Consider the following 57,671-nt stretch of genomic DNA (forward strand, 5'->3'; position numbering starts at 1 on the left):
TTTTGTGTGAATCGCTTAGTTGGAGCCGTTGGTGCTGTCAGTAAGTTCTTTAAGTTAATAAAATTAAAATGGCGGCATAGCCAAGTGGTAAGGCAGAGGTCTGCAAAACCTTTACCCCCAGTTCAAATCTGGGTGCCGCCTCCATATAAGTACCTATAGCTCAACTGGATAGAGTGTCTGACTACGAATCAGGAGGTTCAGGGTTCGAGTCCCTGTAGGTACACCATATAAGACCTTGTAATCTAAATGATTACAAGGTCTTTTATTTATTTAACTAACCTTCGTTCCACAATTTTTTTTCATTTTTTTCCGAAATATAATTTAAACAGATGTTATCATAAATGATGGTTGTATGTATAAACAATAAAAATAATATATATATTATTTTTAAAATATTATGAACATATTGACAATTAAAAAAAATATACATATACTTTATATAAAGATGGATAATATTGCATGATTATTTTTTACTAACTCTAATATCACTAAAAATTTTAATGAGAAAGGGGTAAAAAATTATGAAGAAAAATATAGTGATAGTAATGATTTGTTTGTTGTTACCAATAATGGAGATATGGGGTCATGCAGAAAATATTAATTCCGATGATATTGAGCTTCAATATCATGCTTCATGTGAAGATTCCCCTGATGGTTTACACCTAATGAGTTTGGTTGGTAGAGGATTTTTATATCAAGAAGATGGAAGTGGCAAAATACAGAAAAAGTTAATTGAAAATGGTAACACTTTTAGGTGTGAATATTGTGGGCATTACCTTATATGTACTGGTAGACCACAATTAGGATGGTCAGTAGCAGATTATTTAACAGGTGGGGATATGTATTTTAAAGGCATGTTGTATAATAGCATATTTGAATTTAGAACAGATCGTTCTACAACTTATTATACATCTGACAACACTATAGAAGGATATAGATTTAAATAATAAAAATTCATAATAAGAGGTGTATATTTTGAGAAAAATTAGATATGTTTTAATGGTATGCCTAGTAATATCATTAATTTTAGTTGGATGTAAAAGCAATAGTTCACATAAAGAAGAAATGGTAAAAATAGATGCAACTATAGAATCATATTTTAAAAATTACTATAGCATAGATGATTATAAAATATTAGATAACAATGATGAATCATATAAAAAAGAAATTGATTTAGTCGAGAGCATAAAAGAGTATACTACAGAAGAATTTTATGATAAGCTTAAACTAAAAGGAGGAAGTGGAACTGTAGTAGATACAGCAAAAGGTAAAAAAAGAAATATAAAAGTTGAGAACATTGAATATGAAATAAAAAAACCTGAAGATATTAAGGAATTAAAGGATGAGATAACTTTACAATATACAGCAGACTTTAAATTTTATGATGGGGATAAAGAAGATGTGCTTAAAAAAGAAGGCCAAATACGACTTAAAAAAGTTAATGGAGAATGGAAAGTAGATTATGAACCAGGCTATATACCATATTATATGTTTGAAAAAATAAAATGAGTATTATGATATTAGGGTTAGTATTGATATATTTTAAAGACTATGGGTATAGTCTTTATTTTTTTAAAATTATATAATATAGATAATAAGCAAATATAAAGTTTTGTTTCATAATAAAATATAAGTTTAGAAAGGATGTAGTGGTTTATGTATAAAATTGATGAAACTATCATAAAATTAGTGAAAGGTGATATAACTAAAATTGAGGTTGATGCTATAGTCAATGCTGCAAATAATACATTACTTGGTGGAGGAGGAGTAGATGGAGCAATTCATAGAAGAGGAGGTTCAGAGATACTTGAGCAGTGTAAAAAAATTGGAGGGTGTCCTACTGGAGAAGCTAGAATAACAACTGCAGGCAAAATGCCTAGTAAATATGTCATACATACTGTAGGACCAATTTATAGAGGTGGAAAAAATAGAGAAGAGGAATTGCTTTACAATGCTTATTACAATTCACTTCTTCTTGCAAAAGAGTACAATTTGAAAACTATAGCTTTCCCATCAATTTCAACTGGTGCATATGGATACCCTATTGATAGTGCGTCAGATATAGCTATAAAAGCAGTATTAGATTTTATTGAAAAAGAAAGTTTTATAGAAAAGATTGCATTTGTACTTTTCAATGATTCGGATTATAGAATTTATGAAAACAAATTGAATAAATTGGGATTAGAAGGGAGTTGTTAATTTTATGTAAACTTATCTTTACTTATTGACTTTTCATTGGATATAAGATACTATTTTAATGTATTTACTAAAATTTAAATAAAGGAAGTGTTTGAAATTTTCGCAAATACTCATAAAATAATAGCAAACAATATTTATGATAATGTTTATGAAAATTATGATATTAAATTAGATAAAGATAGTTTACTATGGGGTTCAGTAGCACCAGATGTATTGCCTCAGTTAAAAATTCACAGACACTATCAAAAAGAGAGCTTAGACTATGTAGTAAATGAAATAGTGAAATTAATTTTTTTAGGTAGATATTTAGATATTAGCAAAGATCCCATTACAATGAAGTATTTCAGCAAAAAAATAGGTATAATTTCACATTTTTTAAGTGACTTTGTATGTCTTCCACATGCGGAAAGATGGACTTTTACTGATAGTATGTTTAAACATATATCTTATGAGTCCAAACTTAATGAGTATGCAAGAGAATATAGATTTAAAGAAAATGTTATTTTAGTTGATGATATTGATATTTTTCAAGATAAAAAGATAAATCTTAAAAAACTAGCTAAGTTATACATTGAAGATGTAGTTAAAGAATATTCTTTTAAAAAAGGATTTGAAAGTGATCTTAACTATTCTTTTTCACTATGCCAAAACTTATCTTGTTTTATAATTGATACTATAAATATTTATAGTGAGGCTACAAAAAGAAAATTTGCATTTGAATTTTAATGTTTTTTGTAAAAATAACACAACTATGACAATTCTTTGACAATTGGATATATAGGGTTGCATAGAGAAATCAATAGGCTATGAATGCGAAAACCAAGCGATTAGCTTTTCCTTCTATGTGTAAAATATCCAAGGTACTAAAGATATTGAAATTATCAGCCTTTGAATGAGGAAGCTAAATACTTCTATAATTGGTTGTAGTTCACGAATTCTAATGTTTTATTTAAGATAAATTTTTTAAACCACAAATGAGATGTCATATGTCCTGATGGTAATTTATATCTTTTGGGTTTATTCATTTTGTTCCACAAGTCCTTAGATGATTTTTGTGGAATGAAGGGATCAAATATAGCACTAAACATCAATATTTTATTTGGATTTAAGTCCTTAGCAAATAATGAAGGATCATATCTAAAACAACTGGGTAAATTCTCTAAATCTTCAATGCACGAGAAACTTCTAGCACTTATATCGAATTTTTTGTGTAGTTCATGGCATCTTTCTATATTGCAGCTATCTTCATCTTCATATCTAATTCTTAGTACTTTAGTTGCAATACTTTTCCAAGTTATATATTCGAAATTTCCACCAGTTACTACAAGTATTCCTTTATCTATACGCTTATCTAATGCCAATGAGATAGTGCTTATCATTCCACCAAAACTAAATCCCATTATGTGGATTTTTTTCATGCCGAGATTTTCTAAATAATCTACGCAAGTTAGTGTATCTACTACTGATTGATAAAATCTTTTTTCAATATCTGAAGCTGTACCTGATAAAAATGAAATGTTTTCATTTTGTGGCATCCTATCTAAATGATATGGAAGAACTAGCATCATAGTTGTATATCCTGATTTAGATAAATTTATAGGATAATATTTTAGGTATTCAAAATTTCTATGACCTAATCCATGGACGAACACTAGGCTTTCATTAGATTTACCTTGAAATAAAAGTGCTTTCCCATTGTCTACATTTTTATCATTTGAACTAAAAGCACTATTCCAAGAAATTTCTTTATGATCACATTTATCTATAGTTTCAAAAGTTACATTTTTTCTAGAAATATTATACAATATTATCAGTCCTTTCTTATAGTTATAGGAAAGTTCTAGCTTTTCTTAATGTAAAACTTCCCCAAATGGGTTTCGATAGACTCTCTCGATTGTCAAAATGTTTTTATTGGAAGTCTTTTTTATTATATAGGGTTATTCTACAAAATCATCAGAAATCCTTTATTGAAAAAGATATTGATTAGTATTGGAATACAAAATATAATGTACATAGATAGACTAAAATAGGAGGCTAAAACATGAAAAAAATTAGTAATATCAAATTTATTTTAATTGTTGCAATTTTAGCAGCATTGATACTCTCAGCTTGTCAATATGATTTAGAAGATGCTATTAATGATAATTTGGAACAAAAAGGAGATTTAATTGTACATTTTATAGATGTAGGGCAAGGAGATAGTATATTTATACAATTGCCCAATGGAGAAACATCTTTAATAGATGGTGGAACTAGAGCTAGTGGAGAAAATATTGTAAAATATTTAAAGGAACAGAATGTAGAGAAAATTGACTATCTTATAGCAACACATCCTCATGAAGATCATATAGGAGGATTGCCTAAAGTAGTTAAAAACTTTGAAATAGGGAAAATATATATGCCTGATGCAACTGCAAATACTAATATCTTTCAAGAATTGTTGAAGGAAATCAAAAATAAAGATAAGAAGGTTAGTATTGCTAAAGGCGGAGATATAATATTAAATGACTCAGGTGTTAAATATGAAATATTGGCACCTAATGGTGAAAAATATGGGGAAACAAACGATTATTCAGTAGTTACTAAATTGACTTATAAAGGCAATTCTTTTTTATTTACAGGAGATGCTGAAAAAACTAGTGAAAACGAGATGATGGATAAAGGATACAATTTAAAATCAGATGTTTTAAAAATTGGCCATCACGGAGGCAGTACTTCTACTTCAAATGAATTTTTGTTAAAGGTAAGTCCAAAATATGGGGTTATCAGCTTAGGTAAGGACAATACATATGGTCATCCTCATAAAGAGACTATTGCAAGGCTCAATGAACAAAATGTGACAGTTCTTAGGACTGATGAGCTAGGGACTATAGTTATGAATTCTGATGGAAAAAATATAAACGTAAATAAAGAAATAAAAGGAGAAAATACTGAGAGTGAAACACAAAATATAAAAAAATATTATATAGGTAATATAAACACTAAAGTGTATCACTCTCCAGATTGTAATTATTTGCCTAAAGAAGAAAATCAAATAATATTAAAGTCAAAGAAAGAAGCGGAAGATAAGGGTTTTAGGCCACATGACAAATGTATAAAATAAGGAGGAATACATTATGAAGGGTGTAGTGGATAGAATTGAAGGAGAATATGTTGTTTTAGAAGTAGAAGATAAGATATTAAATTTTAAAATCAATTTATTTCCACCTGATATTGAAGAGGGAGATGTAGTTGAAGAAAAGAATGGACAATTTTTTATTTTAAAAGAGGAGACATATATAAGAAAAGAGAGTATTGAAAAAATGTTTAGAGACTTGCTAGAATGAGGTGGTACTAATAAAAAAGACTGTTGACAACACTTCAACTATTTAGTACAATACAGTATAAATCAAATAATTAAAAACTAAGAAGAGAAGATTAGTCTATAAGTGGAGTTGTAGAGAGTCGGTAATGGTGGAAATCCGATACAAAACTATAGCTGAAGAACATCTCTGAGTTTCTAATCGAAATTTTAAAAAAAGAGTAGGTTTAGACGGTTCTGACCCGTTAAAAATCAGACAGTATCGAGAAATCTGTACTGGTTGAAAGAGTATTGTTAAGCAAGGTGGTACCACGGAAGATAGCCTTTCGTCCTTTTGGATGAAGGGCTTTTTTATTTAAAGGAGGAATTGAAATGAAAAATGTTTTAGATGTAAAAGAAACACAAATTGCAATTAAAAAATTGAAAGACTTTTTTGAGAATACTCTGGCAAAAAAATTAAATCTTGTTAGGGTTTCTGCTCCATTATTTGTAAGGCCTGAATCAGGATTAAATGATAATTTAAGTGGAAAAGAAGAACCAGTATCATTTACAATGAGAAATTATGAAGAAAAAGTAGAAATAGTTCAATCTCTTGCAAAATGGAAGAGAATGGCTCTAAAATGGTATGATTTTAAAGTAGGCGAAGGATTATATACAGATATGAATGCTATACGACCAAGCGAGAAATTGGATAATATACATTCTATATATGTAGATCAATGGGATTGGGAGAAAACTATTTCTAAAAGTGATAGAAATGAAGAATATTTAAAGCGGGTTGTTGAAGATATCTATGAAGTTTTTTTAGAAACAGAAAAATATATAAATAAATTATATCCATTTTTAACTCATAAACTGCCTGATAAAATTACTTTTATTACATCTCAAGAATTGGAAGATATGTATCCTAAAGAAGATTGTAAAAAGAGGGAACATAATATTTGCAAAGAAAAAGGTGCAGTATTTTTGATGAAGATTGGGGAAAATTTAAAATCCGGTAAACCTCATGATGGGCGAGCACCGGATTATGATGATTGGGAGTTAAATGGTGATATTTTATTTTGGGATGATGTTTTAAATCAAGCATTGGAATTATCAAGTATGGGTATTAGAGTTGATAGTATTGCATTGATGAAACAATTGAAATACACAAATTCTGAGGAACGTTTAAAATTAAAATATCATAAATTGTTAGCACAGGATAAATTACCGTTTTCTATAGGGGGAGGTATTGGACAATCAAGAATTTGCATGTATTTTTTAGAAAAACAACATATTGGAGAAGTACAAGCTTCTGTTTGGACAGAAGACATTGTAAATAAATGTATAAACGAGAATATATTTTTACTTTAGGCGATATTTGTAGTAAAATGTAATTAAAAAGGTAGGGGGTTAGAACTGAATTGAAAGGAAAATTGAAAATAGTCTATATGATATTGGGAATAGGAATAGGAATTATTTTAACCAGTTTTGTTTTTGCCATGAAACCAAATGTCAAGTACAAAGAATATACAAATGAAGAAATAATGGATAGAGCTAAAGAATTGGGCATGGTATCAGTCAAAGAGAATATAAATGTAGATGATGTTAGAGAGAATCTCAAAGAGGATATTGAGCTAGAGAACAATAGTGAAATTACTATAAAAATTGGAAACAATGAAACTTTGTCTAAAATAGCGGACGGATTATTTGAAAGTGAAATAATAGATGATAAAGGTGAATTTATACAATTTGTTAAAGATAAAGGAATGGAAACTAAACTTAGGCCAGGTACTTATAGTTTGAAAAAGAATATGAGTTATACAAGTATTATAAAGATACTTACAAAGACTAAATAGGAATATTATATTTTTCCTATTTAGTTTTTTGTTTGATAAATTTCTACAAACTTTGTTTTTTTAAATAAAAAAATTATGTTTTTTTACCAATTTCGAAAATTATGTAGTATAATAATATGTACGTTAAAAAAGATATTTATTTAACTGAAAAAAGGGGTTTAAACTCTCGTTTTTTTGGCAACAATTGCTAGGGGAGGGATATTTTATGGCTACATCAACGGTAAATCTTTGGAAAATGTATGAAGGATTAAAATACAATTTTTTGTTTAATAATGACATAAATTCCATACATATCCTCCTTAATTTGTATGATCTAGAAGAAAATATAAATAATATATGTCCGAAATATACATGTATAAAAGATGTAAAAAGGGGAATTAAATATTTATTAAGATATAGAGAAGACAAAGATTTAGTGACTAATAAAATTGTTTATTTAATACATGAAGATGTAGATAGACTGGAATTATGTTTTTATTTAGAAGGTTATAAATATGGTTATTATAATAATAAATGGGTAAATATATTAGAGGAGAAGACCCTTAATTATTATACTATAGAAGAAATTTATAATAAAAAATATTTATTTCAATATAATATAAATGTAGAGGACATAAAGATTATAAAGAATAAATTTGATTTAGAGATTGATTATTTAGAGGATAAATGTAAATACATAGAAGGATTAACAGATTATTTTTCTGACCAGATTATAAAAAACAAGATATACAAATTAAACGATTATATAGATAGACAGTTGAAAATGGACTTTAATTCTTATTCAAGTATAAAAGAAGAAGGGAGTAGGTTTTCACAAGATGAGTTGAATAAACTTTACAACTTAATTGTTAAATATTTATATAAAAATGTAATTCAAATATATAAAAATGCAAGTTGGTATGGTTTAAATGATAAAGTTTTAAACAGATATTCATAATTTTGAAGGAATTTTGGGATGAGTATTGAATAATATCTAATATCATGAAAGGGGGCTTTATAAATGTATGTAAGAAATCATATGTTAGCAAAAAATAAGTTGACAACAGTTGATGTCAATGAAAGTATTGGAAGTGCTTTGGAAAAAATCGGGAAGGGGGATTTTTTATCTTTACCTGTATTTGACGGAGTAGAATTTAAAGGAATTCTGATGAAAGAAGGAATTTATAGGCATTATTTTGAAACTGGTTGTATGGATAAAGCTAAATTTTTAAATGAAGTTAAAGTCAAAGATTTGTATATAGATAAATATAAATCTATACTTGACAGTGAATTGATTGAGAATGCTTCATATTTATTAAATGAATTTAGAACACCATTTTTGCCGGTGTTTGATTCAAATAACAATTTCGTAGGTATTTTGACTCACACTGCTATTTTTGATGCTTTTTCAGAGATATTTGGTCTTGGAAAAGGCACTAGAATTATGGTGAATTTGTTTGATATACCTGGTCAAATTGCAAAGCTAACAGAAGTTATAAGAAGAGAAAATGTGAATATCATGAACTTAGCGGTAATGGATGCTAAAGTATTAGATGTATATAAAGTAGTCATAAGGGTTGATTCAGAAGATGTAGAAGATTTAGTCGATAAGATAGAAAAATCAGGATTCAAGATTGCAGGTATAGTTAAATAAAATAAAAATGTATAAATATTTTTAAATTGGCAAAAATATCCCTCTAGATAGTATTGGAGGGATATTTTATGAAAAGGAGATATATATTTCTCGTTTTTATAGTGTGTTTAACTATGTTTTTAATAAGTTTCTATTATGGCTATCGTTTTACTGGTAAAAATATAAATAAGAGGCCTGATGTTCGCAATGAGTGGATATTTGAAAACTCAATAGATAAATCTAATGATTTAGAGATAGTAAAAGAAGATATGAGGGTTTCACCAAATACTATTGTAGAAAAAAATATATATTATACACAATGCAATCATACCTTGAAAGATAAATCCAAAGCTGATGGGAAAATAATAAATATGACGGAAAAGGAATATAAAGATTATATGAATAAAAACTATCCAAGTGTGGATATAGTTTCTTTTTCTGTGGAAAATATTGTGTTAAGAGAAGAACGAAATTATCTTTGCCCAAATCATTATATAATTGGTGAGTCAGATGGGAAAATAGCTATATTTAAAATAGGCGACAATGGAGAAAAAATATTGAGTAAGGTCTATAAAGATTATCCACTGTCTTTACTTAAAGAAATTGATCAAAAAAAGCTAAAGGAAGGGATAGTTATTGACAGTGAAGAGGAACTTTCTGATGTTTTAGAAAATTTTATTAGTTGATTAAAAAGACTAAGTTGGTTTAGCTGGCTTAGTCTTTTTAATTAAATATGTTAAAATAGAATGAGAAAACTTTTGAAAGGAGACAAATATGATTATTTTAGGAATAGACCCAGGAATAGCTATTGTAGGATATGGGCTCATAGAATGCAAAGGAAATAAATTTAATGCTATAGAATATGGAGCAATAACTACAGATTCAAAATGCCCTTTTCCTTATAGAATAAAAACAATATATGAAGAGATGATATCGTTGATAGACAAATATAATCCTACAGATTTAGCTGTAGAGGAGTTGTTTTTTAATAAGAATGTGAAGACGGCCATAAAAGTTGGACAAGCAAGGGGGGTGGAAATACTAGCTGCAGTCAACAAAGGAGTAAATATATATGAATATACACCTTTACAGATAAAACAGGGAGTAGTAGGCTATGGTAGAGCAGATAAAAAACAAGTTCAAGAGATGGTTAAGATGCTACTTAATTTGAAAGATATACCTAAACCAGATGATGTTGCAGATGCACTAGCAGTAGCACTATGTCATGGAAGTAGTTTGAAATTCAAAGAAATGTTTAGAATGAGATGATAGGGGTGTTTTTATGTATGATTATATACTGGGAGAAGTAGTAGAAATAAGGGAAGATTATTTGGTTCTTGACAATAATGGAATTGGATATAAAATATATACATCTAAAAATTCTCTATCAACTTTAGTTGATAAGGAACGTGTAAAAATATATATATATTTCAATTTAAGAGAAGATGGCATATTTCTTTATGGATTTTTAACTAAAGAAGAGTTAAATATGTTTGAATTGTTACTTTTGGTGTCTAAAATAGGACCTAAGATAGGAATAGGTATACTTTCTACATTGAGTCCAAATGAAATTAAATTAGCCATAATTAATAATGATGTAGATTCTCTATGTAAGGCACCGGGAATTGGAAAGAAAACTGCAAATAGAATAATACTTGAATTAAAAGATAGAATAGATGATAATATAAATATTGACGATACTTTAGATTTTATAGATGATACTAATGTAGAAGAAGCTATACGTGCATTATGTGCATTAGGATATACAAAGAAGGAAATAGATGAAGTGATTTGTAAAATAGATATAAAAGACTTGACGACAGAAGATATAATAAAATCTGTTTTGAAAAGAATGTCTAAATAAAAAGGAAAGGTATTGATATTATGAATGATGTTGAGAATAGGATTGTTGCTGGGTCTTTGAGAGTGGAAGATGCAGAAAATGATATTTCATTGAGGCCAAAGTGGATAGATGAATATATTGGACAAGATAAAGTAAAACGTAAGCTAAATATTTTTATAAGAGCTGCAAAGGAAAGAAGAGAACCACTAGATCATGTTCTTCTATATGGTCCTCCAGGATTGGGTAAAACTACATTGGCAAATATTATTGCCAATGAAATGGGGGTTAATATAAGAGTTACTTCAGGTCCTGCAATTGAAAGGCCAGGAGATTTAGCTAGCATTTTAACCAATTTAGCAGAAGATGATGTTTTATTCATAGATGAAATACATAGACTAAATAGAAGTGTAGAAGAAATATTGTATCCTGCTATGGAGGATTTTGCATTAGATATAATCATAGGCAAAGGTCCCAGTGCAAGATCTGTACGACTAGACTTGTCAAAGTTTACATTAATAGGTGCTACCACAAGAGCAGGCTTATTGACGTCTCCTCTTAGAGATAGATTTGGGGTTATATTAAACCTTGATTTATATGATATGGAAGATTTAATGAAAATAATTGAGAGATCAGCTGGAATTTTAAATATAAAAATTGAAAGTAAGGGTGCTTTAGAAATTGCAAAACGCTCTAGGGGTACTCCACGAATTGCTAATAGACTCTTAAAAAGAGTTAGGGATTATGCTCAAGTGGTAGAAGATGGAATTATAACTGAAGAGGTTGCTAAAAGTGCCCTTAAGATGTTGGAAATAGATGAGTTAGGGTTGGACAATGTGGATAAGAAAATAATTTTAACCATGATCGAAAATTTTTGTGGGGGACCAGTGGGATTAGATACTATTTCTGCAGCTACAGGAGAAGAAAAAACTACTATAGAAGATGTCTATGAGCCTTATTTGCTGCAAATAGGATTTATCAATAGAACTCCTAGGGGTAGAATAGTTACAAAAAAGGCTTATGCTCACTTCAATATTCCTTATGATGAAGAATAGAGGTGTAGAATGTGGATTTTATGGGAAGAACATTGATAACAATTGGAGTAGTTTTATTAATTATAGGTGGAATCATGATATTGGGGGAAAAAGTTGGGCTCGGGAAGTTGCCAGGAGATATTTTTATTCAAAAAGGTAATTTTACTTTTTTCTTTCCTATTGTATCTTCAATTGTTATAAGTTTAATACTTACTTTAATATTAAATTTATTTAGAAGATAAGAGGAGATGTATTTATTTGAAGAAAATACTGTTCTTTTTAATGGTATTGCTACTTGTTATTAATATTAATTGTACAAGTTCTTATGCAAAAGATATGTACAATGATGAATATATAAAGGTAAAATTACAAAGACCTATTAAATCAAATAATTGTATAAGTTTAAAAAGTGAAAATGGGTTTGTTATTTCTTCTTTTGATGGTTATTTAAAAGAGATGGACAAGCTTATAGTAAATGAGATAATCTTAACCTTAGGAGATAATGATAGCATTTCTATAAAAGATAAAAACGATTATATATTGTATTCCTTTGGCAATAATGATAATATATATATCTCTTCTATAGATGAATTTGAACCAATTGTTAAAGTTGAAAATGATAGCTATAGAGACTATTTAACTTTTGTACGAAATGAAAATAAAATAGATGTTATAAATTATGTTTCTCTTAATCACTATTTATATGGTGTGGTTTCCAGAGAGATGCCTTCAACTTTTCCGTTAGAATCATTAAAAGCTCAAGCGATAGCATCCAGAACTTTTGCACTTAAGAATATGAATAAACATATAAAAGAGGGCTATAATTTATGTGATTCTACTGATTGTCAAGTATATGGTGGATATGATAGTGAAACTGAAATAACAAATAGAGCTGTTGACGAGACTAGTGGTATAGTATTAAAATATAACAATGAGCTTATAGAGGCAAGTTACCATTCCAACAGTGGTGGGTATACAGAAGATAGTTCTAATGTATGGGGAACATCGTATCCATACTTAAGGGCTGTGGAAGATGAGTTCTCAATAGGTTTACCCAATAGCAATTGGCAGATAATATTGTCTAGTAGTGATATTCGAAATAAGCTTTTAAAAAATAATATCAATATAGGAGATATAATATCATTAAATTCTATTGAAATATCGGAGAATGGAAGAGTTGTTAAACTAAAGATTGTTGGGACAAAGGGTGAAATTGTATTAGAAAAGGATAAGATAAGACAAGTATTTGGGTATAGCGATATTAAAAGTAATTGGTTTGATATAAGAAAAATTGATGGAAACAATTTAGATAATGTTATAGAAGAAGTATATGTTATGGATGCAATAAAAACGGTTAAAATAAAATTAAATGATTCCTATGCTACTAGTGGAGAAAAGGCAAAAATTTTTTCTAATAGAGAGGGTTTTAAGAGAATTGTTACTGATAAAGGAATCGAAGATATAAATAAAGCTCAAGCTTTAAATGGTAGCCCACAATTTGTCATAGAAGGAAAGGGTTATGGTCATGGTGTTGGAATGAGCCAGTGGGGAGCTAAAAAAATGGGAGAACTAGGATATACCCATGATGAAATCCTTAAGCATTATTATAGTGGAGTAGAGTTGACTACATTGTATTAGTAAAGGATGATTATATGAGAAAAGAAGACTTTTATTATGATTTGCCTGAAGAATTGATTGCACAACATCCTATTTTAAATAGAGAAGATTCAAGGCTTATGGTTTTAGATAAAGCTACGGGTTCTGTTGAACATAGATATTTTAGGGATATAATTGACTATTTAAATGAAGGAGATTGTTTAGTTTTAAACGATACTAGAGTTATTCCGGCAAGATTGTTTGGCAGTAGAAAAGGAAAAGATGAGAGTATAGAGTTTTTGTTGTTAAAGAAGATAGATAAAAACAGATGGGAAACCTTGGTTAAGCCTGGAAAGAAGGCAAGGCCAGGAGCTAAAGTGATATTTGGAGATGGAGAACTTGAAGGTAATGTGTTATCAACTGGAGAGGATGGAACTAGAATTGTAGAGTTTGAGTATGAGGGTATTTTTGAAGAAATACTAGATAAACTTGGAGAAATGCCGCTACCTCCATATATAAAAGAAAAATTAGAAGATAAAGAGAGATATCAAACAGTATATTCAAAAAAAGAGGGTTCAGCAGCTGCACCTACTGCAGGGCTTCATTTTACAAAAGAGTTATTACAAAAAATTGAAAATAAAGGAATTAAGATTGTTTATCTAACACTGCATGTAGGACTTGGAACATTCAGACCTGTAAAAGAGGAAAATATAGAGGATCATCATATGCACTCCGAATATTTTGAATTGTCCAAAGAGGCAGCAGAAATTATAAATAATACGAAAAAAAGTGGAGGAAGAGTTATTGCAGTAGGAACTACTTCTACAAGAACTTTAGAGTCTATATGGGCACAAGAAAATTTAGTTGTTCCTAAAAGTGGCTGGACAGATATATTTATATACCCAGGGTATAAATTTAAAGTAGTTGATTGCCTTATTACTAATTTTCATTTGCCAGAGTCAACATTGATAATGCTTGTAAGTGCATTGGCGGGTAGAGAAAAAATTCTAAATTCTTATGATATTGCTGTAAAAGAAAAATATAGATTTTTTAGTTTTGGAGATGCAATGTTTATTAAATAAGGAGGAACACTATGGCTGTAAGATTTGAACTACTAAAAGAATCTAGTGAATGTAATGCAAGGCTTGGGAAACTCTATACACCACATGGTGTTATTGAAACCCCAATATTTATGCCTGTTGGTACCAGAGCTACTGTGAAGGCCATGACGCCCGAGGAAGTAAAAGATTTAGGAGCTCAAATAATACTTTCTAATACTTATCATTTGTATTTAAAACCAGGTCATAAACTTATTGAGGAAGCAGGCGGTTTACATAAATTTATGAATTGGGATAAGCCAATACTTACAGATAGTGGAGGTTTTCAAGTTTTTAGTTTAGGAAAATTGAGAAAAATTTCTGAAGAAGGGGTGGAATTTAGATCTCATATAGATGGTTCAAAACATTTTATAAGTCCAGAGAAATCCATAGAGATACAAAACTCACTAGGTTCTGATATAATGATGGCTTTAGATGAGTGTACACCTTATCCTAGCGATTATGAATATACAAAAGAATCTTTGGAAAGGACTACAAGATGGGCTAAAAGGTGCAAAGAATATCATAAAGATTGGGATCGACAAGCTCTTTTTGGAATAGTACAAGGTGGAATGTATAAGGATTTGAGAGAGCAAAGTATAAAAGAAATTACAGATTTAGATTTGCCGGGATATGCTATTGGAGGTTTGAGTGTAGGGGAACCAAAGGAACTTTATAGAGATATGTTGAGCTTTACAGCTCCAAAGTTGCCTAAAAATAAGGCAAGGTATTTAATGGGAGTTGGAAGCCCTGATTATTTATTTGATGCAGTGATTAGTGGTATAGATATGGCAGATTGTGTATTGCCAACAAGAATTGCAAGAAATGGAACAGTCCTAACTAGTCACGGCAAATTAGTTATAAAGAATGCTGAGTATAAGAGGGATTTTGGAAAATTAGATCCTGAATGTGACTGTTATACTTGCAAGAATTATTCTAGGGCATATATAAGACATCTTTTTAATGTAGATGAGATATTAGCTGCTAGATTAGCTACCATTCACAATTTATATTTTTTGATAAAGCTTATGGAAAACATAAGAACTGCAATCAAAGAAGATAGATTGTTGGAATATAGGGAACAATTTTATAAAAAATATGGATATATTTAATAAAATTAAGAAGGATTTATTATATTTTTATTGAATAATAAAATAGAACAAAGGAGGGAAAGATTTTGACAGCACAACAAATGCAAAGTCTAATTTTACCAATAGCGTTTTTAGTGATTTTTTATTTTCTAGCCATAAGACCTCAACAAAAAAAGGAAAAAGAAATAAGACAGATGAGGGAGAGCTTAAGTAATGGTGATGAGATAATTACCATTGGAGGAATTTATGGGAAAATAGTAAAGGTAAAAGAAGATATTTTGACAATTGAAGTAGGTTCTGACAAGACAAAGTTAGATATTACCAAGTGGGCAGTTGGTAGTGTTATTAACAAGAAAGAAACAAAAAAAGGCACAGAAAAAAACGACAAAGAAGAAACAAAAAACGATTCAAATGAAAAAGATGACAAATAATTTTTTAAAAAAGGCTTCCTTGATTTTTAATGTTTTCATTGGAAGCTTTTTTTATTGTTTGTATTTTGTAATAAATTTCACTATTTCGAAATAAACATTCATTATAGAGTGTAGGAGGTGAAATTTATGGAAATCAAAAAAACTGATTATATACGTTATATTCTCAAGGGTTTAGCTGTTTCTTATATAATTACATTTGCTATGATTTTAATAATATCATTGCTATTAACTTATACATCACTTAAAGAAAGTACTATTCCTATAATAAATACTATAGCAATGATAGGGAGTATTGTCTGTGGTTCTATATATTTAACTTTAAATACAGGAGAAAAAGGCTGGCTAAATGGAATGTTAATTGGGTTTTTATATTTTTTGATACTTTTAATTTTAAATAAGACTTTTATAAAAACTTTTAGTTTTAATACCTACTCATTTTCTAAATTGATGATCTCTTTAGTCACAGGTATAATTGGAGGCATGATTGGTATCAATTTAAAATAGAACTTTAAATATGAGCTGTTTTATGGTATAATTTATGAAGTATAAATTCAACAAAAAAGGAGGCCTTTTAGAATGAAGCACATTAAAACTATTGGAGGAAGAAATTTAAAAGAAACAATAGCTAAAGGTGGATGCGGAGAATGCCAAACTTCTTGCCAATCAGCTTGTAAGACTTCTTGTACTGTTGGAAACCAAAAGTGCGAGAACAAATAGGACGATAAAAAGGTGGTGGTTAAATCCACTACTTTTTAATTTATACTTTCTTTTTTAGAGGAAAAGTAGTAGGAGGAATTTTATGTTAGATACAAAAAAAATCCACAAATTTTATTTAAATAATAAATATATTGTACTTGATGTAAATAGTGGTGCTGTACATGTAGTTGATAAAATAGCTTACGATTTAATTGATTTTTGCGAAGATACAAGTTTAGAGGATATAGAAAATATATTTAAGGACAAGTATTCTAAAAATGATATTTATGAAGCCTATGATGAAATAGTCAAGCTAAAAGAAGAAGGGCTTCTTTTTTCAGAAGGAGTAGATTTAAGTGGCATTAGCTATAACAGTCAAAATGTAGTAAAAGCACTTTGCCTTCATGTTGCCCATGATTGTAACTTAAGATGTAAATACTGTTTTGCATCACAAGGAGACTTTAAAGGTGAAAGGCTTTTGATGCCTTTAGAGGTGGGTAAAAAAGCATTAGAATTTATAGTGAATTCTTCTGGAAATAGAAGGAACTTAGAAGTTGATTTCTTTGGTGGAGAGCCGCTTATGAATTTTGATGTGGTAAAAGAGTTAGTTAAGTATGGAAGAGAATTAGAAAAAGAATACAATAAAAGATTTAGATTTACAATAACAACTAATGGCGTTTTACTGGATGAAGAAAAAATGAATTTTATAAATGAAAATATGGACAATGTAGTTTTAAGTCTCGACGGCAGAAAAGAAGTAAATGATACGATGAGAACGACTGTTTCCGGTGGTGGAAGTTATGATATAATAGTTCCAAAATTCATCGAAATGGCTAAAAAAAGGGAAGACAGAGATTATTTTGTTCGAGGAACTTTTACAAGAAATAATTTAGATTTTAGTGAAGATATTTTAGAATATTACAAATTAGGATTCGAGAAAGTATCTATGGAGCCTGTAGTTACAGATCCCAAAGAAAATTATGCTATAAAAGAAGAAGATTTGGAAATAATCCTTAAGGAATATGAGAAGTTCTCAAAAGAATATATAGAAATCAAAAAAGTGGACAAGGACTTTACATTTTTTCATTTCATGATTGATTTAAATCAAGGTCCTTGTATGATAAAGAGATCAGTAGGTTGTGGAGCAGGTTCTGAATATATGGCAGTTACACCAGAGGGAGATTTGTATCCTTGCCATCAATTTGTTGGTGAAGAAGATTTTAAACTTGGGAATGTATTTGAAGGCATTAAAAATACAACTATAAGAAATAAGTTCAAAACCTCAAATGTATTTACTAAGGAAGATTGTAAAAATTGTTGGGCAAAGTTCTATTGTAGCGGCGGATGCCATGCAAATGCTTATTATTCCAATAAAGATTTTGATAAGCCCTATAAACTTGGCTGTGAAATGGAAAAAAAGAGAATTGAATGTGCTATTTCAATATTAGCTAATTTAGAAGAGCAAGAAAACATTTAAGTTGACTATAAAATGAGATAAATATATAATTTAATAGTATTAGATATTAGAGGGAGGAAGATGAATGAAGCTAAAGAGTGCTATTATATTTATTTTAATAATTGCAATAGTTGTTTTCGGCTCTTATACAGCCATAAATGGAATAACTATTGGAAAAGCTAAAATTCCAAGTGCTAGAGAAGCTATAGATTTAGGTCTTGATTTAGCTGGAGGGGTTTATGTAATTCTAGAAGCTCAAACAGATGTAAAAGGTGCAGAGCTTCAAAAGATTATGGAGCAGTCAAAGGCAGTAATAAACGAGAGGGTTAATGGACTTGGAGTATCAGAACCTAATATTGTTATAGAAGGAAATGATAGAATAAGAATTGAATTGGCAGGAGTAAAGGATGTACAAGAAGCAATAGATATGATAGGGAAAACTGCACAACTTAAGTTTATAGATGCAGAAGGAAATGAAGTTATAACAGGACAAAATGTAAAGAGTGCAGAAGTTCAATATCAAAGAAATAGAGAAACTCAAAAAGATCAACCAGTAGTAGCTCTAGAATTTGATAAGGAAGGATCTAAAAATTTTGCAGATGCTACTAAAAAATTAGTAGATAAAACAAATTTAGAAGAGAAAATCATTTATATAGTATTAGATAATCAAGTATTGTCTGCACCAGTAGTTAAATCTGTTATTGATGATGGCAAATGCGTTATAGAAGGAAGCTTTACTGTTGAAGATGCTAGTAGATTGGCTACTTTGATAAGGGCGGGTTCATTACCTGTAGAGATGAAAGAAATACAATCATCACTTATAGGGCCAACATTAGGGTTAGAAGCCCTTGACAAAAGTATATATGCTGCATTTATAGCTATTATGATAATATTTTTATTTATGCTTCTATACTATAGAATTCCAGGACTAATTGCTGATATTGCATTGACAATCTATATACTATTGGTATTGCTTGGAATGCAGATATTAAATGCTAAGCTTACATTGCCAGGAATTGCAGGACTTATATTGTCTGTAGGTATGGCTGTGGATGCAAATGTGTTGATATTTGAGAGAATAAAAGAGGAATTAAGGCTTGGAAAATCTATAGGTGCATCAATTGAATCTGGATTTAAGAGAGCATTATCATCAGTACTTGACTCAAATATAACTACATTGATTGCTGGATTTGTATTGTATGGTTTTGGAACAGGACCTATAAGAGGATTTGGCGTTACATTGATACTTGGTATTATAGCATCAATGATTACAGCTGTTTTAATTACAAAACAATTATTAAAACTTGCAGTTAATATATTTGGTACAAAAAATTCTAAACTATATGGGGCATAAAAGAGAGGTGAATATGGTGAAAATTGTTGAAAACAGAAAAGTATTTTTTGGTATTTCCTTAGCTATTATTATTTTTGGAATGATAATGTTTGCTGTAAATGGTTTAAACAAAGGTATAGATTTTGCAGGCGGTACACTTATACAAATAAGAATTGGAAAAATTGTTCCAGTTGATGAAGTTAGAAAAATTACAGACGACTATGACAAAGAGGCAAGCATTATTCACTCTGGTCCCAATAAAGACGAAGTAATAATAAAAAGTACAAAGGATTTTACCAATAAAGAAATAAATGAAATTTTTGATAAATTTAAAGAAAAATATAACTTAAAAGATGATAGCCCGCTACAGGCTCAAAAATTTAGTCCTACAATGGGAGATGAAATAAGAGAGAAAGCACTATTATCAGCGGCTATAGCTGTTGTTGCAATGCTTATTTATATTACTTGGAGATTTGAGTTTAAATTTGCATTAGCTGCTATTATTGCACTAGCTCATGATGTTTTAATTACTCTATCTGTGTATGCTATATTTAAAATACCAGTAAATAGCTCTTTTATTGCTGCTATTTTGACTATACTGGGATATTCTATAAACGATACTATAGTTATATTTGATAGAATAAGAGAAAATTTAAAGATATCTAAGAAAGATCCTTATGAGAAAGTAATTAATTATAGTATAAAACAATCTATGACTAGAACAATAAATACATCTTTAACTACTCTAACAGCTATTTTGATGCTTTATATATTTGGAGTTGAAGATATAAAGGTTTTAGCTTTGCCATTAATCATAGGAGTTATTTCAGGAACTTATTCATCAATATTTATAGCAAGCCCTCTTTGGTATGTAATGAAATCTAAGGAAAAAAACACAGGATATAATCCAAAAAGAGCTTAAAACTGCCGAAAGGCAGTTTTTTCTTCATAAAAAGCAATTAGCTCTTTTATTTTGGGTAAAAAGAATGTAAAATAGTAATAAATTATGCATTAGGGAGGATTTAGTATGCAATGGGGATTTATATTATCTTTAATATTTGCTACACTGGTGACAATATTTGCATTAAGAAATGCAAACGAAGTGTTAATTGACTTTTTATTTGGGAAAGTAAATATATCTCAAGCATTAGTTATTTTTATATCGGCTATATTAGGGGCAGTTATTGTAGCCATTATGGGAGGTATAAGGAATTTAAGATTAAAAAAGGAAGTAAAAGAATTAAACAAAAAATTGGAGTTGCTTGTACAAGAAAATAAGAATTATCAAATTCTTCTAACAGAAAATGAGCACTCTGAAGAGCAAGATATAGTTGCAAATGATGAGAAATTTGAAGAAAGTAACAATGAAAACAAAGAAGAACTTTGAGGTGATTAAATGATAAGATTCGACAAGGTATATAAATTATATGACAAGGATTACTCTCAAATAGATACCTTGTGTGGAAAATTAGATATTTCTCCACTTACTGCAAAGGTGTTGATAAATAGGGGCTTTAATACAATAGAAAGTTGTGAGGATTTTTTAAATACTGATTTAAAAAATTTAAATGATCCTTTTTTATTAAAAGGAATGGAAGAAGCTGTTGAGAGAATATCTAAGGCCATTGAATCTGGTGAAAAAATATGCATTTACGGAGATTATGATGCTGATGGAGTTACAAGTACATCTATATTATATATTTTTTTAAAAAAACTTGGTGCTAACTGCTTTTATTATCTTCCAAATAGATTAAAGGAGGGATATGGTCTAAATATAGAGGCCATAGACAATATAGCTAAATTAAATACTTCTCTTTTCATAACAGTTGATTGTGGTATAACAAATATTTGTGAAGTAGATTATTTAAATGAAAAAGAAATTGATGTAATAGTTACAGATCATCATCAATGCATAGACACATTGCCTAAAGCAGTTTCTGTTATAAATCCAAATAGGGTGGATTGCTCTTACCCTTTTAAAATGTTGGCGGGTGTGGGAGTTGCATTTAAACTCATTCAAGGATTGTCAAAAAAATTTGGTATTGGAGTAGATTATGAGGAAATATTACCTATAGTCACTATTGGAACTGTAGCAGATGTAGTGCCTTTAGTAGGGGAAAATAGGATTATAGTTAAGAATGGGTTGAATTTTATGAAAAGTACCGCTAATTTAGGAGTTAGAGCTCTTTTAGAAGTAGCGGGTCTTAAAGACAAAAACATATCATCATATCATATAGGTTTTGTATTGGGACCTAGATTGAATGCAGGTGGAAGATTAGGAGTAGCTACTATAGGTGTTAAAATGTTTACTACAGATGATTACAATGAGGCTTTGTCCCTTGCGGAGTATTTAGATGAAGAAAATAGAAAAAGACAGGAAATAGAAGAAGAAATATTAAAGGATGTTGAGAAATTAATAGAAAAAGAGATAGATTTGGGAAAAGAAAAAGTGATAGTTTTAGCTTCTGATAAATGGCACTCTGGTGTTATAGGAATTTGTGCTTCTAAGATAACAGATAAATATTTCAAACCTTCTATATTGTTTTCTATAGAAGGGGATGTGGCTCGGGGTTCTGCTAGAAGTATTCCAACATTTGATATACATAATGGATTAAGTAGATGTAGTGATGTATTGGAGAAATTTGGCGGGCATAAACAAGCTGCTGGGATGCTTATAAAAACAGAAAATATAAATGAATTTAGAAAAAAGATAAATGTAGTTGCAGATGAGTTTTTAGATGATGATGATTTGATACCAGAGATATCCATAGATTCTGAACTCGAATCACGTGATATAGATATAAAAACTATAAGTGAATTGAAAAAATTAGAACCCTTTGGGATGAATAATCCTTCTCCTCAATTTATTTATAGAACTGCAAAAATAAAGAATATCAGGCAAATGGGTAAAGATAATTCACATTTAAAATTATTGTTAGAAAAAGATGGTTTCGCATTTGACACGATAGGTTTTAATTTTGGAGATTATGGAAACATTTTAAGTAATGAGGATGAAGTAAATATTGTTGGAAATTTGGATATCAATGATTATATGGGAAATGTAAGTCCGCAATTGATAATTAGAGAAATAAATTGGGTTAAATATGATATATCTAAGATAGATGATGAATATTATTCTGCTTTCAAAAAGTATTTAAATAAAAATAGTTTAAATTTTGAACAAGATAAAAAAGATATTAATTTTACTGACAAATCAAATAGATTGGATTATATTATTGAACTTCTAAAAAAACATGAAAATGTTTTAGTATTGGTTTATAATTATATAAACATTTCAAATGTCTGTGAAGCTATTCAATTGGAAGGTAGAGACGTAATAAAGAAAACATCAATTTCTTATAATATTGATGATAACAATAAGGTGAATAGTATAGTTGTGCTCCCGATATTAGCTGATATTGACTTTAAAAACTATGAAAAAGTAATATTTTATGATTTAAGTTTTGATACTAATAATTTTTTATATTTCAGGGACAAGATAGAAGAAACAAAGATAGAAACACTTTTTTATAAAGATGACATAGCTGCAAATCAAGAAATATTATTAAATATGTTGCCGACAGTAGATGAAATGAGAATTATATATAAATCATTTTTAACAGCAAAGAGCGAGAACATAAAAATTGAACCTTATGTATATTTGAAATCTATTAATGAAAGATTAGGTAAGAAAATTACAAAATCTAAATTAGACATGACTATGGAACTATTTAAAGATTTGAATTTTATAGATTTTACTTTAAAAGATAATAATTATTATGTTAAAATTTTGGAAGTACCTAATGAAAAAATTGACATATTGGAAACACCTAAAGTAAAATATCTACATAGTCTAAAAAATAGTTGTATGTAAGTATTCATTCTTGTTAAACAATATATATTGAAATGAGTGGTAAGTATGATAGAAAATCTTATTTTAAAAATTGAACAGTATAATCCTCAAGCTGATATGAAACAGATAATTAAGGCATATAATTTCGCTGAGTCAGCTCATGAAGGCCAGTACAGAAATTCAGGAGAAAAATTTTTTATTCATCCATATAATGTGGCTATGATACTTGCAGATTTAAATATGGATACTTCAACCATTATAGCAGGATTGCTTCATGATGTATTGGAAGATACTGATGTGACATATGAAACGCTAGCAGAAGAATTTGGAGAAGAAGTTGCTAATTTAGTGGAAGGAGTCACAAAATTAAAAAAATTAAATTATAAAACTAAGCAAGAAAGTCAAGCTGAAAACTTAAGAAAAATGGTAGTTGCTATGGCCAAGGATATTAGAGTTATAATCATAAAATTGGCTGATAGACTTCACAATATGAGGACATTGGAATATATGAGCGATGAAAAGAAAAAAGAAAAAGCCTTAGAAACTCTTGAAATATATGCACCTTTAGCTCATAGACTTGGTATTTCAAAGATTAAATGGGAACTTGAGGACTTATCTTTAAGATATTTAGATCCAGAAGGCTATTATGATTTAGTGGATAAAGTATCTAAACAGAGAAAAGAGAGAGAAGCATATATACAGTTTATAATAGATATGCTTAAGACGAAGATTGATGAAATGGAGATACCCTGTGAAATAAGTGGTAGACCTAAAAGTTTTTATAGTATCTATAGAAAAATGGTATATCAAAATAAAAATTTTGAACAAATTTTTGACTTAACTGCTATAAGGGTTATAGTAGACACTGTAAAAGATTGTTATGGGGTTCTTGGAATAGTTCATACTATGTGGAAACCTATTCCTGGAAGATTTAAGGATTATATAGCTATGCCTAAACCCAATATGTATCAGTCACTTCATACTACAGTCATTGGACCTCAAGGCGAACCTTTTGAAGTTCAAATAAGGACTTGGGAAATGCATAGAACTGCAGAGTATGGTATTGCAGCTCATTGGAAGTATAAAGAAGGAACAATTAAAGCAGATAATTTTGACGAAAAACTTACTTGGCTAAGACAAATGCTTGAATGGCAAAAAGAGATGAAGGATCCTAAAGAGTTTATGGAATCATTGAAAATAGATTTCTTCACAGATGAAGTCTTTGTCTTTACACCAAAAGGTGATGTTATAAATTTACCCAATGGATCTACCCCTATAGATTTTGCTTATAGGGTTCATACAGCGGTTGGGAATAATTGTGTAGGTGCTAAAGTGGATGGTAGAATTGTACCATTGGATTATAAGTTGAAAAATGGAAATATTGTAGAAGTTATAACATCAGCAAATAGTACAGGTCCTAGTAGGGACTGGTTAAAGATTGTAAAGAGTAGTCAGGCTAAAAGCAAGATTAGACAATGGTTTAAAAGGGAAGAAAGAGACTTAAATATCGTTAAGGGGAAGGATATACTCGAAAAAGAGGTAAAAAGGCAAGGATATAAATTAACTGAAATGTTAAAAGAGGATTGGTTAAAATCTATTGCAAGCAAACTTAGCTTGAGTAGTGTAGATGACTTGTATGCTGGATTAGGATATGGTAGCATAACATTGTCTCAGGTGATTCCCAAATTAAAAGAATTTCACAAGGATTATTATAAATTGAGAGATGAAAAAAATCTTCTTGAATCTAATTCTAATGTTTATGCTCCTAAGAAAGAGAATAGATTTACTCAAGGAGTTACTGTAAAAGGAGTTGACAATATAAAAGTTCGTTTTTCCAAATGTTGCAATCCTGTTCCAGGAGATGAAATAGTTGGATATATAACTAGAGGGAGAGGTGTATCAGTTCATAGAAAAGATTGTCCTAATATAAAAGACTTGGCAAGCCATGAAAGATATATTGAAGTTGAGTGGGCCACAAACGAGAAGGCTTCTTACCAAGCAGAAATTCAAATAAAAGCTTCTGATAGGCCTGGATTGTTGACAGATATCACTCAAAGAATAACAGATGTAAATTTAACAGTGACTTCTTTAAATGCAAGAACCAATAAAGAAAAATTAGTGGTTATGAATATAACTCTTGAGACCAAAGATGTAGAGCAATTAAAGGATTTGATGAAAAAGATTAAAAGAATAAAAGGAGTAATTGATGTATATAGAGTGACCACTTAAGGAAAGGATGAATACTATGAGAGCGGTTGTACAAAGGGTTACTTATGCAAGCGTAATTGTTTGCGATAATACTGTAGGTGAAATAGATAGAGGACTTTTAGTTTTTTTAGGAATTGGCAATAAAGATTATGAAGCAGATTTAGACTATTTAGTAGAGAAAATAATGGGATTAAGAATTTTTGAAGATGAAGATGGAAAAATGAATCTATCTATCATGGATGTAAAAGGTAAACTTTTAATAGTATCACAATTTACTTTATATGGAGATGTTAGAAAAGGTAAGAGACCTAATTTTACTTCTTCAGCGCCGCCAGATGTGGCAGAAAAGATGTATAGAGATTTTATAGATAAGTGCAAAAATTACAACATAAAAGTTGAAGAAGGTGTATTTGGAGCAAATATGAAAGTCAATCTTGTAAATGATGGACCAGTGACTATTCTTTTAGATAGTAAAAAAACTTTTTAGGAGGGATATATTTGAAAGTTGTAAGGTTGCCTGTAGGTGTATATGCAGCAAATTGTTATATTGTCTATGATGAAGATATTCATGAAGCTGTAGTAATTGATCCAGGTGGAGCTGGAGATGAAATATTGGATAAATTAAATGAGTTAAATTTAAAAGTAAAATATATTATTTTAACCCACGGACATGGAGATCATATAGGGGGAGTAGAAGATGTGAGAAAAGGCACTAGTGCTCCTGTGTTAATACATGAGGATGATGCAGAACTATTAAAAGATGACACAAGAAATTTGTCTAGCATGATGATTATGGGAAGTGTTGAAGTTATTCCTGACAAGTTGTTAAAAGATGGAGAAAAACTTGTTCTGGGAGATCACACAATAAATATCATTCATACTCCTGGTCATACACCAGGAGGAATTAGTATAAAGATCGAAGATAATCTATTTACAGGAGATACACTTTTTGCTGGTTCTATTGGTAGAACCGATTTTGAAGGTAGCTCTTATGAAGATATAATAAGTTCTATAAAGAAAAAGCTGATTTTATATCCTGATGACACTGCTATTTATCCTGGTCATGGTCCATCGTCTACAATTGGAAGAGAAAAGAAATATAATCCATTTATAATTAATTGAGAATATTTTGTAGCTTCTTAGGGAATTTTAAGATTAGAACCTAGGAGGTGCAATTATGAAAAAGAAATCTTTTTTTTCAAATGAATCAAGGGAAAATGTAGATATACGTGATATTGATGAATTGATAGAAATGGGACTAGATAATGATGAAATAGCTAAAGAACTTGGTATTTCTAGAAAACATGTAGAGAGTTTGATAAAAGATATAGATAAAGACTTTTGAGGAGAAAAAATTATGGTTTCAGTTTATTTAGATGGTCATGATTTTACTTATGAGGTAAATGAACTAGTAAAGCTTTTTTTCTTTGATGATGAAATAAGTTTTATTCAAGATGAAAAGGAATATACAGGTAAAGGTTTTTTGATAAAAAATCATCTTTTGAAAGTAGAGAGTGATTACTCATCCATTGCCATAATTGTTTATGATAACGATGTGATAAGTGAATATAAAGTAGATTCTATAAATAATATTGATATAAAACGTGATGGAATAGTAAAAAAAATAAAGACAGGTATAAAACAATCTATTTATGTAGCTTTATCTAATATACTAGAAGTAAAAGTTCCTTGGGGAATACTTACAGGAGTAAGACCTACTAAAATTGTTCATGATCTTATAGACAAAGGTTTAGATAAAAATAGTATATATGATGTTTTAACAAAAGAGTACAAGCTTTTTTCTGATAAGGCAAATACAATTATTGATATAGCAAAAGTACAGAGAGAATATATATATCCAATTTCAAAGGATAGATTTAGTCTTTATATAAGTATACCTTTTTGTCCTACTAGATGTATATATTGTTCTTTTCCTTCAAATTCAATGGATGTAGGGAGAAGATATGTAGATGAATATACAGACAAGATAATATATGAATTAAAATCTATAAGTAAATATTTAAAGAATAAGAAAATGCATACAGTTTATATAGGAGGAGGTACTCCTACAGCTATTCCTACAAAAAATCTTGATCGGATAATAAAAAACATATATGAATTGTATGGTAAGGAAAATATAAAAGAAATAACTGTAGAAGCCGGAAGGCCAGATACTATAGACAAAGAAAAATTACAAATGCTAAAGTCCAATGACATAAATAGGATAAGTATAAATCCTCAAACTATGAATGAGAAGACTTTAAAATTAATTGGTAGAAAGCATACTGAAAAAGATATTATAAAAGCTTTTGCTTTGGCTAAAGATATAGGATTTGATGTTATAAATATGGATATAATAGTAGGACTTCCGGAAGAGGGTACTGATGAATTGGCAAATACACTAGATGAAATATTAAAATTGAACCCTGAAAATTTGACAGTTCATACACTTGCAGTTAAAAGAGCTTCTATATTTAGCAAGAGTATAAAAGAATTTTCCATGGAAAGCCAAAGTACAATTGAGAATATGTTAAATATGAGTAGAAAATATGCAGAAAAAATGAATCTAAGGCCTTATTATTTATATAGACAAAAACATATGCTAGGAAATTTCGAGAATACGGGTTATTCTATAGAGGGAAAAGAGTGCATATACAATATGCTTATTATGGAGGAAAAAGAAACTATATTGGCCGTAGGAGCTGGTGGAGTATCAAAAATTTATTATCCTGATGAAAATAGACTTGAAAGGGTACCAAATGTGAAAAATTTAAAAGATTATTTGGAAAGAATTGATGAAATGGTAGAGAGAAAGAGAATGTACATTGACACAATTTAATATTTATTTTATAATTATTAAAAGTATATGTAAAGACGAGGAAAAGAAATAGTAATTAAATCTCTTGGCTATAGAGAATCGGTGGTGGTGGAAATCCGATGCCAATGTTTAATGAAGACATCTTTGAGTCGATGAGCTGAAACTTAAGTAGGTTCATTCGCTAAATGCGTTATCTATTTTGAGTGAGGAATTACCTAATTAGGGTGGTACCGCGAGATATGGCCTCTCGTCCCTGTAGCAAGGAATGAGAGGCTTTTTTAATTATTAAAGGAGGTTTAGAATATGGGTGAAAAGATGGAAAATTTAAGAAGGACTCATATGTGTGGAAATTTAAGAGTGTCTAATATTGGTGAAGAAGTAGTTTTGATGGGCTGGGTGCAAAAACAGAGAAATTTAGGTTCTCTTATATTTGCAGATTTAAGAGATACAACAGGAATTGCTCAAATAGTATTTGATGATACTTTATCAGAAGAAATATTTAAAAAAGCAGAAAAGATAAGAAGTGAATATGTCATTGCAGTAAAAGGAAAAGTAAGAAAAAGAGAGTCCATAAACAAAGAGATTCCTACAGGAGAAATAGAGGTTTTAGCAAGTGAGTTAAAAATATTAGATGAAGCCGAGACACCACCAATTTATATCAAGGATGATGATGATGTTTCTGAATCTATGAGATTAAAATACAGATATTTAGACTTGAGAAAGCCTTCTATGCAAGAAAATTTGAAGACTAGGCACAAAGTAGCAAAAGTCATAAGAGAATTTCTTGATGAGAACAATTTTGTTGAAATAGAAACTCCAATGCTCACTAAACCTACTCCTGAGGGAGCTAGAGATTATTTAGTTCCAAGCAGAGTAAATCCTGGAGAATTCTATGCACTTCCACAATCACCACAACTTATGAAACAACTTTTAATGGTGTCTGGAATGGATAGATATTATCAGATAGTAAGATGTTTTAGAGATGAGGACTTGAGAGCTAATAGACAGCCAGAATTTACTCAAGTAGATATGGAAATGTCTTTTGTAGATGTAGATGATGTAATTGAGTTAAATGAAAGATTGTTATATAAACTTTTTAAAGAAATAAAAGGTATGGAAATAGAATTGCCAATAAAAAGAATGACATATGATGAGGCAATGGAGAGATTTGGTTCAGATAAGCCAGATTTAAGATTTGGATTTGAACTTGTAAACATAAGTGATATAGTAGCAAATTCAAGTTTTAAAGTTTTTAGTGAAACTATTTCAAATAATGGAGAAGTCAGAGGAATAAATATAAATGGCTATGGAGATAAATTTTCAAGAAAAGATATTTCAAAACTAGAAGAGTATGTAAAAACTTTTGGAGCTAAAGGCCTAGCTTGGATAAAGATAACAAATGAAGGAATTACCTCTCCTATAGCTAAATTTTTGGGGGAAGAAGAATTAAGTGAAATAATTAAAAAGATAAATGGAAAAGAAAATGATTTGCTATTGTTTGTTGCAGATAAACCTAGCGTAGTATTTGATAGTCTTGGAAATTTGAGAATTGAAGTCGCAAAAAAACTTGATATAATAGATAAAAATGACTTAAAACTTCTATGGATAACAGAATTTCCATTGTTTGAATATGATGAAGAAGAAGGAAGATATGTGGCTAAACACCATCCTTTTACCCATCCAATGGATGAAGATATTGAACTATTAGAGACAGAACCTGAAAAAGTAAGAGCTAAAGCTTATGATATAGTTATCAATGGGGATGAAATGGGTGGAGGAAGTATAAGAATTAATAATAGAGAATTGCAAGAGAGAATGTTTAAAGCACTAGGATTCACTATGGAAGAAGCTTGGGATAAATTTGGGTTTTTACTTGAAGCTTTTAAATATGGAACACCTCCTCATGGCGGATTGGCATATGGTTTTGATAGGCTAATCATGTTATTGACAAATAATGACAATATCAGAGATGTAATAGCATTTCCTAAAACTCAAAGTGCAACATGTCTTTTAACTAATGCACCAACAGCTGTGAGTCCTGAACAACTTAAAGAAGTTCATGTGAAGTTGGATATGAAAGAATAAATGCCAGGGCTTCTTGCCCTGGATATTACTAATTTGAAGGTGATACACAAATGGATAATCCTTTTATGAGAACAGAATTATTGTTAGGTAGTAAAGCTATGAGTAAACTAAGAGAATCAAGGGTATGTATATTTGGTATAGGAGGAGTAGGTTCTTTTGCTGCTGAAGCACTAGTACGTTCAGGAATTGGAAGTATTGTTTTAGTTGATTATGATACAATAGATATTACCAATATAAATAGACAAATTCATGCAAATTTTAATACAATAGGAAGAACTAAGGTAGAGGTTATGAAGGAAAGAATATTAGACATAAATCCTTCAATAGACATAGAAATTTATAATGTACGATTGGAAAAATCCAACATAGACGAACTAGTATCTGAAAGGTATGATTATGTAGTGGATGCTATAGATACAGTATCTTCAAAATTGGATTTAATAGAGAAATGTAAAAATTTAAGTATACCAATTATAAGCTGTATGGGTGCTGGGAATAAATTGAACCCTACTAGTTTTAAAGTAGGAGATATTTATAGCACTAGTGTATGTCCTTTGGCTAAAGTAATGAGATATGAACTTAGAAAAAGAGGGATAGGAGATTTAAAGGTAGTTTGGTCAGATGAAAAACCTATTAAAACCAATATAGAGGAAAAGGATCGTAGGAAATCAAGTCCAGGGAGTGTTTCATTTGTCCCATCTGTAGCAGGTCTTATTATTGCTTCAGAAGTAGTTAAAGATTTAATTGATAAGGAGGTTAATGATGGAACAAGTAGGTTTGGTTACTAAAATTGACGGCAATATGGCTCAAGTAGAAGTAAAAAGAATGTCAGCCTGTGGTCATAATTGTGAGAATTGTTCAGGTTCATGTAATTCTCCTAGTGTTAAAGTTTATATACCTAATACTTTGAATGTTAAAGAAGGAGATTATGTAGAGATAAAAACGAAAACAAAAAGTGTGCTAAAGTACACAATTTTAATATATATGATTCCGTTTGTTATGTTGATTTTGGGGATAGTTCTAGGTATGTACGTTTTTAAATCTATAGGAATAAAAAGTTATGAAAATTTCAGCTTTTTATTGGGGCTTATTTTTCTGACTATTGCGTATATAATATTAAAAAGAATTGATAAAAAGGTTGAGAAAGATGGAGAACTCGCTTTTGAAATGACAAGAAAAATATAAATTTAGGAGGTATAGATTTGAATAAGGAAGTTGATGATAAAGTTGCAATAATGAATCGGCTGAAAAGAATAGAAGGACAAGTAAAAGGAATACAAAAAATGGTGGAAGAAGGCAAGTGTTGCAATGACATACTTATTCAAATTGCTGCTGCTAGAGCAGCACTAAATAAGGTTGGAGGTATAATATTAGAAGATTATATGAAAGATTGCATTAAGATTTCTCTAATTGAGGAAACAGATGAAAAAGTCTTAGATGAACTAGTTGATACCATAATAAAATACACAAAATAGATTAAGACTTATTCTTTACTCTTTTAATGGATTTACTTAAGCTAGATGATATGATAATTCCCATAGCAATAGCTACAGCCATAAATATAGTTTCGGTTCCTATATTGGCTGCATCATTAAATCTTTTTTCCGTTATAGCTAGCATAGTATAATACATTCCGGAGCCTGGAACTAAAGGAACAATGCCAGGTATTATAAAAACTGTGGCTGGTTTTTTTGAGTTCCTGGCTAACATTTCTCCAAGAATTCCAACTGTAAGTGCACCGCAAAAAACGCCCAAAATGTTAGAAGAAAAAATATTGGCTATTTGAATATAAATAACCCATCCTATGGCACCTGCTATTCCAGATTTCAGTATTGAATTTTTTGGAATACTAAAAAATATAGCAAATCCTATTGTACATATAAATGAAAAAAAGAATTGTTTTATAAAATCCAATTAAATCACTCCTTTAAAATATATTTTCAATACTAAACCTACCCCAAAAGCAATGGAAAGAGCTATAACTATGGCTTCCATACCTCGAGAAAGGCCAGATATAAAGTCTCCACTTATAGTGTCTCTGATTGCGTTAGTTATAGCTACTCCTGGTACTAAGGGCATTATTGCACCGATTATAATTTTATCAGCATTTTCTCCCAGACCTATTTTTACAAGTAATATAGATAATGCTGAAGCAATGGCTGCACCGCAGAAATTACTTATAAAGAATGTTATATTGAATTTACACAGTTTAGTAGTAAATATTAAGACAAATATAGTAACTATAAAGCTTGCTATAAAATCTAAAAAACTTGCCCCAAATAAGAGAGAAAAAAAACCTGCAGCGAGACTTCCCCATAATATTTTTATTGTACTTTCATATTCAGTAATTTTGTTAATTTTTTTTAATTCATTTATACCTTCCTTTATAGACATATCTGATTCTGCAAATTTTCTTGAAAAATTATTTATCATATCTATTTTGTTTAAGTCAATTTTAATAGCTTTTATTCTCTGAACACATGTCATAATTTCATTTCCATATTCTAGAGATACAAAAATACCTGTTGGAGTTACAAAAGATTCTACATATTTTGTCTTTTCCCTAGATTTACATATTCTATTTACGGTGTCTTCAACTCTATAAGTTTCTGCTCCGTTTTTTAACATGATACTGCCTGCTAAGATTGCAAGAGCTAAAAGTTCTTTTGTTTCTTTTTTTTCGTTTTCTAAACTATATACCATTTTTTCACCCCTATTATTAAAACAATTTAACTTGTAAAAATATTATGAAATTTATATAATATAATAGGAAAACAAATAATATTTAAATCTAAGTCTATTATATTATTAAATGGCAGTAAAAGAAATACATAAGAAATAAATACAATAAGAAGGGAGATAAAATATGGATTTTACAAATTTAAGAAAATATGATCCAGAGGTTATGAAAATTGTTGAATTAGAAACAAATAGGCAAAGAAATAAAATTGAGCTTATTGCTTCAGAAAATTTTGTTTCTCCTCAAGTAATGGAGGCTATGGGTAGTCAACTTACAAACAAATATGCTGAAGGTTATCCAGCTAAAAGATATTATGGTGGTTGTGAATATGTAGATATGGTAGAAGATTTAGCTAGAGAAAGATTAAAAAAATTGTTTGGAGCAGATCATGCAAACGTTCAACCTCATTCTGGTTCCAATGCTAACTTAGGAGTTTACTTTGCAGTTCTTGAACCAGGAGATAAAGTTCTTGGAATGAATCTTTCACAAGGTGGACATTTAACTCATGGTAGTCCTGTGAATATTTCTGGTACTTATTTTAACTTTGTTGCATATGGAGTAGATAAAGAAACTGAAACGATAGATTATGATGAAGTAATGGAAATAGCAAAAAGAGAAAAACCTAAATTGATTGTAGCAGGAGCAAGTGCTTATCCAAGAATTATTGACTTTGCAAAATTCAGAGAAATTGCTGATGAAGTAGGGGCATATCTTATGGTTGATATGGCTCATATAGCAGGACTAGTTGCAGCAGGACTTCATCCAAGTCCAGTTCCTTATGCAGATTTTGTGACAACTACAACTCACAAGACTTTAAGAGGACCTAGAGGTGGAGCTATACTTTGTAAAGAAGAATATGCAAAGAAAATAGACAAGGCAATATTCCCTGGAATTCAAGGGGGACCACTTATGCATGTTATCGCTGCTAAAGCCGTTAGTTTTGGAGAAGCTTTGACTGATGAATTTAAAGAATATCAAAAACAAATTTTAAAGAACTCAAAAGCATTGTCAGAAGCATTGCTAGAAAAAGATTTTAGATTGGTTTCTGGAGGTACTGATAATCATCTAATACTTTTAGATGTTAGAAACAAAGGTTTAACAGGTAAAAAAGCCGAAGCATTGCTAGATGAAATTGGAGTTACAACTAATAAAAATACTATTCCATTTGATCCAGAAAGTCCTTTTGTTACAAGTGGATTGAGAATAGGTACTCCAGCAGTTACAACTAGAGGAATGAAAGAAGAAGACATGAAAGAAATAGCGGAAATAATAAGTCTTGCATTAGATGAAGAAAATAACAGAGATGATATAAGGAATAAAGTTAAAATTTTATGTGACAAATATCCATTGTATGAATAGATAATTTAAAATACCTACAGCGAAAGCTGTAGGTATTTTAAATTTTAGCATATTCAAATTTAAATAAGGAAATATTATTTAAGTACAGTATCTATTTACATAAAGCTATTACTATAATAGAATATACATAAGTAAAAAAGAATGAAAGGAATATATTATGGAACTAAAATCACTAGATAATGATATAAATATTATTGAAAAAGTAGAAAAAGGCAGTATTGCCGAAGAACTTGGAATTGAACCTGGAGATATTCTCGTTTCAATTAATGATAATAAGGTTTTGGATATTATTGATTATAAATATTTAATATCTGATAATTATGTAGTTGTTACTATTCAAAAAAAGAATAATGAGGTATGGGATTTTGAAATAGAAAAAGACTATGATGAAGATTTAGGAATATATTTTACAAATCCGCTTATTGATAAGGCTAAAAGCTGTAGAAATAAGTGCATGTTTTGTTTTATTGATCAATTACCTAAAGGAATGAGAGAAACATTATATTTTAAAGATGATGATTCAAGACTTTCATTTCTTCAAGGAAATTTTATTACTTTAACTAATTTAAGGGATGATGAAATACAAAGAATTATAGATTATAGATTGAGTCCAATAAATGTTTCTGTTCATACCACTAATCCTGAATTGAGAATAAAAATGCTTAATAATAAAAATGCTGGGAAAATATATAATATTTTAAAAAAATTTAGCCAAGCTAAAATTGAGGTTCACTGCCAAATAGTTCTAGTTCCAGGAGTAAATGATGGAGCAGAGCTTGATAGAACGCTAGGAGATTTATCTAAACTTTATCCAAGTGTGAATAGTGTGGCGGTGGTACCAGTAGGTATTACGAAATACAGGGAAGACCTTCCTAAACTTGAACCTTTTAATGAAGTGTCTTCTCTTGAATTTTTAAAGTATATAAGAAATAAGCAGGAAGAATATTTAAAAAAGCTAGGTACCAGATTTGTTTTTCCGTCTGACGAATTTTATGCAATGACCAATATTGCTCCTCCATCTTATGGGGAATATGAGAAGTTTCTTCAATTGGAAAATGGCGTAGGACTTATGACACTTTTTTCATATGAAGTAGATAGAGAAATAGAAAAATTAAAAGATGATATAAGTTTAAAAAAGAAATATATTGTTGCAACAGGAACATTAGCTTATGAGTTTGTCAAATCTATTTGTGATAAAGTCATGAATAATATAAGAGAATTAGAAATAAAAGTTGTTCCAATAAAAAATGATTTTTTTGGAACAACCATTACTGTTTCAGGCCTTATAACAGGACAAGACTTGATTAACCAATTAAAAGAATATAAAGATTTTGATGCTTTAATAATACCTAATTCAATGCTTAGGAGTGGAGAAAAAGTTTTTTTAGATGATTTGACAATTGAAGATATTGAAAAAGAGTTAAATATTAAAGTTATTCCATCGAAAGTTAAAGGTAAAGATTTTATAAATATATTTACAAAGGATATGAGGTGATATTATGAGACCAATTGTATGTATAGTTGGAAGACCAAATGTAGGAAAATCTACTCTTTTTAATAGAATTGTAGGTAGAAGAATTGCAATTACAGAAAATAAGCCTGGGGTTACTAGAGATAGAATTTATGCAGAGGCCGAATGGTTGAATAAATACTTTATTCTAATAGATACAGGAGGTATTGAACCATATAGTGATGATACTATATTATCTCAAATTAGAAGACAGGCAGAAGTAGCTATAGGTACAGCAGATGTGATACTTTTTGTTGTAGATGGGTTAGACGGTATAACTGCTTCTGATAGAGAAATAGCAAATATGCTCAGAAAATCCGGGAAAAAAGTTATATTAGTTTGTAATAAAATAGATACACCAAAAACACCCCATGAGATATATGAATTTTATGAATTGGGTCTAGGAGATCCTATAGTAGTATCTGCAGGACAAAGTTTAGGATTAGGGGATTTATTAGATGAAGTAGTAGAAAATTTTCCCGAAGACAAAGATACTGAATATGATGAAGATGTAATTAAAGTTGCTGTAATTGGGAAACCAAATGCTGGAAAATCATCTCTTATAAATTGTATATTGGGAGAAGAAAGGGTTATTGTAAGTGATATACCTGGTACAACAAGAGATGCGATAGATACTTATTTTGAGTATCAAGATGACAAATATGTGTTTATTGATACAGCAGGAATTAGGAGAAAAAGAAATATTGATGAAAATATTGAAAAGTATAGTGTCATAAGATCATTAACCGCCATAGATAGATCAGATGTATGTATATTGATAATCGATGCAACACAAGGAGTTACAGAACAAGATGCTAAAATTGCTGGTCATGCTTATGAAAGAGGAAAGGCTCTTATAATTGCCATAAATAAATGGGATTTAATAGATAAATCAGATAAGACATATTTAGAATTTGAAAAAGAAGTCAGAAACGTTTTATCTTTTGTTACCTATGCACCTATAGTTTTAATATCTGCGAAAACTGGCAAAAGGGTAAATAAAGTTTTTGCACTGATAAAAGAAGTATACAGTAGCTATACTAAAAGGATTAGCACGGGTATATTCAATGATATTTTAAATGAGGCAGTTATTTTAAACCAGCCACCAACAGATAAAGGAAGACGATTAAAAATATATTATGGAACACAAGTAGGTATTAAACCACCAAAGTTTGTCATATTTATTAATGATAGGGAACTTTCACATTTTTCTTATGAAAGATATTTAGAAAATCAAATCCGTCAGAATTTTGGATTTGAAGGAACTCCAATCCAGCTTGAATTTAAAGAAAAGGGGGATTAATTTGAACAAAGTTATACTTATAGCTATTATTTCTTATTTGATCGGAAACTTTTCCTCTGCATATATTTTGGGAAAAGTATGTAAGAGCAAAGATATAAGAAAGTATGGAAGTGGAAATGCTGGTGCAACAAATGCGTTAAGGGTTTTTGGGGTCAAAATAGGCCTTATATCATTTATTTTAGATATTTTAAAAGGAATCATTGCTGTAAACATAGGAAATTATTTTATGGGTTACAATGGAGCATTAATTGCAGGAGTATTTGTAGTTATAGGTCATGATTGGCCAGTATTCCTAAAATTTAAAGGTGGCAAAGGCATTGCAACCTCACTTGGTGTTATGTTATATCTACATTTACCTACAGCTATTATTTGTATAGCCATAGGATTTACTATTATTGCCATAACAAGATATGTGTCTTTGGGATCAATAGTAGCAACTTGTTTAGTACCAATTTTGGGAAGTGTTTTAAAAAAACCTTTTGACTTGAATTTTTTCATTTGTACAATTATATTAGCGTCAATGGCCATATTTAGGCATAGAAGTAATATAAAGAGACTTAAAAATGGAGAGGAGTCAAAATTAGGTCAGGAAGTAAATTAAACTAATGAATAAACATAGGGGGCTTGACTTACATGGTAGAAAAAATTGCAGTTATAGGGGGAGGAAGTTGGGGGACTGCTCTGGCGATACTTCTTTCCAAGAAAGGATGCGAGGTAGGCTTATGGATAAGAAATGACAAGCAATGTGAAGAGATGAGGATATCTAGAGAAAATTTAAAATATTTGCCAGGAGTTATTATTCCAAACAATGTAAATTTAACCTCAGATTTCGAGAAGGTTGTTTATGGTAAAGATATCTTGTTAATGTCTGTTCCTTCTTATGCTGTTAGAGAAACATTGGTAAATGGTCAAAGGTATATAGAACCAAATCAAATAATTGTAAACGTAGCAAAAGGGATAGAAAACAATAGTCTCATGAGGATTTCTGAAATTGTTAATGAAATCCTTCCACGAAATAAGTATGCCATTCTTTCAGGACCATCTCATGCTGAGGAAGTTGCAAGAGATATGCCTACTACTGTGGTTGCAGCATCAAAAGAAAGAGATGTTGCCCATTATATACAAGATGTATTTATGGCACCTAAATTTAGAGTTTATACAAATCCTGATGTCATCGGAGTAGAATTAGGTGGGTCCTTAAAAAATGTAATTGCTCTTGGAGCAGGAATTTCGGATGGACTAGGGTATGGTGACAATACTAAGGCTGCTCTTATGACAAGAGGAATAATTGAAATGGCTAGAATTGGAGAAAAAATGGGTGCTAATTATGAAACATTTGCAGGTCTTGCTGGTATTGGAGATTTAATAGTTACTTGTACAAGTATGCATAGTAGAAATAGGAGAGCGGGTATACTTATAGGAGAAGGTAAAAATTTGGAAGAGGCTGTTGAGAGCATAGGAATGGTAGTAGAGGGTATAAAGACTACTAAATCTGCCTATGAACTTTCTTTAAGATACAATGTGATGATGCCTATTACTAAAGAAATATATGAAGTTCTCTATGAAGGAAAAGATGTGAAGAATTCTGTTGTAAATTTAATGCTTAGAGATAAAAAACATGAGATGGAAGATATAGCTAAAAATTTAGATAGTAAATGGTAGAGACATACTGAGTAGTATGTCTTTTATTTTTATGGTGCCTGTCATATTCTCAATGTAAGTACATATATATAATGTTAGGAAACCAATATATAATTGGAATATAATTAAAAGGAGGTAAAATGGTGGAGAAATTTGACATATATAAAGACATTGCTGAAAGAACAGATGGAGATATCTATGTTGGAGTAGTAGGCCCTGTAAGAACGGGTAAATCAACTTTTATTAAACGTTTTATGGAATTACTAGTTATCCCCAATATAGAAAACAAGTATAAAAAAGAAAGAGCTAAAGACGAACTACCTTTAAGTGGAGCAGGAAAAACTATTATGACAACGGAACCGAAGTTTGTTCCCAATGAAGCAGTAGAACTCATTCTAAAGGATAATGTTAGATTTAAGTTAAGAATGGTAGATTGTGTTGGTTATTTAGTTAAAGGTGCTATTGGGCATGAAGAAGATAATATACCTAGAATGGTTACTACACCGTGGTATGAAAAGGAAATACCTTTCGAGGAAGCGGCAGAAATAGGAACAAGAAAAGTAATAACTGATCATTCTACTATTGGAATAGTTGTTACTACGGATGGTTCTATTACAGATATAGACAGATCAAATTACATAAAAGCCGAAGAAAGAGTAATAAATGAACTTAAAGAATTAGAAAAACCCTTTATAATTCTTTTGAATTCTAAACATCCTAATTTAGATAGTACTATTGCTTTAAGAGAAAGTCTTGAAGAAAAATACAATGTTTCTGTAATTGCAGTAGATTGCTTAAACATGGATACAGATGATTTGGAAAAAATATTTGAAAAAATACTTTATGAATTTCCAGTCAAAGAAATTAAAATAAATTTACCAGGGTGGATGGAAGGATTAAATAGAAATCATTGGATAAAGTCTAGCATTTTAGAATCCTTAAAAGAATCTATTGAAACACTTCAAAAATTAAGTGAAATAAATTCTGTTGTGGAAACTTTAGGCGAACTTGAAACAATTAAGGAAACCAGAATTAAAGAAATAAATCTAGGAGAGGGAGTAGCTAATATAGATATAGTCTTAGAGGATAGTATGTTCTATAATGTATTAAAAGAAATAACAGGATATGGTATACAAGGTGATTATCAGCTTATAGGCCTTATTTCTAAATTATCTCAAGCAAAGCATGAGTATGATAAAATAGAAAAAGCCTTAACGGAAGCAAAAGAGTTTGGATATGGATTGGTAAGTCCAAGTCTAGATGAACTTGAATTAGATGAACCTGAGATATATAGACAAGGAAATAGATTTGGGGTAAAATTAAAAGCTAAAGCACCGTCACTTCATCTTATAAGAGCGGACATTACTACAGAAGTCTCTCCTCTCATAGGAACAGAAAGTCAAAGTGAAGAGTTGGTTAAATACTTTTTGAGTGAGTTTGAAGGAGATCCATCTAAAATATGGCAATCAAACTTGTTTGGAAAGTCATTATATGATCTTGTAAACGAACAACTACAAGGAAAACTTGATATGATGCCAGATGATGCAAGACAGAAGATTAGAAAAACACTAGAAAGAATAATAAACGATGGGAGCGGAGGACTTATCTGTATTATAATATAGATAAGATGAAGTATTGAAGTAAAACTTTTTTATTTGTTATAAAGAAAGGGTGGAAAATTAAAATTTTCTACCCTTTCTTTATGGTCGGGATGACTGGATTTGAACCAGCGACCCCAAGTCCCCCAGACTTGTGCGCTACCATACTGCGCTACATCCCGATGATTAATTATATTATATAATATTATATATTAGGATAAAGTGTTTGTAAAGTAGGTTTAAGTAAGTATAGAGATGTGTTATACTTAATAATAAGAAATACTAATATAAAATGGAGGTATTGAATTGATAGTATATATTAAGTATTTTCTGCTTATGCTATTTGTAGTTAGCATCATTGGATATATATTTGCAGTATTAAAAGAAAAACTATATCTTAAAAATAATATTATTCTAATAAATAAAAAATCTATAACTCAAGAACATATTGATGAAGCGGATATGAAGGAATTTGTTTTTGATGGTTGCAGGGTAAAGTCAGGAGATGAAATAAAAGTAGTACTTAAAGGTAAACAAAAATTAGAAGGCATAGTAATTGGAGCGAAGAAAAAGGAAAGGGCTATACTCATGGTTACACATAATGACGAGATAAGAAGGTTGAATATTGACAATATCATTAAATTTAAGATTGTAAGCAAATATGGAAAGTTTTTTTAAAACTTTAAAATGGGTCTTAAGACCTAAAAAAAAATTTAAAGTTTTGAAGGAAAAATAAAAGAAATGGAGAACTAATTATGTAAGGTTAATTATTCATGAAGGATGGTATAATATGTCAAAAGAGAAAAGAGATAAAAGACGAAAGAAGAAAAAATGGATTAGAGCTATGTTTATTTCTTTTATTCTTATCTATTTGATATTTAGGAGTGTCCCGGCATTATATGCATCTAATTTGAAAACTGTCCTCGTAGAAGAGGGTACTATAGAAGATAGTGTTAATTTTCCAGGAATTATAGTCAGAAATGAAAGAGTATATAGAGCCGATGGAGATGGGAAAATAAATTTTTTAAAAAAAGAGGGAGAAAGGGTTAAAGTAGGAGCCAAAATAGCTGAGTTATCACTTGTAGAGGAGGATTCCTCTTTAGAAAGTGAATTAAAAGAAGTAAATAAAAAAATAGAATCCATAGAAAAGGTAAATAAGCAAAAAGAAATGGCAAAGAAAGATGAAACTAAATCTGAAAAAAACACTGAAATGGTCATTGAGGAACTTCAAGATAATATAATAAATGGGGATTATGATGAAACTACACAATTGAAAGAAGAGCTATATTGTTCGTTAGGAAAGAAAAGTAATGCTACAGGTGAAAATACTCTGGCTAATCAGAGTCTAGATAATTTAAAAAACAAAAAAGAAGAGCTAACTAAGGAAATACTAAATAGTACTATAAATTATTTTTCCAAAGAGGCGGGAATTGTTAGTTTTAAGATTGATGGCTTTGAAGAAATATATAATGGGAACAATATTCTAAACTATACATTGGAAGATATAAGAGATAAAGAAGCAGAATCTAAAGTCAGTAAAAACAAATCAGATGTAAATGCAGGGGATGCAATGTTTAAAGTAATGGATAATTACGATTGGTATTTGCTAGTAGATGTTGATGATATAAAAAAAATAAAGTCGCTAAAAGAAAGAGATATGATTTCTATTTGTTTAGACGACAGTGATGAAGAATTGAGAGGTAGGATAATAAAAATAAAGTCTAAAAATGGACAAGGTATAGTTGCAATTAAGTTAGATACTCATTTTCATGATTATTGTGAAAAGAGAAATGTAGATATCGAGATAATTAAATCTAAAAATGAAGGTTTAAAGGTTCCCACAAAAGCTATTTGTGAAAAAGATGGTTTAAATGGTGTTTATATTAAAGATATTAGTGGAATAATAAGATTTAGACCAGTTAAAATATTAGGGCAAAATGAAGAATATACTATTGTTTCAAAAGGAAATAATAGTAATTTTATCGATATTGAAGGAAGTGATAAAAGAATTAAAACTATAAAAGTATTTGATGAAATCCTTTTAAGTGGTGGAAAGGCAAAGGAAGGACAGATTATAGACTGACAACGAGGGGGTGTCTAAAATTAGTATAAGAGATAATTTATTGAGAGTAGAAGAAAATATTGAAAGTGCACTCATTGCTTCAGGAAGAAATAAAGACGACATTACTTTAGTTGGAGTGACTAAAACTGTTGATGCAGATAGCATAAATGAAGCTATAAGTTATGGCATAGAGAATATAGGTGAAAATAAAGTACAAGAGATAATGGATAAGTATGACAAAATAAATAAAAATGTCAATTGGCATATGATAGGACATCTTCAGACTAATAAAGTGAAATATATTATAGATAAGGTTGATTTAATACATTCGCTAGATAGAATGTCATTAGCAAAAGAGATAAATAAGAGAGCTAAATCAGAAAGTATTATAAAAGATGTACTTATTCAAGTAAATATAGCAGAAGAAGTGACAAAATTTGGTCTTAAAAAAGAAGAAGTGATTCCATTTATTGAATCTATATTAGATTTTAAAAATATTAGAGTTAAAGGACTTATGACAATAGCACCTTTTTCAGAAAATCCAGAAGAAGTAAGATTTGTTTTTAGAGATTTAAGAAATTTGGGTTATGAAATAGAAAAGAAAAATTATGAGAATTTAGAAATGAAATACTTTTCTATGGGAATGACTAATGATTACAAAGTGGCTATAGAGGAAGGAGCTAATATTGTAAGAATTGGTACTGCAATATTTGGTAAAAGAGTATATTAAGGGGGGAATATTATGTCAAATTTTATGAATAAGTTTAAGTATTTTATGGGATTGGAAGATTTAGAAGATGAGTATGAGGAATATGAAGATTATGATGAAGAAGAGTTAGATATACCCCAACCCGTAAAAGTAAATAACAAAGTGGTGAGTATTCATAATAATATGAATATGAAACTAGTAGTTCATGAACCTTTAAATTATGAGGATGCTCCAAAGATCATAGATGATTTGAAAATGAGAAAAACTGTTGTTGTGAATTTAGAAGAGTTAGAACTAGAGTGTAAAAAACAGATATTTGACTTTATTAATGGTGGACTCTATGCTCTTGAAGGAAATATTCATAAAGTAACGAAAGATATTTTTATACTTGCTCCAAACAATGTTGAGATTGATGGACAATTAAAAGAAGATATAAAAAGCAGAGGTTTGTTTACTTGGTAAAAATACAGTTAAGGGGAAAATAATATGATTGTTTTTTATGAGGCTGTAAATATACTATTTGATATAATTCAAATTTTTATTTTTGTTAGAATATTTTTATCGTTTTTACCAATAGATAATAGTAATGGCTTTAGTAGGTTTATATATGATATTACAGAGCCTATTTTGGGACCTTGTGGTATGCTCTTAGAAAGATTAGGGATAGATACAGGATTTTTAGACTTTTCACCATTACTTGCATTATTGTTTATGAATTTGATTATTTATGTTTTGAAAATTATTATTTTTTAATATGGTGATAAGATGATTAACAACAAAGAACAGTATATATATCACATAAAAGATAAAAATGAAGTAATGAATATGAGAAGAGTCTTGGATAAAATAGAAATAGTTGAAGATAAACATATGGTTCAAGCTACGGATTTTCTAGATCCCTATGAGGTGAAACTTGCCAAATCTATCTTAAATAGGTTTGGTCATATATCCTATGTAGAGGATGGTGGACTTTTTAATGCTGAAAGAAAGATTCTTATAATTTATCCTGATTATATGGAATTTGATTTAGAAGAAAGCCCTATTGCTCCATTATCTATAAGAGGTAATATTGAAGGGTTAAAGCATAAAGATTTTTTAGGTTCTTTATTAGGATTAGGAATAACAAGAGAAAAAATTGGAGATATTTTAATACATGAGGACAATGTTCAAATAATAGTAAGTAGTGATATTTCTGACTATATTTTATTTAATTTAAGAAAAGTTGGGAACAATAATATAAATATTGAATACATAAACAGATATGATTTAAAAGAAGGAATTGAGATATATAAAGAGTTGATAACTAATTTGTCTTCTTTGAGATTAGATGTAGCTATAAGTAGTAGTTTTAACTTATCTAGAAATGATAGTTTAAATGTTATTAAAAATTGTAAAGTAAAAGTTAACTGGGAGCCAGTAAAGAAACCTTTTTTTGAACTGAAAGAAGGCGATCTTGTTTCAGTTAGAGGTCATGGAAGATTTGTTCTATATTCAATATTTGGCGCAACTAAAAAGGATAGATTAAAAGTTGGTATTAGAATATTTAAATAAATGGAGTGAAGGGAATGCTTACACCTTTAGACATACAGAACAAAGATTTTAATAAGTCTTTTAGAGGTTACAATGCGACAGAAGTGGATAGCTTTTTAGACGAAATTATTGTTGATTATGAAAAGCTTTATAAAGAAAATATTGAATTAAAAGAAAAAATTACAATTTTAAACGATCAATTAAAACAATATAATAATCTAGAGGATACCTTGAAAAATACATTGGTAGTAGCTCAAGGTACTGCTGAAGAAGTGACCAATACGGCAAAACAAAAAGCGGATTTGATCATAATGGAAGCAGAAGAGAAGTCTAGAAGAATAATAGAAAATGCTCATGATGAAGTGATAAAAATTCAAGAAGAATATGAGAGCTTAAGAAAAGAGATATATATTTTTAAGACTAGATTCAAATCTTTGATAGAAGCCCAATTGTCAACATTGGATGATTATTACAATGAAATAGAAAGTGCTTCATCGAAAGAATCTGTTGATGAGTTTGAAGGAGAAAAAGAAATAGAAAATATTGATAGAACAGATGATATGGGGGCATAGCCTCCATTTTTTTAAATCCTTGACAATATTGAAGAAATAATATAAATAATATATGTAAAACTATTTTTGGAGGAATTTGCTATGACAAAAATTATTGATATAGGAAATGGAGTTAAATTTGGTGGAGATGATTTCACAATTGTAGCAGGACCGTGTTCTGTAGAAAATGAAGAACAAATGGAATCTATAGGAAAATTTCTAAGTTCACTTGGAATAAAGGTTTTAAGAGGAGGAGCTTTTAAACCTCGAACTGATCCAAATGATTTTCAAGGTTTAGGATTTGAAGGGCTTAAAATACTAAAAAATATAAAAGATAAATATAAAATGAAAATAGTATCAGAAATTTTAGATCCTAGAGATATTGAACGAGCGTACAATTATATAGATATTATTCAAATTGGCTCAAGAAACATGCAGAATTTTCCACTGCTAAAAGAAGTGGGTAAGACTGACAAGCCTGTGCTCTTAAAAAGAGGTATGAGTTCTTCAATTGAGGAATGGCTTAAAGCTTGTGAATATATAAGCATGGAAGGAAATGAAAATATTATATTATGCGAGAGAGGAATAAGAACTTTTGAAAACTATACTAGAAATACATTAGATTTAGTGAGTGTACCAACAATTAAGTCATTATCAGAATATCCTATAATTGTTGATCCAAGTCATGGCACAGGTAGAAGAGAATTGATATTGCCTGCTACCAAAGCTTCATTAGCTATTGGTGCAGATGGAGTTATAATAGAAATTCATCCAAATCCTGAAATGGCACTTTCTGATGGTTTCCAATCTCTCAATTTTCATGAGTTTGAAATTTTAGCAAATGAAATTAAAAGACTAAAGAATTTGAATATATAAGAAGCAAACAAAATCTCCCTAAGTCATATGATGTAGTAGAAGTATGATGTGGGAGGTTTTGTTATGAGTAGAAAATATGATGATTATTTATTGCTGTTTTTCTTATTTCTTATATGGATATATGATGCAAGATTTTCTGGAGATAGTGTTTTGTTGTTTTTTTTATTGCTAAGTTTTTTTATATACTAGATGAGAGATTAACTCGGTATTATTTTATTTAAAGTGGGAATATTATCACTGAGTAGTTTTTTTATTTATTGCAAAAGGAAATAGAAATAAGCTTACTCATTATAGAAGATTTTATGGTTAGAATTGTAAAAAACCAAATAAAATCTTTAGCAGGAGGTAGATAATGGACAAGAAAGAACTTGCTCATTTTAGAGATTTGCTGCTTAAAGAAAGGGAAAAGGTTGAAGGTATTTTAAATAAGATGGAAAACAATTTTTTTGAGTCAATGGAAGAATATGCAAGCGAATTGTCCGCTTATGACAATCATCCAGCAGATCTGGGAACAGAAATGTTCATGAAAGAACATGATATGGGACTGAAAAATAAAAACAATGATACTATTTATGAAATAGAAGAATCACTTAGAAATATAGATGAAGGTAATTATGGAATTTGTAAGGTTTGTGGCAAAGAAATAGATTTCAATAGATTGGAATTACTCCCCTACGCTAAACTTTGTATAGATTGTTCTAAAAAAAGAATACCTTTAGAAAAGAAAATGAGTTTTAGACCTGAAGAGGAGGATAGACCTTTGCCTTTTTCCAAAAGTCATATTGATGAATTAAAAAGTGAAGGAATAGAATTTGATAGAGAAGACAGCTATCAAGCAGTGGCAAGATTTAATATGGTTAAAGATGATCCTTCTGATTCCACAGGAGATAATCAAGGAATATATGATGACTTAGAAGATGGTATTGTTGAAGATGTAGAAAAAATATCAGAAGAATATTATAAGGATACTCTTTAATTAGCTAGTTAAATATAACTAGCTTTTTTCTTGTAATAAATAGTTTAATAGATTAGAATAATATATGTAATTTGTTATTTAAGGAGGAACAAGATTTGTTGTATGGAATTTTTATATTAATAATTTTATTAGATCAATTTACAAAACAAGTAGCTGTAAAATATTTAAAATTGGGTGAACCTTTAATATTAATTGAGAATTTTTTGAGCTTTACTTATGTGGAAAATCGTGGAGCAGCTTTTGGTATACTTCAAAACAAAAAGATATTTTTTCTAATTATAACAGTAGCAGTTATATTTTTTGTAGTATTTTTTTTAAAAAAGAATTTTTATCACTTATCTAAACTCATGAAAGTTTCACTGGTGATGCTAATAGCTGGAGCTGTTGGGAATCTTATTGATAGAATAAGACTTGGATATGTAATAGATTTTATATCTGTGAGGTTTAGCAATGGTTATTATTTTCCAGTTTTTAATGTAGCAGATAGCTTTATAGTTATATCTACTATTTTAATTGTAATTATGGTGCTTTTTAATAAATATGAAGTTTAGTGGAGGATAAAATGGATATTGTTGAGATATATGTTGGTGAAGAAGATGATGAGAGAATAGATGCATATTTAGCTAAAGAATTAAATGAAATTTCGAGAAGTTATATTCAAAAATTGATTAAAGAAAATTTAGTTAAAGTAAATGGGAATTGTGTTAAATCAAAATATTTAGTTAAAGAAGGAGATTGTATATTAGTTGAATTGCCAGAACCTAAAAAACTAGAAATACTTCCTGAAGATATACCACTTGATATTGTATATGAGGATGAAGACATTGCAGTTATAAATAAACCTCAAGGAATGGTAGTTCATCCAGCGCCAGGAAATTATTCAGGTACTCTAGTAAATGCTCTTTTATACCATTTTGATAATTTATCTACTATAAATGGGATTATAAGACCAGGAATAGTACATAGAATAGACAAGGATACATCAGGTCTGCTTGTAATTGCTAAAAATGACTTTACACATAGAATACTTTCTGAAGAGCTAAAAAAGCATAATATTGTTAGAATTTATATTGCACTAGTTCATGGAAATATTAAAGAAGACAAAGGTACTATAAATGAACCTATAGGGAGACATCCTGTTGATAGAAAAAAAATGGCTGTTACAGCGAAGAATAGTAAGGAAGCTATAACTCATTTTGAGGTATTGGAGAGATTTGGAAATTATACATTGGTTAAAGCACAGTTGGAAACGGGTAGAACTCATCAAATAAGAGTTCATATGGCATATATAAATCATCCTGTAGTTGGAGATTTTGTATATTCAAATTATAAAAATAAATTTAATTTACAAGGACAGTTGCTTCATGCAAGGAAACTGGAACTCATACATCCAAGAACACAAAAATATATGAAATTTGAGTCAAGTTTGCCAGATTATTTTCTTAAAGTTCTTGATATTTTAAATAACAATAATTAGGGGTGAAGATATTGAAAACTAAAGCTGTTATATTAGATGAAAAAGCTATTGAAAGGGCGACTACAAGAATAGCTAATGAAATATTAGAAAGAAATAAAGGAACTGAAAACTTGATATTAGTAGGGATAAAGACTAGAGGGGTTCCTTTTGCAGAAAGGCTTTCAAGAAAAATATTTGAAATTGAAGGAATAAAGATACCTGTTGCTACGTTAGATATAACATTGTATAGAGATGATTTAACAGAGATTAGTTCTAATCCTATAATCAATAACGATGATTTCAATATAGATATAAACAATAAAGTAGTAGTTCTTGTTGATGATGTTATATTTACAGGACGAACTGTAAGAGCTGCATTAGATGCACTTGTAGATAAGGGAAGACCTAGAAAAGTTCAATTAGCTGTTTTAATTGATAGGGGTCATAGGGAATTCCCTATAAGGCCAGATTATGTTGGAAAGAATGTTCCTACGTCAAGAAATGAAATAGTTGGTGTGCAATTCGAAGAAATAGATGAAATGAATCAAGTGATAATAAGGGAAAAAAGGTAGATGACTAGTCATCTACCTTTCTTATATTGAAAATTTCTTGTGTACTAGGGCTTACATAGATAGTATTGTTGTTTTCATATATTACCATTCCTGGCTTTGAACCTTTTGGTTTCTTTACATTTTTTTTGTAAGTATAATCAACAGGAACATTTTGTGAGTTTTTTCCTTTGCTATGAAAGGCAGCTAATAGTGCAGCTTCATATAAAGTAGTATCAGGTACTTTTTTTTGCTCAGTTTTTATTATGACATGGCTTCCTGGTATATTTTTTGTATGAAACCATAAATCTTCCTTGTCTGCAAGTTTTAATGTTAGATGGTCATTTTGCTTATTGTTTTTGCCTACATATATATGAAAATTGTCAGAAGATAAGAAGTGATGAGGTTTAGATATTTTGTTGTTGTTTTTCTTTTTGTTTTTGTAAGAGCTTTTTATATATCCTTCACTCATCAGTTCATCCTTTATCTCTTCTAACTCTTCAATTTCGGTGCAATTTTCAATGGATATCAATATATTTTCTAAATAATCAATTTCTTCTTCTGTTTGAGGAATTTGACTTTCTAGAAGTTTAGAAGCATTTTTTAATTTAGCATATTTTTTATAATAGTGTTGAGCATTTTGTGAAGGAGATAATTTGACATCTAATGGGACTGAAACCTTTTCCATATCTTCAGTATAAAAGTTTTCCAACTGGATGCTATTTGTTCTTTTTGATATTTTATAGATATTTGCAGAAATTAAATCTCCATAAATTTTATATTTTTCTCTTTTTTTTGCTTCCAGTAGTTCTTCTTTTTGCTTTGCTAATTTGTTTATGGATCGATCTAACTTTGTTTGTATTGACTTTTTAATAGAAAGTGATTTTTGACTTATTCTATCCAATATATCTTTTTGTAGATAGTATTTATCTAGAACAAAACTCATAGACTCATTATATTCTACATTCATATCTCCATACTGGGATATATTCATGGAATGAAAATCAACTATTTCATTTCTTTCATTATGAAAAATAATATTTGGTGAGAAATTTTTAAATTTGATATCTTCCATTAATTCTTTAAAAGCTTTGAAAAGTATTTCTTTTTCATTTACATCTAAATAGTCCATGGATTTTCTTTCATCTATATGAGCACGATAGCATATTTCTCTACTGATAAGTGGACTTAATCCGATGAAATTTGTATATAAAAATTTAAATATTTGAGTATTTTTATTTTCTTCATCATATATTTTGATAAAAGTATCAAAGTTGATATCAATAGGATTTATTTTATCATTTGAAGGAGGAAATTCATATTTTAGTCCAGGTAGTACTTGCCTTACTCTACTCATATCATAAGGTACTCTTTTTATAGAATCTATTATAGTACTAGAAAGTTTATCTATGAGAATTATATTGCTATGCTTACCCATTATTTCTATTATTAGTTGTTTTATACTCATTTCGCCCATTTCATCGAGACATCTTATATCAATCATCACTATTCTATCTAATTCATACTGATTTATTTCAGTTATTATGCCATTTGTCAGATGTTTTCTCAATAGCATACAGAATACAGGTGGTGTATCTGGATTCTTTTTTGAATAATTGGTCAGGTAAATGCGAGGATTGTTGCTACTAGCAGAAAGAATAAGTTTATAATTTTTACCTAGATTATGAATATGTATAAGAATTTCATCTTTTTCTTGCTGATAGATTTTGGTTATTTTACCACCTAGAATGGAAGTTTCTAATTCGTTTATTACGGCTCTTGTTACTATTCCATCAAAAGACATTTACATTCCTCCAATATTTTTTCTTAAATTAAGTATAACATTTAATGCACAATAAATAAATAAAAACTCCTTTAGGGAAAAAATTTTAATATTTTGTAATAAAACATGGAATAATTCAATCATTAGTAATATAATTGGTAATATAAATTGGCTTGATAATAAATGTGAATGTGATAAAATTTACTAAAATAGTATTGAGAGGATGAAATATATGATAAAAAGCATGACAGGGTTTGGCAGGAGTGAAAATACTGATGGAGTACATAATTTCACTGTAGAAGTGAAAACTCTAAACCATAGATACAATGATACAATAATAAAAATGCCTAAACATATAAATTATGTAGAAGAAAATGTAAAAAAAATCATAAAGGGAAAAATAAGTAGAGGAAGAGTTGAAGTATATATATCGTTGGAATATGAAGATGATAGTAATATTGATGTAAAAGTAAATGTTCCTTTAGCTAGAGCATATAAAAGAGCTTTAGATGAGATGACAAATGAATTATTCTCTGATGAGAAAGTAACTATTGAACATATAATAAGAATGCCAGATGTTATAAAGACAAAGAGATTAGAAGATGATGAAAATCAAATTTGGTTGTGCCTAGAAAAGGCCCTTGAAGAAGCTTTAGACAATACTGTTGAAATGAGAATTCGAGAAGGGCATGAACTTTCTAAGGATATTAGAGAAAGAACTTTAAAAATAAAGAAAATGATAGAATCTATTGAGAAAAGAGCTCCTTTAGTTGTATTAGAATATAAGGAGAAGTTGAAAGAAAGAGTAGAAGAGCTATTAGATAATGAATATAAATTAGATGAAAGCAAGCTTGCCAACGAAGTTGCTTTTTATGCAGATAAAAGCAATATTACTGAGGAAATTGTGAGACTTTATAGTCATATAAATCAGCTTTTTGAATGTCTAGATAGTATAGAGCCAGTAGGAAGAAAATTGGATTTTTTGATACAGGAAATGAACAGGGAAGTAAATACTATTGGTTCGAAGTCTAGTGATATAGAGATAGGGAAGACCGTAGTCGAAGTAAAAAGTGAACTAGAAAAGGTAAGAGAACAAATTCAAAACGTAGAGTAACAGGAGGGGTAAGAAATGAATATCAAACTTATTAATATAGGATTTGGAAATATTGTGTCAGCAAATCGAATAATTGCTATTGTAAGTCCAGAGTCAGCACCTATAAAGAGAATGATTCAAGAAGCTAGAGATAGAGGCATGCTAATAGATGCTACATATGGACGTAGAACTAGAGCAGTTATCATTACTGATAGTGATCATATAATACTTTCTGCAGTTCAACCAGAAACTGTAGCTCATAGATTGAATAGTAAAGATACTATGGATATAGATCTAAATTAGAAGGAGGAATAGACGTGGAAGAAGGACTACTAGTTGTAGTATCTGGGCCATCAGGTTGTGGGAAAGGAACAATATGCAAGGAACTTCTTCGAAGAAATAAAGATATTATCATATCAATTTCTGCTACTACTAGAAAGCCAAGGAATGGAGAAGTTGAAGGAGTTAATTATTTTTTTATTGATAAAGAACAATTTGATGCTATGGTTCAAAATGATGAATTCATTGAGTATGCTAATGTTCATGGAAATTTTTACGGTACACCTAAAAAATTTGTTTTAGATAAGTTGAAAAATGGAGAAAGTATACTTTTTGAAATTGATGTACAAGGTGCAATTCAAATAAAAAAAATGTATCCAAAAGCAGTACTTATATTTATAGCTCCACCTTCTATGGAAGAGTTAAAAAATAGAATTGTTGGAAGAGGAACAGAAAGTAAAAGTGATATTGAAAAAAGATATGAAAATGCTTTCAAAGAATTGGAATATATAAAAGAATATGAGTACATGGTCATAAATGATGAAGTTATGAATGCTGTTGAAAAAATTGAATCAATCATAATGGCAGAAAAATGTAAAACCATAAGACAAAAAGAATTAATAAAAAAAATATTATCATAGGAGGTTTTTTATATGTATCCTTCAATTAATGAATTAACTAAAAAAGCAGATAGTAGATATACATTAGTTATGCTTGCTTCAAAGAGGGCTAGACAGCTAGTTGATGGTGCAAAACCATATATAGACACAGATTCAAACAAGCCCGTAAGCATTGCTATTGAAGAAATAAGGCAGGACAAAATAACGTATAGAAGACCTGATTTAAAAGGCCTTAAGTAGGTGATTAAATGCTAGAAGGGAAAAACATATTAGTTTGTGTAAGTGGAGGAATAGCAGCGTATAAAGTAGTAGATGTGGTAAGCAGACTAAAAAAATTAAATGCAAATGTGAATGTAATAATGACCAAATCAGCAACAAATTTTGTTGCTCCATTGACATTTCAAACATTGTCTCAAAACTTTGTAAATGTAGACATGTTTGAAGAGCCAAAGACTTGGGAAGTTGAGCATATTTCTTTAGCAGAAAAGGCAGATTTGGTTTTAATAGCACCTGCTACTGCAAATGTAATAGGAAAAATTGCAAATGGAATAGCAGATGATATGTTAACTACAGTAGTTATGGCAACAAAGGCCAAAGTCATATTTGCCCCTGCTATGAATACCAATATGTATACAAATCCTACTGTAAAAGAGAATATAAAAAAGTTAAAGGAATATGGATATGAGTTTATAAATACAAATGTGGGATTACTTGCTTGTGGAACTTATGGAGAAGGTAGGATGGCTGAACCAGAAGAAATAGTTGAGTATCTAAAAAGTTCTTTTTATGATAAAGATTTAAAGGAGAAAAAAATTGTTATAACTGCTGGTCCAACTATAGAACCACTTGATCCTGTGAGATATATGACAAACTTTTCAAGTGGCAAAATGGGATATGCTCTTGCTGAGATGGCTAAAAATAGAGGTGGCAATGTGGTTTTGATTACTGGACCTACTCATCTTTCTCCACCTAATGGAGTAAAAGTAATCAATATAAATACAACAAGAGAAATGCTTTATGCTATTGAGAGAGAATTTGATGACTGTCATGTTTTAATTAAAGCTGCAGCTCCATTGGATTATAGACCTGAAACTGTTAGTGATAAAAAAATAAAGAAAGGTGAAGAAGCGCTAGAGTTAAAGTTTATAAGAAATCCAGATGTTGCCATGTATTTTGGAAAGATAAAAGGCGAAAAAATCATGGTAGGATTTGCAGCAGAAACAGATAATTTAATAGAATATGCTAAAGGAAAAATGGAAAGAAAAAATTTTGATTTTATAGTAGCAAATGATGTGTCTAAAGAAGGTGCTGGTTTTAGAACAAATACGAATATTGTCAATATAATTGATAAGAGTGGTAGCGTTTCTGAATATCCCTTAATGAGTAAAGATGAGCTGGCGAATATTATTTTGGATAAGGTTGTAGGACTTTTAAATTAAAAGCTAGATAAGGCTCATCTAGCTTTTAATTTTTAAAAATGAAAAGGATTGGTAATGATGAAGAAATTTATTGCTCAAGTGATTGTGGACAACAAAACTTCAAATACGGACAAACCATATACTTATTTGATAAAGGAAGAAATGTTAGAAGACATCAGAGAAGGAATGAGAGTTGTTGTTCCTTTTGGCATGGGAAATCGACTCATTAAAGGAATTGTAATAAATATAGAAGAATATGAGAAAGAGTTTACTAAATTTAAATATATTGAGGATGTACTTGATGATAAACCTATTATTTCTAAAGAGATGATAGATTTAAGTTTTTGGATGAGAGACTATTATTTATCGTCATATTTGGATGCACTTCATCTTGTAATGCCACCAGGAAACATTAAAGAAATAAATACCTATATAAACCTTAAAAAAGAGTGGAAAGAAAAAATAGGTGATTTAGGACCAAAAGAAAAAGAAATTTTCGATATATTAATTAAAAATGATGGAATTAGTTTTGAAAATTTAAAGAAATTAAATAAAGATAAAAACTTGCGAAGAAAAGTCATTTCATTAGAAGAAAAAGGACTAATAAGAACAACATTAGAAATAGATACTAAAATCAGAAAAAAGTATGAGAGGTATGTTCATCTATGTAATAGGGAAGTTTTACTTGATGAACTGCTTTTAGATATAGATAAAAGAGCTAATAAGCAGATTGAGATTTTAGAATTTCTATATAATATAGATGAGATTTCAATGAAAGAACTTTTAAGAACAACTAATACATCTTTAAGCGTTGTAAAAACATTAGAGGAAAAAGGAAAAGTAGCAATTTATGAAAAGGAAGTCTTAAGAGATCCTATTCCTGACGATATTTGCAAATACAATAAACATGAACTTACAAAACAACAAAAATATTGTGTTGAAACTATTTACAGTGACATAAAAAAGGGAAAATGTGATAAGTTTTTAATTCATGGTGTTACTGGCAGTGGGAAAACAGAAATTTATTTGCAATTGATTGAAAAAATAATTGCGAGTGGAAAACAAGCAATAGTATTGGTCCCAGAAATATCTTTAACTCCTCAAACAGTTGAAAGATTTGTAGGAAGGTTTGGAGACAATGTAGCAGTATTACATAGCAAACTTTCTAATGGAGAAAGATTTGATGAATGGCGAAGAATAAAAGAAGACAAAGTCAAGATTGCAGTTGGAGCTAGAAGTGCTGTTTTTGCACCTTTTAACAATTTAGGAATTATCATAATAGATGAAGAGCATGAAAATAGCTACAAATCTAGTATGAATCCTAAATATGATGCCATTAAGGTAGCAGAAAAAAGATGTGAAATTGAGGGAGCTTCTTTAGTTTTAGGAACAGCTACTCCTTCTATAGAAACTTATTACAGGACTAAATTAAGTGAAATAAAACTTCTAACTTTAGATGAAAGAATAAATAATAAAAATCTACCTATGATGAGTATAATAGATATGAGGGAAGAACTAGACAAAGGAAACAAGTCAATATTAAGTATTGAATTATATAAGGCAATAGAGGAAAATTTAAAGAACAAAAAGCAAACGATATTATTTTTAAATAGAAGGGGATATTCAACTTTTGTATCCTGTAGGAAATGTGGTTATGTAGTTAAATGCGATAATTGTGATGTTTCTATGACCTATCACTTCAAAGAAAATAAATTAAAATGTCATTATTGTGGAATGAGTTTAAAACCTCCGGAAGTTTGTCCTAAGTGTGGGAGCAAATATATAAAGTATTTTGGAATTGGTACTGAAAAAATTGAGGAGACTATAAAAAACTATTTTCCTCAAGCCAGAGTAGCTAGAATGGACTTAGATACCACTTCTAAAAAAAATAGTCATATTAAAATACTAAATAGGATGAAAAAAGGAGAAATTGATATTTTAATTGGTACTCAGATGATAACTAAAGGTTTAGATTTTCCATTAGTCACCTTGGTAGGGATTATAGCTGCTGATACTAGCTTGAATTTACCCGATTTTAGGTCAGCAGAAAGAACATTTCAACTTCTAACTCAAGTAGGTGGGCGAGCAGGAAGAGGAGATTTTGAGGGAAAAGTCATAGTTCAAACATACAATCCAAGTCATTTTAGTATACAAATGGCTAAAAATTATGAATACAATGAGTTTTATGAAACTGAAATAATGATGAGAAAAGAATTTAAATATCCACCTTTTATTGATATACTAGATATAGTTATATATGGTCCAGAAGAAGAAAGAGTGATAAATTCTGCTAAAAAGGTGCATAGTGATATTGTAAAACAATTAGAAAAAGAATCTAGACGTGATTTAGTAGAAAATATATTTGGACCAAATCCGGCACCATTAGAAAAACTTAAAAACAATTATAGATGGCAAATACTTTTTAAATGCAATAAAAATGATTTAGACCTGTTAAAAGGTGTTATAAAAAGGGTATGTATAGACAATAGTCAAAGTAAGCATTATAAAGGTATAAAATTTAATATAGATGTAAATCCAAATTCTATATTGTAGGGGGAATAAAATATGGCAGTAAGACAAATAAGGTATTTAGAGGATCCTATACTGAGGAAAAAATCAAGAGAAATAACTGATATAAATGATAGGATAAAGACTTTATTGGATGATATGGTTGAAACGATGTACAAAAGTGAAGGTGTAGGTTTAGCTGCACCTCAGGTTGGTATTTTAAGAAAAGCTGTAGTTATAGACGTAGGTGAAGGACTATTGAAACTAGTCAATCCAGAAATACTCGAAGTTGAAGGAGAAAACATAGATTTTGAAGGATGCTTAAGTATACCTGGGAGTTCAGGCAAGGTAATAAGACCTGAAAGAGTTAAAGTTAAATATCTTGATATAGATGGGAATGAAAAGATAATTGAAGGTACTGGACTTTTAGCAAGAGCTCTTTGTCATGAAATAGACCATTTAGATGGAATACTTTTCATCGATAAAATGATAGAAGAAGAGTAGGTGTGTTTAAAATGAATATAGTATATATGGGAACACCTGAATTTGCTGTGCATCCACTAGAGACACTATTCAACTCAGGTTTTAATATTCCATTAGTTGTTTCTCAAGAAGATAAACCA

At 29.6% G+C, this 57,671-nt stretch carries 66 protein-coding genes, 3 tRNA genes and 2 other annotated features (1 of these 71 running past the window's edge); of the genes, 64 read left to right on the forward strand and 5 right to left on the reverse strand.

The features are described from left to right. Positions 1-70: 70 nt before the first annotated feature. From BUA21_RS08840 to BUA21_RS08865, 6 genes are all read left to right on the forward strand, one after another. A tRNA-Cys gene (locus BUA21_RS08840) sits at positions 71-144 on the forward strand. Positions 145-149: 5 nt separating this feature from the next. Beyond that, positions 150-226, forward strand: a tRNA-Arg gene (locus BUA21_RS08845). A 295-nt stretch (positions 227-521) separates the two neighbouring features. Continuing rightward, positions 522-947, forward strand: coding sequence for a hypothetical protein (locus tag BUA21_RS08850; protein WP_072744469.1), 426 nt, complete (start codon positions 522-524; stop codon positions 945-947). Between the two features lie 28 nt (positions 948-975). Then, complete coding sequence (locus BUA21_RS08855; RefSeq protein WP_072744470.1) at positions 976-1,509, forward strand: hypothetical protein; 534 nt, start codon at positions 976-978, stop codon at positions 1,507-1,509. Between the two features lie 147 nt (positions 1,510-1,656). After that, complete coding sequence (locus BUA21_RS08860; RefSeq protein ID WP_072744471.1) at positions 1,657-2,199, forward strand: O-acetyl-ADP-ribose deacetylase; 543 nt, start codon at positions 1,657-1,659, stop codon at positions 2,197-2,199. 87 nt (positions 2,200-2,286) lie between these two features. Next, the gene (locus BUA21_RS08865; RefSeq protein ID WP_072744472.1) at positions 2,287-2,925 is read left to right on the forward strand and encodes a zinc dependent phospholipase C family protein; all 639 of its coding nucleotides are present in this window, start codon (positions 2,287-2,289) and stop codon (positions 2,923-2,925) included. A 185-nt stretch (positions 2,926-3,110) separates the two neighbouring features. On the opposite strand, the gene BUA21_RS08870 is transcribed toward BUA21_RS08865, so the two are convergent. Next, positions 3,111-4,004 (reverse strand): alpha/beta fold hydrolase, encoded by an 894-nt coding sequence (locus BUA21_RS08870; protein WP_072744473.1) that lies wholly within the window; start codon positions 4,002-4,004, stop codon positions 3,111-3,113. Positions 4,005-4,240: 236 nt separating this feature from the next. Here BUA21_RS08870 and BUA21_RS08875 point away from each other — a divergent pair, with 236 nt between their 5' ends. The 31 genes from BUA21_RS08875 (at position 4,241) to BUA21_RS09020 (ending at position 31,963) form a co-directional block, all read left to right on the forward strand. Next, complete coding sequence (locus BUA21_RS08875; RefSeq protein WP_072744474.1) at positions 4,241-5,302, forward strand: MBL fold metallo-hydrolase; 1,062 nt, start codon at positions 4,241-4,243, stop codon at positions 5,300-5,302. A 13-nt stretch (positions 5,303-5,315) separates the two neighbouring features. Further along, on the forward strand, positions 5,316-5,525 hold the full coding sequence (locus BUA21_RS08880) for a DUF3006 domain-containing protein (protein WP_072744475.1): 210 nt from the start codon (positions 5,316-5,318) through the stop codon (positions 5,523-5,525). Between the two features lie 70 nt (positions 5,526-5,595). Then, positions 5,596-5,837: a binding site (T-box leader), on the forward strand. Between the two features lie 35 nt (positions 5,838-5,872). Beyond that, the gene (gene asnA / locus BUA21_RS08885) at positions 5,873-6,853 is read left to right on the forward strand and encodes an aspartate--ammonia ligase (RefSeq protein ID WP_072744476.1); all 981 of its coding nucleotides are present in this window, start codon (positions 5,873-5,875) and stop codon (positions 6,851-6,853) included. Between the two features lie 50 nt (positions 6,854-6,903). After that, entirely contained in the window at positions 6,904-7,338 is a 435-nt protein-coding gene (locus BUA21_RS08890) for an MltG/YceG/YrrL family protein (RefSeq protein WP_072744477.1), read from the forward strand. A gap of 205 nt (positions 7,339-7,543) precedes the next feature. Further along, positions 7,544-8,275 carry a hypothetical protein gene (locus BUA21_RS08895; protein WP_072744478.1) on the forward strand — a complete coding sequence of 244 codons (732 nt, stop codon included), beginning with the start codon at positions 7,544-7,546 and terminating at the stop codon, positions 8,273-8,275. A 63-nt stretch (positions 8,276-8,338) separates the two neighbouring features. Continuing rightward, positions 8,339-8,971: a CBS domain-containing protein gene (locus BUA21_RS08900; RefSeq protein ID WP_072744479.1), complete on the forward strand. Its 633-nt coding sequence runs from the start codon at positions 8,339-8,341 to the stop codon at positions 8,969-8,971. A gap of 68 nt (positions 8,972-9,039) precedes the next feature. After that, positions 9,040-9,636 (forward strand): BofC C-terminal domain-containing protein, encoded by a 597-nt coding sequence (locus tag BUA21_RS08905; RefSeq protein ID WP_072744480.1) that lies wholly within the window; start codon positions 9,040-9,042, stop codon positions 9,634-9,636. A gap of 88 nt (positions 9,637-9,724) precedes the next feature. Continuing rightward, entirely contained in the window at positions 9,725-10,219 is a 495-nt protein-coding gene (gene ruvC / locus BUA21_RS08910) for a crossover junction endodeoxyribonuclease RuvC (RefSeq protein ID WP_072744481.1), read from the forward strand. A 13-nt stretch (positions 10,220-10,232) separates the two neighbouring features. Continuing rightward, complete coding sequence (ruvA, locus tag BUA21_RS08915; RefSeq protein ID WP_072744482.1) at positions 10,233-10,814, forward strand: Holliday junction branch migration protein RuvA; 582 nt, start codon at positions 10,233-10,235, stop codon at positions 10,812-10,814. Between the two features lie 20 nt (positions 10,815-10,834). Further along, positions 10,835-11,845: a Holliday junction branch migration DNA helicase RuvB gene (ruvB, locus tag BUA21_RS08920; protein ID WP_072744483.1), complete on the forward strand. Its 1,011-nt coding sequence runs from the start codon at positions 10,835-10,837 to the stop codon at positions 11,843-11,845. A 20-nt stretch (positions 11,846-11,865) separates the two neighbouring features. Next, positions 11,866-12,066, forward strand: a complete 201-nt coding sequence (locus BUA21_RS08925; RefSeq protein WP_072744589.1) for a DUF2905 domain-containing protein — start codon at positions 11,866-11,868, stop codon at positions 12,064-12,066. 16 nt (positions 12,067-12,082) lie between these two features. Continuing rightward, the gene (locus BUA21_RS08930; protein WP_132996450.1) at positions 12,083-13,462 is read left to right on the forward strand and encodes a SpoIID/LytB domain-containing protein; all 1,380 of its coding nucleotides are present in this window, start codon (positions 12,083-12,085) and stop codon (positions 13,460-13,462) included. 14 nt (positions 13,463-13,476) lie between these two features. After that, positions 13,477-14,502 carry a tRNA preQ1(34) S-adenosylmethionine ribosyltransferase-isomerase QueA gene (gene queA / locus BUA21_RS08935; protein ID WP_072744485.1) on the forward strand — a complete coding sequence of 342 codons (1,026 nt, stop codon included), beginning with the start codon at positions 13,477-13,479 and terminating at the stop codon, positions 14,500-14,502. Positions 14,503-14,513: 11 nt separating this feature from the next. Then, a complete protein-coding gene (gene tgt / locus BUA21_RS08940; RefSeq protein ID WP_072744486.1) occupies positions 14,514-15,629 on the forward strand; it encodes a tRNA guanosine(34) transglycosylase Tgt in 1,116 nt (371 codons plus the stop codon). 65 nt (positions 15,630-15,694) lie between these two features. Then, a complete protein-coding gene (gene yajC, locus BUA21_RS08945) occupies positions 15,695-16,039 on the forward strand; it encodes a preprotein translocase subunit YajC (protein WP_327198051.1) in 345 nt (114 codons plus the stop codon). Positions 16,040-16,165: 126 nt separating this feature from the next. Beyond that, on the forward strand, positions 16,166-16,543 hold the full coding sequence (locus tag BUA21_RS08950; RefSeq protein ID WP_072744487.1) for a TIGR04086 family membrane protein: 378 nt from the start codon (positions 16,166-16,168) through the stop codon (positions 16,541-16,543). Between the two features lie 72 nt (positions 16,544-16,615). Beyond that, on the forward strand, positions 16,616-16,756 hold the full coding sequence (gene scfA, locus BUA21_RS08955; RefSeq protein ID WP_072744488.1) for a six-cysteine ranthipeptide SCIFF: 141 nt from the start codon (positions 16,616-16,618) through the stop codon (positions 16,754-16,756). 82 nt (positions 16,757-16,838) lie between these two features. Next, entirely contained in the window at positions 16,839-18,212 is a 1,374-nt protein-coding gene (scfB, locus tag BUA21_RS08960) for a thioether cross-link-forming SCIFF peptide maturase (RefSeq protein ID WP_072744489.1), read from the forward strand. A 64-nt stretch (positions 18,213-18,276) separates the two neighbouring features. Next, on the forward strand, positions 18,277-19,545 hold the full coding sequence (gene secD, locus BUA21_RS08965; protein WP_072744490.1) for a protein translocase subunit SecD: 1,269 nt from the start codon (positions 18,277-18,279) through the stop codon (positions 19,543-19,545). Between the two features lie 13 nt (positions 19,546-19,558). Further along, positions 19,559-20,446, forward strand: a complete 888-nt coding sequence (gene secF, locus BUA21_RS08970) for a protein translocase subunit SecF (protein WP_072744491.1) — start codon at positions 19,559-19,561, stop codon at positions 20,444-20,446. A gap of 105 nt (positions 20,447-20,551) precedes the next feature. After that, positions 20,552-20,911, forward strand: a complete 360-nt coding sequence (locus tag BUA21_RS08975) for a LapA family protein (RefSeq protein WP_072744492.1) — start codon at positions 20,552-20,554, stop codon at positions 20,909-20,911. A gap of 9 nt (positions 20,912-20,920) precedes the next feature. Continuing rightward, positions 20,921-23,398, forward strand: coding sequence for a single-stranded-DNA-specific exonuclease RecJ (recJ, locus tag BUA21_RS08980; RefSeq protein WP_072744493.1), 2,478 nt, complete (start codon positions 20,921-20,923; stop codon positions 23,396-23,398). 45 nt (positions 23,399-23,443) lie between these two features. Next, on the forward strand, positions 23,444-25,606 hold the full coding sequence (locus tag BUA21_RS08985) for a RelA/SpoT family protein (RefSeq protein WP_072744494.1): 2,163 nt from the start codon (positions 23,444-23,446) through the stop codon (positions 25,604-25,606). Positions 25,607-25,622: 16 nt separating this feature from the next. Beyond that, entirely contained in the window at positions 25,623-26,072 is a 450-nt protein-coding gene (gene dtd, locus BUA21_RS08990; protein ID WP_072744495.1) for a D-aminoacyl-tRNA deacylase, read from the forward strand. An 11-nt stretch (positions 26,073-26,083) separates the two neighbouring features. Beyond that, on the forward strand, positions 26,084-26,707 hold the full coding sequence (locus BUA21_RS08995; protein ID WP_072744496.1) for an MBL fold metallo-hydrolase: 624 nt from the start codon (positions 26,084-26,086) through the stop codon (positions 26,705-26,707). A 55-nt stretch (positions 26,708-26,762) separates the two neighbouring features. Further along, positions 26,763-26,930, forward strand: coding sequence for a helix-turn-helix transcriptional regulator (locus BUA21_RS14725; protein WP_158281649.1), 168 nt, complete (start codon positions 26,763-26,765; stop codon positions 26,928-26,930). Positions 26,931-26,942: 12 nt separating this feature from the next. After that, positions 26,943-28,424 (forward strand): coproporphyrinogen dehydrogenase HemZ, encoded by a 1,482-nt coding sequence (gene hemZ, locus BUA21_RS09000; RefSeq protein ID WP_072744497.1) that lies wholly within the window; start codon positions 26,943-26,945, stop codon positions 28,422-28,424. Positions 28,425-28,453: 29 nt separating this feature from the next. Further along, positions 28,454-28,661 (forward strand) — a binding site (T-box leader). A gap of 45 nt (positions 28,662-28,706) precedes the next feature. Then, a complete protein-coding gene (gene aspS, locus BUA21_RS09005) occupies positions 28,707-30,488 on the forward strand; it encodes an aspartate--tRNA ligase (RefSeq protein ID WP_072744498.1) in 1,782 nt (593 codons plus the stop codon). A 50-nt stretch (positions 30,489-30,538) separates the two neighbouring features. Next, positions 30,539-31,276 carry a tRNA threonylcarbamoyladenosine dehydratase gene (locus tag BUA21_RS09010; RefSeq protein WP_072744499.1) on the forward strand — a complete coding sequence of 246 codons (738 nt, stop codon included), beginning with the start codon at positions 30,539-30,541 and terminating at the stop codon, positions 31,274-31,276. Further along, complete coding sequence (locus tag BUA21_RS09015; protein ID WP_072744500.1) at positions 31,251-31,673, forward strand: SoxR reducing system RseC family protein; 423 nt, start codon at positions 31,251-31,253, stop codon at positions 31,671-31,673. Before BUA21_RS09010 ends, BUA21_RS09015 begins: the two co-directional genes overlap by 26 nt. Before the next feature lie 17 nt (positions 31,674-31,690). Beyond that, the gene (locus BUA21_RS09020; protein WP_072744501.1) at positions 31,691-31,963 is read left to right on the forward strand and encodes a metal-sensitive transcriptional regulator; all 273 of its coding nucleotides are present in this window, start codon (positions 31,691-31,693) and stop codon (positions 31,961-31,963) included. Position 31,964: 1 nt separating this feature from the next. Here the strand turns inward: BUA21_RS09020 and BUA21_RS09025 are convergent, their stop codons facing one another. Together BUA21_RS09025 and BUA21_RS09030 are read right to left on the reverse strand one after the other, a co-directional pair. Further along, positions 31,965-32,402 (reverse strand): threonine/serine exporter family protein, encoded by a 438-nt coding sequence (locus BUA21_RS09025; protein WP_072744502.1) that lies wholly within the window; start codon positions 32,400-32,402, stop codon positions 31,965-31,967. After that, a complete protein-coding gene (locus tag BUA21_RS09030; protein WP_072744503.1) occupies positions 32,403-33,191 on the reverse strand; it encodes a threonine/serine exporter family protein in 789 nt (262 codons plus the stop codon). 163 nt (positions 33,192-33,354) lie between these two features. Here BUA21_RS09030 and BUA21_RS09035 point away from each other — a divergent pair, with 163 nt between their 5' ends. The 6 genes from BUA21_RS09035 to spoIVA all read left to right on the forward strand — a co-directional run bounded on the left by BUA21_RS09035 (position 33,355) and on the right by spoIVA (position 40,663). Next, positions 33,355-34,587, forward strand: coding sequence for a serine hydroxymethyltransferase (locus BUA21_RS09035; protein WP_072744504.1), 1,233 nt, complete (start codon positions 33,355-33,357; stop codon positions 34,585-34,587). A gap of 157 nt (positions 34,588-34,744) precedes the next feature. Next, complete coding sequence (locus BUA21_RS09040) at positions 34,745-36,082, forward strand: DUF512 domain-containing protein (protein ID WP_072744505.1); 1,338 nt, start codon at positions 34,745-34,747, stop codon at positions 36,080-36,082. A 1-nt stretch (position 36,083) separates the two neighbouring features. Continuing rightward, positions 36,084-37,400 (forward strand): ribosome biogenesis GTPase Der, encoded by a 1,317-nt coding sequence (gene der, locus BUA21_RS09045; RefSeq protein ID WP_072744506.1) that lies wholly within the window; start codon positions 36,084-36,086, stop codon positions 37,398-37,400. 1 nt (position 37,401) lies between these two features. Then, positions 37,402-38,001, forward strand: a complete 600-nt coding sequence (gene plsY / locus BUA21_RS09050) for a glycerol-3-phosphate 1-O-acyltransferase PlsY (RefSeq protein ID WP_072744507.1) — start codon at positions 37,402-37,404, stop codon at positions 37,999-38,001. Between the two features lie 32 nt (positions 38,002-38,033). After that, positions 38,034-39,062 carry an NAD(P)H-dependent glycerol-3-phosphate dehydrogenase gene (locus BUA21_RS09055; protein WP_072744508.1) on the forward strand — a complete coding sequence of 343 codons (1,029 nt, stop codon included), beginning with the start codon at positions 38,034-38,036 and terminating at the stop codon, positions 39,060-39,062. Positions 39,063-39,181: 119 nt separating this feature from the next. Next, positions 39,182-40,663 (forward strand): stage IV sporulation protein A, encoded by a 1,482-nt coding sequence (gene spoIVA / locus BUA21_RS09060; protein ID WP_234973702.1) that lies wholly within the window; start codon positions 39,182-39,184, stop codon positions 40,661-40,663. A gap of 81 nt (positions 40,664-40,744) precedes the next feature. On the opposite strand, the gene BUA21_RS09065 is transcribed toward spoIVA, so the two are convergent. Next, a tRNA-Pro gene (locus tag BUA21_RS09065) sits at positions 40,745-40,821 on the reverse strand. A gap of 124 nt (positions 40,822-40,945) precedes the next feature. Here BUA21_RS09065 and BUA21_RS09070 point away from each other — a divergent pair. From BUA21_RS09070 to pyrR, 13 genes are all read left to right on the forward strand, one after another. After that, entirely contained in the window at positions 40,946-41,317 is a 372-nt protein-coding gene (locus BUA21_RS09070; protein ID WP_084604221.1) for a hypothetical protein, read from the forward strand. A gap of 112 nt (positions 41,318-41,429) precedes the next feature. Next, positions 41,430-42,722 (forward strand): HlyD family efflux transporter periplasmic adaptor subunit, encoded by a 1,293-nt coding sequence (locus BUA21_RS09075; protein WP_072744510.1) that lies wholly within the window; start codon positions 41,430-41,432, stop codon positions 42,720-42,722. A gap of 19 nt (positions 42,723-42,741) precedes the next feature. Then, entirely contained in the window at positions 42,742-43,431 is a 690-nt protein-coding gene (locus BUA21_RS09080; protein ID WP_072744592.1) for a YggS family pyridoxal phosphate-dependent enzyme, read from the forward strand. Positions 43,432-43,443: 12 nt separating this feature from the next. Beyond that, a complete protein-coding gene (locus BUA21_RS09085) occupies positions 43,444-43,872 on the forward strand; it encodes a cell division protein SepF (RefSeq protein WP_072744511.1) in 429 nt (142 codons plus the stop codon). A 24-nt stretch (positions 43,873-43,896) separates the two neighbouring features. Continuing rightward, positions 43,897-44,163, forward strand: a complete 267-nt coding sequence (locus BUA21_RS09090) for a YggT family protein (RefSeq protein WP_072744512.1) — start codon at positions 43,897-43,899, stop codon at positions 44,161-44,163. 12 nt (positions 44,164-44,175) lie between these two features. After that, positions 44,176-44,961 (forward strand): YlmH family RNA-binding protein, encoded by a 786-nt coding sequence (locus BUA21_RS09095; RefSeq protein ID WP_072744513.1) that lies wholly within the window; start codon positions 44,176-44,178, stop codon positions 44,959-44,961. 14 nt (positions 44,962-44,975) lie between these two features. Continuing rightward, positions 44,976-45,512 (forward strand): DivIVA domain-containing protein, encoded by a 537-nt coding sequence (locus BUA21_RS09100; RefSeq protein WP_072744514.1) that lies wholly within the window; start codon positions 44,976-44,978, stop codon positions 45,510-45,512. 81 nt (positions 45,513-45,593) lie between these two features. Next, a complete protein-coding gene (locus BUA21_RS09105; protein ID WP_072744515.1) occupies positions 45,594-46,367 on the forward strand; it encodes a bifunctional 3-deoxy-7-phosphoheptulonate synthase/chorismate mutase in 774 nt (257 codons plus the stop codon). Between the two features lie 63 nt (positions 46,368-46,430). Further along, the gene (locus BUA21_RS15230) at positions 46,431-46,556 is read left to right on the forward strand and encodes a hypothetical protein (RefSeq protein ID WP_268801904.1); all 126 of its coding nucleotides are present in this window, start codon (positions 46,431-46,433) and stop codon (positions 46,554-46,556) included. Between the two features lie 163 nt (positions 46,557-46,719). Beyond that, positions 46,720-47,343: a TraR/DksA C4-type zinc finger protein gene (locus BUA21_RS09110; RefSeq protein WP_072744516.1), complete on the forward strand. Its 624-nt coding sequence runs from the start codon at positions 46,720-46,722 to the stop codon at positions 47,341-47,343. 71 nt (positions 47,344-47,414) lie between these two features. After that, a complete protein-coding gene (gene lspA / locus BUA21_RS09115; protein WP_268801905.1) occupies positions 47,415-47,894 on the forward strand; it encodes a signal peptidase II in 480 nt (159 codons plus the stop codon). A gap of 11 nt (positions 47,895-47,905) precedes the next feature. Further along, entirely contained in the window at positions 47,906-48,820 is a 915-nt protein-coding gene (locus BUA21_RS09120) for an RluA family pseudouridine synthase (protein WP_072744518.1), read from the forward strand. A 2-nt stretch (positions 48,821-48,822) separates the two neighbouring features. Next, positions 48,823-49,371, forward strand: a complete 549-nt coding sequence (gene pyrR, locus BUA21_RS09125) for a bifunctional pyr operon transcriptional regulator/uracil phosphoribosyltransferase PyrR (protein WP_327198053.1) — start codon at positions 48,823-48,825, stop codon at positions 49,369-49,371. 4 nt (positions 49,372-49,375) lie between these two features. Here pyrR and BUA21_RS09130 read toward each other — a convergent pair whose 3' ends face one another. Further along, entirely contained in the window at positions 49,376-51,151 is a 1,776-nt protein-coding gene (locus BUA21_RS09130; protein WP_072744520.1) for an Rqc2 family fibronectin-binding protein, read from the reverse strand. Between the two features lie 211 nt (positions 51,152-51,362). Here BUA21_RS09130 and BUA21_RS09135 point away from each other — a divergent pair, with 211 nt between their 5' ends. The 8 genes in view from BUA21_RS09135 to fmt are tightly spaced (at most 57 nt apart) and all read left to right on the forward strand, a layout consistent with a single transcriptional unit that may run on beyond the window. Then, the gene (locus BUA21_RS09135; protein ID WP_072744521.1) at positions 51,363-52,244 is read left to right on the forward strand and encodes a YicC/YloC family endoribonuclease; all 882 of its coding nucleotides are present in this window, start codon (positions 51,363-51,365) and stop codon (positions 52,242-52,244) included. A gap of 21 nt (positions 52,245-52,265) precedes the next feature. After that, positions 52,266-52,526, forward strand: coding sequence for an extracellular matrix/biofilm regulator RemA (remA, locus tag BUA21_RS09140; RefSeq protein WP_434223132.1), 261 nt, complete (start codon positions 52,266-52,268; stop codon positions 52,524-52,526). A gap of 14 nt (positions 52,527-52,540) precedes the next feature. Further along, a complete protein-coding gene (gene gmk, locus BUA21_RS09145; RefSeq protein ID WP_199228974.1) occupies positions 52,541-53,143 on the forward strand; it encodes a guanylate kinase in 603 nt (200 codons plus the stop codon). Between the two features lie 12 nt (positions 53,144-53,155). Next, entirely contained in the window at positions 53,156-53,362 is a 207-nt protein-coding gene (gene rpoZ, locus BUA21_RS09150; RefSeq protein ID WP_072744524.1) for a DNA-directed RNA polymerase subunit omega, read from the forward strand. A gap of 8 nt (positions 53,363-53,370) precedes the next feature. Further along, positions 53,371-54,561 (forward strand): bifunctional phosphopantothenoylcysteine decarboxylase/phosphopantothenate--cysteine ligase CoaBC, encoded by a 1,191-nt coding sequence (coaBC, locus tag BUA21_RS09155; protein ID WP_072744525.1) that lies wholly within the window; start codon positions 53,371-53,373, stop codon positions 54,559-54,561. Positions 54,562-54,618: 57 nt separating this feature from the next. Continuing rightward, positions 54,619-57,093: a primosomal protein N' gene (gene priA / locus BUA21_RS09160; protein WP_072744526.1), complete on the forward strand. Its 2,475-nt coding sequence runs from the start codon at positions 54,619-54,621 to the stop codon at positions 57,091-57,093. Between the two features lie 12 nt (positions 57,094-57,105). Further along, entirely contained in the window at positions 57,106-57,552 is a 447-nt protein-coding gene (gene def / locus BUA21_RS09165; protein WP_072744527.1) for a peptide deformylase, read from the forward strand. Between the two features lie 11 nt (positions 57,553-57,563). Continuing rightward, on the forward strand, positions 57,564-57,671 hold the 5' end (the start) of the coding sequence (fmt, locus tag BUA21_RS09170; protein WP_072744528.1) for a methionyl-tRNA formyltransferase. Its footprint extends 822 nt past the window's final position; the window shows 108 of its 930 coding nt (coding positions 1-108); its start codon is at positions 57,564-57,566; the stop codon falls past the right edge of the window.

This window comes from Sporanaerobacter acetigenes DSM 13106 (assembly GCF_900130025.1).
Lineage (GTDB): Bacteria > Bacillota > Clostridia > Tissierellales > Sporanaerobacteraceae > Sporanaerobacter > Sporanaerobacter acetigenes.

Excerpts from the sequence above, each read along its gene's own strand:
- BUA21_RS08950 (WP_072744487.1), top strand. The coding sequence starts at position 16,166 with ATGGAAATCAAAAAAACTGATTATATACGTTATATTCTCAAGGGTTTA.
- scfB (WP_072744489.1), top strand. The coding sequence starts at position 16,839 with ATGTTAGATACAAAAAAAATCCACAAATTTTATTTAAATAATAAATAT.
- BUA21_RS08900 (WP_072744479.1), top strand. The coding sequence starts at position 8,339 with ATGTATGTAAGAAATCATATGTTAGCAAAAAATAAGTTGACAACAGTT.
- BUA21_RS09085 (WP_072744511.1), top strand. The coding sequence starts at position 43,444 with ATGTCAAATTTTATGAATAAGTTTAAGTATTTTATGGGATTGGAAGAT.
- hemZ (WP_072744497.1), top strand. The coding sequence starts at position 26,943 with ATGGTTTCAGTTTATTTAGATGGTCATGATTTTACTTATGAGGTAAAT.
- BUA21_RS09040 (WP_072744505.1), top strand. The coding sequence starts at position 34,745 with ATGGAACTAAAATCACTAGATAATGATATAAATATTATTGAAAAAGTA.
- ruvA (WP_072744482.1), top strand. The coding sequence starts at position 10,233 with ATGTATGATTATATACTGGGAGAAGTAGTAGAAATAAGGGAAGATTAT.
- asnA (WP_072744476.1), top strand. The coding sequence starts at position 5,873 with ATGAAAAATGTTTTAGATGTAAAAGAAACACAAATTGCAATTAAAAAA.
- coaBC (WP_072744525.1), top strand. The coding sequence starts at position 53,371 with ATGCTAGAAGGGAAAAACATATTAGTTTGTGTAAGTGGAGGAATAGCA.
- aspS (WP_072744498.1), top strand. The coding sequence starts at position 28,707 with ATGGGTGAAAAGATGGAAAATTTAAGAAGGACTCATATGTGTGGAAAT.
- BUA21_RS08975 (WP_072744492.1), top strand. The coding sequence starts at position 20,552 with ATGCAATGGGGATTTATATTATCTTTAATATTTGCTACACTGGTGACA.
- BUA21_RS09055 (WP_072744508.1), top strand. The coding sequence starts at position 38,034 with ATGGTAGAAAAAATTGCAGTTATAGGGGGAGGAAGTTGGGGGACTGCT.
- scfA (WP_072744488.1), top strand. The coding sequence starts at position 16,616 with ATGAAGCACATTAAAACTATTGGAGGAAGAAATTTAAAAGAAACAATA.
- BUA21_RS09095 (WP_072744513.1), top strand. The coding sequence starts at position 44,176 with ATGATTAACAACAAAGAACAGTATATATATCACATAAAAGATAAAAAT.
- recJ (WP_072744493.1), top strand. The coding sequence starts at position 20,921 with ATGATAAGATTCGACAAGGTATATAAATTATATGACAAGGATTACTCT.
- BUA21_RS09030 (WP_072744503.1), bottom strand. The coding sequence starts at position 33,191 with ATGGTATATAGTTTAGAAAACGAAAAAAAAGAAACAAAAGAACTTTTA.
- BUA21_RS09130 (WP_072744520.1), bottom strand. The coding sequence starts at position 51,151 with ATGTCTTTTGATGGAATAGTAACAAGAGCCGTAATAAACGAATTAGAA.
- secD (WP_072744490.1), top strand. The coding sequence starts at position 18,277 with ATGAAGCTAAAGAGTGCTATTATATTTATTTTAATAATTGCAATAGTT.
- def (WP_072744527.1), top strand. The coding sequence starts at position 57,106 with ATGGCAGTAAGACAAATAAGGTATTTAGAGGATCCTATACTGAGGAAA.
- BUA21_RS09100 (WP_072744514.1), top strand. The coding sequence starts at position 44,976 with ATGCTTACACCTTTAGACATACAGAACAAAGATTTTAATAAGTCTTTT.
- priA (WP_072744526.1), top strand. The coding sequence starts at position 54,619 with ATGAAGAAATTTATTGCTCAAGTGATTGTGGACAACAAAACTTCAAAT.
- BUA21_RS09090 (WP_072744512.1), top strand. The coding sequence starts at position 43,897 with ATGATTGTTTTTTATGAGGCTGTAAATATACTATTTGATATAATTCAA.
- BUA21_RS08895 (WP_072744478.1), top strand. The coding sequence starts at position 7,544 with ATGGCTACATCAACGGTAAATCTTTGGAAAATGTATGAAGGATTAAAA.
- BUA21_RS08850 (WP_072744469.1), top strand. The coding sequence starts at position 522 with ATGAAGAAAAATATAGTGATAGTAATGATTTGTTTGTTGTTACCAATA.
- queA (WP_072744485.1), top strand. The coding sequence starts at position 13,477 with ATGAGAAAAGAAGACTTTTATTATGATTTGCCTGAAGAATTGATTGCA.
- BUA21_RS09110 (WP_072744516.1), top strand. The coding sequence starts at position 46,720 with ATGGACAAGAAAGAACTTGCTCATTTTAGAGATTTGCTGCTTAAAGAA.
- BUA21_RS09105 (WP_072744515.1), top strand. The coding sequence starts at position 45,594 with ATGACAAAAATTATTGATATAGGAAATGGAGTTAAATTTGGTGGAGAT.
- BUA21_RS15230 (WP_268801904.1), top strand. The coding sequence starts at position 46,431 with ATGAGTAGAAAATATGATGATTATTTATTGCTGTTTTTCTTATTTCTT.
- ruvB (WP_072744483.1), top strand. The coding sequence starts at position 10,835 with ATGAATGATGTTGAGAATAGGATTGTTGCTGGGTCTTTGAGAGTGGAA.
- BUA21_RS08860 (WP_072744471.1), top strand. The coding sequence starts at position 1,657 with ATGTATAAAATTGATGAAACTATCATAAAATTAGTGAAAGGTGATATA.
- tgt (WP_072744486.1), top strand. The coding sequence starts at position 14,514 with ATGGCTGTAAGATTTGAACTACTAAAAGAATCTAGTGAATGTAATGCA.
- BUA21_RS09035 (WP_072744504.1), top strand. The coding sequence starts at position 33,355 with ATGGATTTTACAAATTTAAGAAAATATGATCCAGAGGTTATGAAAATT.
- BUA21_RS08985 (WP_072744494.1), top strand. The coding sequence starts at position 23,444 with ATGATAGAAAATCTTATTTTAAAAATTGAACAGTATAATCCTCAAGCT.
- BUA21_RS08875 (WP_072744474.1), top strand. The coding sequence starts at position 4,241 with ATGAAAAAAATTAGTAATATCAAATTTATTTTAATTGTTGCAATTTTA.
- BUA21_RS09075 (WP_072744510.1), top strand. The coding sequence starts at position 41,430 with ATGTCAAAAGAGAAAAGAGATAAAAGACGAAAGAAGAAAAAATGGATT.
- BUA21_RS09135 (WP_072744521.1), top strand. The coding sequence starts at position 51,363 with ATGATAAAAAGCATGACAGGGTTTGGCAGGAGTGAAAATACTGATGGA.
- BUA21_RS08880 (WP_072744475.1), top strand. The coding sequence starts at position 5,316 with ATGAAGGGTGTAGTGGATAGAATTGAAGGAGAATATGTTGTTTTAGAA.
- dtd (WP_072744495.1), top strand. The coding sequence starts at position 25,623 with ATGAGAGCGGTTGTACAAAGGGTTACTTATGCAAGCGTAATTGTTTGC.
- ruvC (WP_072744481.1), top strand. The coding sequence starts at position 9,725 with ATGATTATTTTAGGAATAGACCCAGGAATAGCTATTGTAGGATATGGG.
- BUA21_RS09015 (WP_072744500.1), top strand. The coding sequence starts at position 31,251 with ATGGAACAAGTAGGTTTGGTTACTAAAATTGACGGCAATATGGCTCAA.
- BUA21_RS08925 (WP_072744589.1), top strand. The coding sequence starts at position 11,866 with ATGGGAAGAACATTGATAACAATTGGAGTAGTTTTATTAATTATAGGT.
- BUA21_RS14725 (WP_158281649.1), top strand. The coding sequence starts at position 26,763 with ATGAAAAAGAAATCTTTTTTTTCAAATGAATCAAGGGAAAATGTAGAT.
- secF (WP_072744491.1), top strand. The coding sequence starts at position 19,559 with ATGGTGAAAATTGTTGAAAACAGAAAAGTATTTTTTGGTATTTCCTTA.
- BUA21_RS09010 (WP_072744499.1), top strand. The coding sequence starts at position 30,539 with ATGGATAATCCTTTTATGAGAACAGAATTATTGTTAGGTAGTAAAGCT.
- spoIVA (WP_234973702.1), top strand. The coding sequence starts at position 39,182 with ATGGTGGAGAAATTTGACATATATAAAGACATTGCTGAAAGAACAGAT.
- BUA21_RS08905 (WP_072744480.1), top strand. The coding sequence starts at position 9,040 with ATGAAAAGGAGATATATATTTCTCGTTTTTATAGTGTGTTTAACTATG.
- BUA21_RS09120 (WP_072744518.1), top strand. The coding sequence starts at position 47,906 with ATGGATATTGTTGAGATATATGTTGGTGAAGAAGATGATGAGAGAATA.
- rpoZ (WP_072744524.1), top strand. The coding sequence starts at position 53,156 with ATGTATCCTTCAATTAATGAATTAACTAAAAAAGCAGATAGTAGATAT.